Genomic DNA, 55,737 nt, shown 5'->3' on the forward strand with positions numbered 1-55,737 from the left:
CGATCTGTTCGTCCTGCGCCGCTCGAACCCCGACCTCTTCTACGACCCGTCGTTCACGGCCTTCAGGCACGGCGACTCCCCGGGCCACCTCACGCTGTTCCGCCACGGCGGACAGCTGCTCTACCACACCGGCGAGGCCCGCATCCTGTCCACCGCGCCGCGCGACTGGGCCCTGCACCTGTGCCGGGTCCTCGGCGGGCGCTCGTTCACCCGTGACGAGCTGTCCGACCTGCCGGCCGAGGCCGACACCGCTCCCTGCACCGACACCTAGGAGGAGACACATGCCCCAGCTGATGCGAGTCCCGCTCGAGGACGGCCAGTTCGTACTCGTGGAGTTGTCCGAGAACGATCCCGGCGTGCGCAGGGTCTCGCGGGTCGGCGAGACGATCACGGCGACCATGACGTCCATGGAGGCGGCGCTCGAGCCGATCCAGTCCGCGGCCAGATCGGCGCTGGAGACCTTCCGCAAGATCGGTCCGGACGAGGTCGAGATCGAGTTCGGCGTCAAGCTCAACGCCGAGGCCGGCGCGCTCATCACCAAGGCGGGAGCGGAGGGTCACCTGGTCGTCAAGCTCGCCTGGCGCGGATCGGCCCAGGAACAGGAGTAGGGGGCGGGCCCCGCCAGGGGGCTCGGGGGAGCCGAGCTCCCCCGAAGGCCCCGCCTGGGCGAGGGCCCGTGCCCTTGACACCCGACGGGTCAGCCGAGCTTGGTGCCCGCCGACTTCAGGTCCTTGCAGGCCTGCACGACGCGGGCCGCCATCGCCGTCTCCGCCGACTTGCCGTACGAGCGGGGGTCGTAGGCCTTCTTGCTGCCGACGTCCCCGTCGACCTTCAGTACGCCGTCGTAGTTGCGGAACATGTGGTCCGCGATCGGCCTGGTGAAGGCGTACTGCGTGTCGGTGTCGATGTTCATCTTCACCACGCCGTAGGAGATCGCCTCGTGGATCTCCTCGAGCAGCGAGCCGGAACCGCCGTGGAAGACCAGGTCGAACGGCTTGTCCTTGCCGTACTTCGCGCCCACGGCGTCCTGGATGTCCTTGAGCACCGAGGGGCGCAGCTTCACGTGGCCCGGCTTGTAGACGCCGTGCACGTTGCCGAACGTGGCGGCCAGCATGTACCTGCCCTGCTCGCCGACGCCCACGGCCTCGGCGGTGGCCAGCGCGTCCTCGGCCGTGGTGTAGAGCTTCTCGTTGATCTCGCCGACGACGCCGTCCTCCTCGCCGCCGACGACGCCGATCTCCATCTCCATGATGATGTTCGCGCGGTGGCACTTCTCCAGCAGCTCGCGCGCGATCGACAGGTTCTCCTCCAGGGGTACGGCCGAGCCGTCCCACATGTGGGAGTTGAAGATGGGGTCGCCGCCCCGCTCGAGGGAGAGCTCGATCAGCGGCCGCATGAAGCCGTCGAGCTTGTCCTTCGGGCAGTGGTCGGTGTGCAGGGCCACGGTCACCGGGTAGTTCTTGGCGACCACCCTCGCGTACTCGGCAAGGGCCACGGACCCGGCCACCATGTCCTTCACCGTGGTGCCCGACAGGAAGTCGGCGCCGCCGGTGGACACCTGGACGATCCCGTCGCTCTCGGCCTCGGCGAACCCGCGCAGGGCGGCGTTCAAGGTCTGCGAGGAGGTCACGTTGATCGCAGGATAGGCGAAGCCGCCCGCTTTCGCCCGATCGAGCATCTCGGCGTAGGCCTCTGGAGTCGCGATAGGCATGGCTCATCTCCCTGGGGTATGTACGGCTTTCGCGGAGCCCAGTATCCCGGCTCCCTACCCGCCTTGGTAGTGACAACGCGCGCCAGATGACCCGCGCGCCAGGGCCGGGACGCCCCTCGCCGCCATCCCGCTACCGGTAGGCTCAGCGCGTGGAATCGCTCTTGGACCTCGTGGACCCGCAGTGGTGGCTCACCATGCTCGGCGCCTTCGCCACGATCGGCGTGCTCGCCATCATCTTCGCGGAGACGGGTCTGCTGATCGGCTTCTTCCTGCCGGGTGACTCGCTGCTCGTGGCCGCGGGCATCTTCAGCTCCGCCGCGGCGGCCAAGGGCATCGGCATCGAGCCGCTGTCCTTCCCCGTGCTGGTCATCGGCACCCCGCTGTGCGCCGTCGCCGGTGCACAACTGGGGCACCTGATCGGCGTGAAGGTGGGCCGCAAGCTCTTCGACAAGCCGGATTCGCGGCTGTTCAAGCGCGAGCACGTCGAGAAGGCCGAGTACTACTTCGAGAAGTTCGGCCCCGCCAAGGCCGTGGTGATCGCGCGCTTCGTGCCGATCGTCCGCACGTTCATGAACCCGGTCGCCGGCGTCCTGGAGATGCCCGCCCGCACGTTCTTCATGTGGAACGTGATCGGCGGCCTGCTGTGGGTCGAGAGCATGCTCTTCATCGGCCACTACCTGGGAAACCTGGTCGACCCCGCCCAGATCGACAAGTACATCCTGCCGGGCGTCTTCCTCATCGTGCTCATCTCGGTCATCCCGATCATCGTCGAGGTCGTCAAGAGCCGCAGGAACGGTGGCCGCCAGGTTCCCGCGCCCCAGGGCAAGCACCACCGCGTCCCGTAGACCGCAGGGGCCGTTGGCTACCCTCCGACTATGGGGCGCCATCGATCCGACCCGATGGGGGTGGCCCGCCTGGCCCTGATCGGGCTTGGGGTCGCCCTGCTGGTCGCGCTCGTCCTCCTCGGCGGTCGCGCGCTGGTCGGCATCCTGTCCACGGAGGGCACGGCCCCGACGCCCACCGCGACCCCGAGCGCGCCCGCCACGGGGAGGGCGCCGACGCTCAGGATCACGTGTGTGGCGGAGGTCTGCCCCGCGGTGCTGGTGCGGGTGCCCGGCGGGGACGTGCTCAACGACCGTGACCTGACCAGCGGCGAGGAGATCGTCTTTTACCAGCCCGAGCTCGATGTCGCCATCGACGACACGAGCACGGTCGAGGTCACGGTGAACGGCGTGCCCAGGCCCAAGGGGCAGCCGGGCCGGCAGGAGACCTTCACGGTCAGCCGGCCAACCCCAGGTCCGGCAGGGTGAAGGCGCTGCGGTACGCGAGGCCCTCCTCGGCCATCCTCGGCGCGGCGCCCCGCTCGACGATCGTGGCCACGGCGACGACCTCGGCGCCCGCCTCGCGCGCGGCCGCGACGGCGGTCAGCGGGGAGCCGCCGGTGGTGGAGGTGTCTTCCACGACGAGCACCCGGCGGCCCGTGATGTCGGGGCCCTCGATCCTGCGCTGCATGCCGTGCGCCTTCTGCGCCTTGCGCACCACGAACGCGTCGAGGGTGCGGCCCCGCGCGGCGGCCGCGTGCATCATGGCCACCGCCACCGGGTCGGCGCCCAGCGTGAGGCCGCCGACCGCGTCGTAGTCGAGGTCGGCGGTCAGGTCGAGCATGACCCTGCCGACGATCGGCGCCGCCACGCCGTCGAGCGTGATCCGCCGCAGGTCGAGGTAGAAGTCGGCCTCCAGCCCCGAGGAGAGCACGACTCTGCCGTGCACGACGGCCTTCTTCTGGATCTCGGCCAGCAGGTTCTCGCGGTCATTCATGTCCACAAGCTTAAAGTCGCCAGCGCGTCGCGGTAGCGGTCGGGGAGGGCGGTGACCTCGACGACGCCCGAGTCGCGCAGCCGTTTGGTCCTCGGCTTGGTGGTCAGCGCACCCGCCCGGCCCTGGCCCAGCCGGACGAGGGTGTCGCCGAGCGGGAAGACCTCCCGTAGCAGCGTGGCGAGGCGCAGCATCGCGGCGACGCGCTCCCACGCGTCGGCGACGGTCAAGGTCACCACGACCAGGCAGTACGCTCGCGCGGTGCCCTCGCGGTAGATCTCGGCCAGCCTGGTGCGCAGGTAGGCCACGCTGACCAGGCCGGTGAGCGGATCCTCGCAGCGCAGCTCGCCGATCGGCGCGAAGCCCGCCTCCGCCCAGCCCGTCGCGAACGAGCGCAGCGCGGCCAGCGGCGGGTTCGGGCTGCCGAAGACGCGGAAGAGCGCGGCCAGGTCCGTCATGCCTTCGGCGATGCCCACGCCCGCGCGGGCACGGGCGTCGCCGAGGGCCATGCAGGCGCGGGTAAGGCCGTGGCCCCTGTTCACGGCCTTGATCGCCTGCTCGACGGCGGGCGTCCACCAGTCGTCGGGTATGGCCCACCCCGTGGCCAGGCTCCCGTCGCGCCACAGCGCGCGCAGACGCCCCAGAGTGTCGTCGTCCATCTGCTCCGCGGCGCGAACAAGGGAGCGCCGCTCCTCCTCTCGGAGACAAAGACTGGCTTTGGCGTTAGTCATGACGCGGAATGCGGAATGATTCGTGTGGCAACTCCACGTAATCGTGAGGTCACTATGAGTGTCGAATCGCCGCAAAGTGATGCGGATCTCCTCGAATCTGCGCGTAACGGCAATGCCGCCGCGTTCGGGGAGCTCTGGGAGCGTCACGTCGGCGCTGCCCGCTCGCTCGCCCGCCAGCTGGTCAGGGGCGATGACGTGGTGGAGGACGTGGTCGCCGAGTCCTTCACCAAGATCATTGAGCTGGTCGGGCGCGGTGGTGGCCCGGAGGCGGCCTTCCGGCCGTATCTGCTGACGGTGGTGCGCCGCACGATCTACGACAGGGGCCGGGTCGAGAGCCGCCAGCTGACCACGGGGGAGATCGAGGTGTTCGACCCCGGCGTGCCGTTCGTCGATCCCGCGCTCACCGGCCTGGAGAAGTCGCTGATCGCCAAGGCGTTCCTCTCGCTGCCCGAACGATGGCGGCTGGTGCTGTGGCACACCGAGGTCGAGAACGCCAAGCCCGCCGAGGTGGCGCCCATGCTCGGCCTGTCGGCCAACGGCGTGGCGGCGCTGGCCTACCGGGCCCGCGAAGGACTGCGCCAGGCCTACCTGCAGATGCACCTGGCCGGAGCGCCGCACCAGGAGTGCCGGCCGGTGCTCGGCAAGATGGGCGCGTACGTGCGCGGCGGGCTCGCCAGGCGCGACAGCAGGAGCGTCGACGAGCACATCGACGCCTGCCCGGAGTGCCGCTCGGTCTTCCTCGAACTGGCCGACGTCAACCAGGGCCTGCGCGTCATCGTCGGCCCCCTGTTCGTCGGGCCCGCCTTCGCCGCCTACGTCGCCGGCCTGGCCAAGGCGGGGGGCGCGACGGGCGGCGGCATCCTCTACGCGCTCGGCTGGATCAGGCGAGCGCCGAGGAGCCGGCAGGCCGCGGCGGCGGGAGCCACGGCCGCCGCCGTCGCCGCGGCCGGGGTGCTGATGCTGGTCTCGGACGACAAGCCGCTGCCGCCCCAGCCGCCGCCGACGGTCGTCGCGCAGCCCCCGCCCGTCCAGCCGGAACCGGCGCCGCCCGAGCCGGAACCCGAGCCGAGGCCGGCGCCGCCGTCCAAGGAGCCGCCGCCGAGCCCGGCCAGGAAGCCGGGCAAGGCCCGGCTGAGCGCCAGCATCCATCCGCTGGGCGCGCTGGTGAAGGCACAGCCCGGCATCGTCGCCGTACGGCTGCGCAACAGCGGCAAGGCGGCGAGCAAGGAGCTCGTCGCGACGGTCGACCTGCCGGAGGGCGTCATGCTGGTCCCCGCGCAGGCCAGGGGCAACGCCGTGGGCCTGATCGAGCCCGCGGGCACGGTCGACGGCTGGTCCTGCCGGCCCGAGGGTGACGGCGCCAGGTGCGTCAGGGGTCCGCTGGCCGCAGGGCGGGTGACGGCCGTCTTCCTGCGCGTGGTCGTGGCCGCGCACGCGCCGGAGGGCGCGGGCCTCGCCGTACGGATCTCCTCGGGCGGGATCGTCAGCGTGAACGCCCGCGCGAGCGCCGGCGTGAAGGCGGAGGGCGCTCCCGCGAGGTTCGCCACCGACGGCAAGGTGGTCGTCAAGGCCATCGGCAACACGCTGCTGACCTGTCCGGCCGACCGCGACGGCTGCGCGGAGGCGGGCGCGCGGCGCGAGGGCGGCAGGCGCGACAACGACCTGTGGCCGATGCGGCCGCTCGACGCCGACAAGGTGCTGGCCACGAAGTCATCCAGCGGTGCGCGCCTGCGGCTGCCGGACGGGGGGCAGGTCGTGTGGGCCGGCCTCTACTGGTCGGCGAGCGCCAACGACGCGGGGCCGATCAGGTTCAGGGCGCCGGGCGTGAAGCGCTATCGCACGATCGTGCCCGACAAGGTCATACGGAGGGAGCTGCCCGCGGGCCACGGCTACCAGGCCTTCGCCGACGTCACGCAGTACGTCAGCGACAGCAGGGGCGACGGGCTGTGGTGGGCGGCCGACGCGCCGATGAAGCAGGGGATCTCCGAGCACGCGGGCTGGAGCCTGGTGGTGATCGCGACCGATCCGCGCAGGCCGTACAGCCAGGCGATCATCCTCGACACGGCCACGGTCGTCGGCGGCGACCAGCCGCGCATCGAGCTGCCACTGGACGGGCTGATCCCGGCGGCGAGCCCCGCCGACATCGAGCTGGTCACCTGGGAGGGCGACGCCGACCTCCGCGGTGACCGGGTGTCGGCGGGCACACCCTCGGGAGGCGACCGCGACGCGGGCAACGTCTTCGACAGTTCGTCAAACGGGGCAACGGGATTGACATTCGGGGTCGACGTCGACTCGTTCACCGCCACACTGGGGGAGGAACCAACGCTGAGAATTTCTACGAAGACCGATGTCGTGCTGTTCGGGGTGGCCGCCGTGAGCGTTCGCGCCAGGTCGTGACCACGAACAGGACAAACTGGTACGGTCTGCGGGAATCCGCCGGCGTATCGCCGATTCGCCGGGATTCACCCTCGAACGATCAGATGCTTCATTACCCTGAGAGAGGGCCGCCGAGTCCGGCTCTGGCGGTGCGGAGCCGGTAGGGGTCGGGCCACGAGAAAGGGGCGGTGTCAGTGGATCGCTGCGCGCTGTTCGTCGACGCTGGCTATCTGCTGGCCGATGGCGCGATGGCCGTACATGGGACCCGCCATCGAGAAGCCGTCTCCTGGGACTACCCGGGTCTGCTGCAGCTGATGACCAACCTGTCGCGCGAGCGTACGGGCCTGCCGTTGCTGCGCTGCTACTGGTACGAGGCCACCGTCGAGGGCCGGCGCACGCCCGAGCACGACGTGCTCGCCGACATCCCCGGGCTCAAGCTGCGCCTGTCGCGCATCAGGCCGGGCCGCCGCGAGGGCGTCGACGCGCAGGTGCACCGCGACCTGATGACGCTGGCGCGCAACAGCGCGATCTGCGACGCGGTCGTGGTCAGCGGCGACGAGGACCTCGCCCAGGTCGTCTGTGACGCGCAGGACCTCGGCATCCGCGTCACCGTCGTGCACATCGCCGCCGACGGCGGCTGGGCGGTGTCGCGCTCGCTGCGGCAGGAGTCCGACGACCTCATCGAGATCGGCGGCGGGCACCTGAGGCCCTACGTCAACCTCGTCAGCGGCTCCACCGAGGCGTCCAACGGCGCGCAGCCGGTCAGCAACGGCCAGGCCGCCCACGCGCTGCCGCCGAGCCCGCCGTCCGCTCCGCTCCAGCAGCCCGCTCCTCCCGCGGTCCAGTCGGGCGGCCACTCCGCGGCGCACCTGTCCAACGCGCCCACGCAGAACCAGCCGCTGCCGCCCGCTCCGCCGCAGGGCCGAGGGCAGAGCGCACCGCCGCCCGCGCTGCCCGCCTACCCGAGCTACCAGGCCGACCCGCCGTCCGCTCCGCAGCAACAGCAGCCGCCATCGCCGGCCCCGCAGCCCCAGCAGCCGCCGCAACCCGCTCCCCAGGTCACGCACAGCCCGACGGGGCCGATGCAGACGACAGGCCAGTTCCCCTCGCCTTCCAGCGGCGGCACCTACCAGCCCGCGCCGCTCGGCGCCTACACGGGGCCGCAGCCGGCTCCCGTGGTCGCACCGGCGACCGCGGGTGGCGCGACGACCCTGGCCGACGCGGTGAAGGCGGCGCACAAGGAGGGGCACGACTTCGGCGAGTCCGTCGCCAGGGACGCTCCCGCGCTGTGGCTGGAGGCGGTGCTGGCCCGCAAGCCGCGCATGCCGTCCGACCTGGAGGCGCGGCTGCTGCAGGGCTCGTCCCTGCCCATTGACTTCCTTCTGCACGACGAGGTACGGCACGCGCTGCGCCGCGGCTTCTGGGACGCCCTCGAACGCGCCCGCCGCTGAAGCACGGGCTTCGTAATGTGGGCGCTCGCGTTGCGCAGCCGTCACACGGGATAGATGTGGACTTCAGCTTGGTGGGAACCCTGTGGTGCGCGGGCGAACTTGGCGTCGCACGTGAGCAGCGGCTGGTTCAGGGCTTCAGCTAGAGCGACGTAAACGGCGTCGTAGGCGGTGAAGTTGTGCCGCAAGGACAGCACGCGAGGGCCGAACGGAGCCACGTGGTGGCGAATGATACGCAGCGCGTTGAGCTGGCCGACCATACGACGGCCGCGGTCCTCGTCAATCTTGCCGCCGGCGAGGAGTCCTCGGATGGCCGAGAGGCATTCGGCGTCGAGGTGGGCGGGAGCATGCAGGCTGCGGCCTGCGCCGATGAGGCGCTGCCGAAGGAGATCGTCACCCTTGGCGGCCAGCAGCAGCCGGATGATGATCGACGTGTCGACGACGGTCACCAGCTACGGTCCCGTTCCACATAGGAGCGGATGTCGTCCATGCTGACGTCGACGGGCTCTTCGTCAGCGATTTGGGCGATCACTTCCGCATTCGTCATCTGGATTGCCTCGTCGTGCAGGATGTCGCGCACATAAGCGGACAGCGACTTGCCTTCTCTGGCCGCGCGGTCCCTCAGGACGGCCAAGTCGGCGGCGTCCACGTCGCGCACCTGCAGAATCTCTTTGGTCATGCTCCCTAGTGTAAATGCAGAGTGCATGAATTCGGCATGCACTCTGCATATCCAGATCTCTGCCGGCTCAGCCCAGGGCGTCGAAGCCGGCGCGGAGGTGGGCGAGGCGGTCGGCCAGGTCGGACAGGGGTGAGCTCAGCGACGGGTCGGCGGACTTGCTGGCGAGCTCGCGCACCCTGTCGAGCTCGTCCTCCACCGCGGTCAGCCGCCGCGACAGTTCGGGCAGCACCGCGGGCTGGGCCGCGCTGTTGCCCGGAGGCAGCTCGCCCGCCAGCCGTTCGCGCAGCAGCGACGCCTGCTCAGTGAGCCGCTTGTTCATGTTGTACAGCTCGACGAACACCGACACCTTCGCCCTGAGCACCCACGGGTCGAAGGGTTTGGTGAGGTAGTCGACGGCGCCCGCCGCGTAGCCGCGGAAGGCGTAGTCGGGGGCGCTGTCGACGACGGTCAGGAAGATGATGGGGATGTTGCGGGTACGCTCCCGCCGCTTGATGTGCGCGGCGGTCTCGAAGCCGTCCATGCCCGGCATTCGCACGTCGAGCAGGATCAGCGCGAACTCGGTGCCGAGGAGTGCCTTCAGCGCCTCCTCCCCCGACCGGGCCCTGACGGGGGTCAGGTCGAGGGAGCTGAGGATGGCCTCCAACGCGATGAGGTTCTCCTCACGGTCGTCGACCAGGAGGATCTTGGCTCGGTCTGCCATGGGTCACGCCTCTTCCGCGGTGTCGGACGCCCGCCCGCGGCTGAGCCAGCCACGCAGGCGTTCGAGCAGTTGATCCACGTCGACCGGCTTGGGCACGTAGTCTGAGGCGCCGGAGGCGATGCTCTTCTCCCTGTCTCCGCGCATGACCTTGGCGGTCAGCGCGATGATCGGTAGGTCGGCGAACTGCGGCATGCGCCTGATGGCCGACGTCGTGGCCCAACCGTCCATCTCGGGCATCATGATGTCCATGAGCACGAGGGCCACGTCCTCGTTGCGTTCGAGCTGCTCGATGCCCTCACGGCCGTTCTCGGCGTAGACGACGGTGGCGCCGTGCCGCTCCAGCACGCTGGTCAGCGCGAACACGTTGCGGATGTCGTCGTCGACGATGAGGATCTTGGTGCCGTCGAGCGGATCGTCGCCCTGCCACTGCTGGCCGTTGCTCTGCTGCACTTCCTCGGGCAGCGGCAGGTCGAGGGGGAGCGGCGGCTCGGGCAGCGCGACCGTGCTCTGCTCCTCGACCTGCATCGTCAGGACCTGCCTGCGAGCCGCGCCGCCGTCGCGGGCGACCAGCGGGCCGGCGTAGTTGGTCGGGAGGTAGAGGGTGAAGGTGCTGCCCGCGCCCAGCTCGCTGTCGACGTGGATCTCGCCGCCGAGGAGCCTCGCGATCTCGCGGCAGATCGACAGGCCGAGCCCGGTGCCGCCGTACTTGCGGCTGGTGGTGCCGTCGGCCTGGCGGAACGCCTCGAAGATGATCTCCAGCTTGTCGGGCGCGATGCCGATGCCGGTGTCGACCACCTGGAATGCGAGCAGGTCGTTGCTCTCGCGCAGGGTGTCGTCGTCGTAGTCGACCTCGTGCGGGGCGGGCACGACGCGCAGCCGCACCTCGCCCTTGGGGGTGAACTTGACCGCGTTGGACAGCAGGTTGCGCAGCACCTGCTGGAGGCGCTGCTCGTCGGTGCGCAGCTCCTGCGGCACCCGTGGATCGACCTCGACGATGAAGGCCAGGCCCTTGTCCTGGGCCAGCGGGGCGAAGGCCGCCTCGACGTAGTCGACCAGCTTGGGCAGCGACAGCTGGGCCGGGTGGATGTCCATGCGGCCCGCCTCGACCTTGGACAGGTCGAGCATGTCGTTGATGAGCTGCAGCAGCGCCGAGCCCGCGCCGTGGATCGTGCGGGCGAACTCGACCTGCTGGGAGGTCAGGTTGCCCTCGGCGTTCTCGGTCAGCAGCTTGGCCAGCACGAGGAGGCTGTTGAGCGGGGTGCGCAGCTCGTGCGACATGTTCGCGAGGAACTCGGACTTGTAGCGCGAGGAGACGGCCAGCTGCTCGGCGCGCTCCTCCAGGGTGCGGCGGGCCTGCTCGATCTGGAAGTTCTGGATCTCGATGGCGCGGTTCTGCTTGGCGAGCAGCCCGGCCTTCTCCTCCAGCTCGGAGTTGGACCGGCGCAGCTCCTCCTGCTGGCGCTGCAGCTCGTCGGAGCGCTCCTGCAGCTCGCGGGTCAGCCGCTGCGACTCCTTGAGCAGGTCTTCGGTGCGGGAGTTGGCGATGATGGTGTTCATCGTGACACCGATGGTCTCGACCAGCTGCGTGAGGAAGTCGAGGTGGACCTCGCCGAACGCGGTGAAGGAGGCCAGCTCCAGCACGCCGAGGACCCTGCTCTCGAACAGGATCGGCAGCACCACGATCTGCGCGGGCGTGGACTGGCTGAGCCCGCTGTCGATGGTGATGAAGGCGGCCGGCACGTCGTCGAGGACGATCGACCTGCCCTCCAGCGCGGCCTGCCCGACGATGCCCTCGCCGGTGGCGAAGCGCTGGCGGGGCGCGCGGTCGGGCCGTACGCCGTAGCCGCCGATGAGGACCAGGTCGTGCTCCTCCCCGCTGGTGTCGACGCCGTAGAAGGCGCCGTAGCGGGCGGAGACGAGCGGGGTCAGCTCGCTCATGATCAGCTTGGCGACCTCCATGAGGTCGCGGTGGCCCTGCATGAGGCGGGAGATGCGGGCCAGGTTGGACTTCAGCCAGTCTTGTTCCTGGTTGGCCTGCGTGGTCTCGCGCAGGTTGGCCACCATGAAGTTGACATTGTCCTTGAGCTCGGCCAGCTCGCCCTGCGCCTCCACGGCGATGGAACGGGTCAGGTCGCCCTGGGCGACCGCGCTGGTCACCGTGGCGATGGCGCGCACCTGTGTGGTCAGGTTGCCGGCCAGCTCGTTGACGGACTCGGTCAGGCGCTTCCAGGTGCCCTCGACGCCCTCGACCCGGGCCTGGCCGCCGAGGCGGCCCTCGGAACCGACCTCGCGGGCGACTCGGGTCACCTCGGAGGCGAACGAGGAGAGCTGGTCGACCATCTTGTTGATGGTGGTCTTCAGGGCCAGGATCTCGCCCTGGGCGTCGACGTCGATCTTGCGGGTGAGGTCGCCGTTGGCGACGGCCGTGGTGACCTCGGCGATGTTACGCACCTGGTAGGTCAGGTTGTTGGCCATGAAGTTGACGTTGTCGGTGAGGTCCTTCCACACACCGGACACGCCCTGCACCCGCGCCTGGCCGCCCAGCTGCCCCTCGGTGCCGACCTCACGGGCGACGCGGGTGACCTCGTCGGCGAAGGACGACAGCTGGTCGACCATCGTGTTGAGGGTGTCCTTGAGCTGGAGAATCTCACCCTGGGCGTCGACGGTGATCTTCTTGGTCAGGTTGCCCTGGGCCACGGCGGTGGAGACGGCGGCGATCTGGCGGACCTGGTTGGTGAGGTTGTTGGCCATGAAGTTGACGTTGTCGGTGAGGTCCTTCCAGACCCCCGACACACCGCGCACCTGCGCCTGGCCGCCCAGCTGGCCCTCGGTGCCGACCTCGCGGGCGACTCGGGTCACCTCGGAGGCGAAGGACGACAGCTGGTCGACCATCGTGTTCATGGTCGACTTGAGCTCGAGGATCTCGCCCTGGGCGTCGACGTCGATCTTGCGGGTGAGGTCGCCGTTGGCGACGGCCGTGGTGACCTGGGCGATGTTGCGCACCTGGTAGGTCAGGTTGTTGGCCATCGAGTTGACGTTGTCGGTGAGGTCCTTCCACACACCGGACACGCCCCGCACCTCGGCGCGACCGCCCAGCTTGCCCTCGGTGCCGACCTCACGGGCGACGCGGGTGACCTCGTCGGCGAAGGACGACAGCTGGTCGACCATCGTGTTGAGGGTGTCCTTGAGCTGGAGGATCTCGCCCTGGGCGTCGACGGTGATCTTCTTGGTCAGGTTGCCCTGGGCCACGGCGGTGGAGACGGCGGCGATCTGGCGGACCTGGTTGGTGAGGTTGTTGGCCATGAAGTTGACGTTGTCGGTGAGGTCCTTCCAGACCCCCGACACGCCGCTGACCTGTGCCTGGCCGCCGAGCTGGCCCTCGGTGCCGACCTCGCGGGCGACTCGGGTGACCTCCTCGGCGAACGCCGAGAGCTGGTCGACCATCGTGTTGACGGTGTTCTTCAGCTCGAACATCTCGCCGACCGCGTCGACGGTCACCTTGCGGCTCAGGTCGCCCTTCGCGACAGCGGTCGTCACCTCGGCGATGTCGCGCACCTGCGCGGACACGCGGGACGACATGGTGTTGACGGCCTCGGTCAGATCTCGCCAGCTGCCTGACATGCCCCTGACGCTCGCGCTGCCCCCCAGACGACCCTCGGTGCCCGCTTCGCGGGCCACCCTGGTCACCTCGGTGTTGAACAGCGACAGCTGCTCGACCATGCCGTTGATGGCCTTGCCGAGCCGCCTGACCTCGCCCCTGGCCGACCGGTCGAGGTCGATCCTGCGGGTCAGGTCGCCCTTGGCGACGGCGTCGATCACGTCGGCCGCTCCCGACACGGGACTGACCAGCGCGTCGATGAGGGCGTTGACGGACTCGACGCTCTCGGCCCACGAACCCACACCGGGCCCTGGGGTGAGGCGCTCGCCGAAGCGCCCCTCCTTCACCACTTCCTTGCGCACCCGCGTCAGCTCGTTGCTGAGGTGCTCTCTGCGGTCGGCCACCTCGTTGAGCAGCAGCCGTATCTCGCTCATGATCCCCGGGGGCGCATGCGGAACCCGGCGACGGAAGTCGCCGTCGCGCCATGCGAAGAGTGTCTCGAGGACGGGAAGCAGATCTGACTCTGTATACGTCCTTTCCTCCGCAGTCGGCGCGGTCTTGGCCGTCGTCATGGGGTCTCCTCCACTCCCGGGGTGCCGCCGTGAGTGATGCAAGTCTGTCACGATGAGTAGCTCGTAGTCCTGTCCTTGGATTTACCCCAAGTCAGTGGGAAGTGTGGTAGGCACGGAACGATGACTGCTTCTTCCCGCGCGGTCCTGGCGGCCACCTTTGCGCCAGGCGAGACCGCTGTCCCCTCTGCGAAGAGGTTCACCCGCGAGGTGATGACCGCATGGGCGGCCGCCGCGGTGCTGCCTGCCGCCGAACGGCTGGCCGCTGAGCTGGCGATGCAGGTGGCCGAAGCGCCGTTCGAGATCGTCTGGAAGCATTACGGCGACGCCGTACAGGTCGAGCTCAGACAGCGGACCTCCCCTCACGGTGACCCCAAGGGCCCCTCGGTCGACGTCGAGGAATGGGGAATCACCTTTGCGGGCGATTCCCGTGTCCATTGGGCAAGGCTCACGCTACCGGGCTCCACGGACAGAGTGGCATCCGAGTGGGCGGAGGAGTCGTCGAGAGGCCCCCACTGGCTGGGCTTCCTCGCCGACGCGAGCGACTTGCTGGCAGGCACTCTCGACCCTGACATGGTCCCCGCGATCATCGCCCAGATTGTCGTGCCGAGATTGTCCACCTGGTGTGCCGTCTACACCTCCGACACGGGGGCCGGCCCGCGCCGTCTCGCCTACCTGTGGCACGCGGACGAGGCGCGCATCGACGGCCTGCGCGAGCAGCTGGCCGAGCTGAGCGTGCCCGACAGCGCCGCCGCCACGTTGCAGCTGGCCGACTCCCAGGTGCTCGCGGTGCCGCTGATCGCGCGGGGCCGTTCGCTCGGCGCGATGTGCCTCGGCCGCCACGACCGTTTCGCCGACGAGAGCATCCAGCTCTCCGAGGACATCGCGCGCCGCGCGGCCCTGGCGATGGACAACGCCCGCCTCTACGCCCAGCAGGCCGCCGCCAACAGGGCGCTGCAGCGCAGCCTGCTCCCTCCCAACGAGCCCGAGGTCCCCGGCCTCGACTACGGCGTCGTCTACGAGCCGGCGGGCGAGGCCAACGAGGTCGGCGGCGACTTCTACGACCTGTTCAAGGCGGGCGACGAGTCGTGGCGCTTCGCGATCGGCGACGTCTGCGGCACGGGTCCCGAGGCCGCGGCGGTCACCGGCCTGGCCCGTCACACCCTGCGCCTGCTGGCCAGGGAGGGGTACGGCGTGGCCGCGGTCCTCGGCCGCCTCAACCAGGCCATCCTCGAGGAGGGCGAGCGCGCCAGGTTCCTCACGCTCCTCCACGGCGACATCAGCCCCGTGGAGACCGGCCTCGAGGTGCGCATGGTCTCCGCGGGCCATCCCGAGGCGCTACGGCTGAAGCCCAGTGGCGTCGTCGAGGCGGTGACCACCCCGCAGTCGCTGCTCGGCGTCTTCCCCGAGGTGGTGTTCGAGGCCGACACCATCCACCTCGACCACGGCGACGTGCTGCTGGCCGTGACCGACGGGGTGACCGAGCGCCGCAGCGGAGGCCGTCTGCTCGACGACGAGGGCGGCCTGTCCAAGCTGCTCGCCGAGTGCGCGGGGCTGTCGGCGAGGGCGGTGGCCGAGCGCATCCGCAGGGGAGCGGCCGACTTCGCCCCCGAGCCGAGCGCGGACGACCTGGCGATCCTGGTCCTCCGCGCTCGCTGACTAGTCGCGCTCGACGGTGTCCTCCAGCACGATCCTGCCGATGACCTCGTACTTGGCGGGGTTGCGCGCCTTGAGGTAGAGCGCGGTGCCCGCGCCCAGCACGGCGAGGCCCACCACGATCCACGGGATCGCGGTGAAGAACGAGCTCTTCGAGGCGTCGCCTGCCGCCGCCTCCTGGTTCTGGAACAGCAGCAGCACCACGTAGGCCATCGAGAGGCCGCCCACCAGCGGAGCGATCAGCGTGCGCCACACGTTGGCGGTCTCGGGGTGCTTCTTCTTGACGTGGAAGTAGCCGATCACCGAGAACGAGCACAGCGTCTGCACGATGAGGATGGCCAGCGTGCCCAGCACCGCCAGCAGCGTGTAGACGTGGATGTAGGGGTCCATGCCCGCGGCGGCGAAGGCCAGGATCAGCACGACCGAGACGGCGGTCTGGACGAACCCGGCGATGTGCGGCGAGCCATGCGTGGGGTGGGTGGCGCCAAGGGTACGGGCCGTGCCGGGGATGAGGTTCTCCCTGCCGAGCGCGTAGAGGTAACGGGCGGCGCAGTTGTGGAAGGCCATCGAGCAGGCGAAGGAGCCGGTCAGGATGAGGATCTTGAACAGGCCGACCGCCCACGAGCCGATGAGCTGCTCGGTGGGGTTGAAGAAGATCCCGGCGAACTGCTCGGCGGCGATCTCCGGCGCCTTCACGCCGTTGGCGGCGACGGTCATCCACGACACGAACGTGTAGAACAGGCCGATGCCGACGACCGCGACGAGCGTGGCGATCGGGATGATCTTCTTGGGCTCGCGCGACTCCTCGCCGTACATCGCGGTCGACTCGAAGCCGACCCACGACCAGAAGCACATGAACAGGCCGAGGCCGACCGCGCCCGCCTGCAGTCCCGTGGTCTGGAAGGCGTTGAGCGGGTTGAGCGTGTAGGCCATCAGGCCGTCGGGCCCGCCACCGTTGAAGAGTGTGACGACCGCGACCAGGCCGAGCATGAAGATCTCGGTGATCAGGAAGACGCCCAGGACCTTGGCGGTCAGGTTGATGTCGAAGTAGGTGAGGATCATGTTCAGCGCCAGGCCGAGGAAGGCGAACCACAGCCAGTGGATGTCCACCCCCGCCAGCGACTTGAACGTGTCGTTGGCCGAGTAGGCGAAGAAGCCGATGATCGAGGCCTCGAAGACCACGTAGGCCATGGTGGCCAGCAGGCCCGAGACCATGCCGACGACCTGGCCGAGGCCGTGGGAGATGTAGCCGTAGAAGGCTCCGGCCGCGGTGATGTGCTTGGACATCGCGGTGTAGCCCACGGAGAAGATCGTCAGGACGATCGTGGCGAACAGATAGCCCGCGGGGACGCCGAGGCCGTTGCCGAATCCGACGACTATGGGGACGTTGCCCGTCATTGCGGTGATGGGCGCCGCGGTCGCGACGGCCATGAAGATGACGCCGACGAGTCCGACCGCGTCCTTTTTCAGACGGCTGACGCCTGGCGATTCGTTGGTGATGGTCACTGTTTCGCGCCCTTCGGCTGGGGGGTGGCGCGATGGTGGCAGCAGCCGAGGGTGACAGACAAGTCGGCCAAGCGGGCCAACCTATTACGCTATGTCAGTTGTTACGACGTGTTTACGGGTGAAATTTAGCTTTATGCCCATCTGGTCGATGCGCTCGGAGACGACCAGGGCGCCGCGGCCCGCGTCGTAGTAGTGGACCTCGTGCTCGTGGCCGAGCTCGGCCAGCCGGTCCACGTACTTCTCCAGCTGCCGGAGCGGCGAGCGGCAGTCGTTGATCCCCGCCAGGATCAGCACCGGCCGTTCGATCCGCTCGACGTAGGTGATCGGCGAGCTGGCGCGGTAGCGGTCGGGCTGCTCGGCGGGGGAGCCGCCGAGCAGGGAGCGCTTGTAGGCGCGCAGGCCCTCCACCTCGTCCTCGTAGGAGGTCTCGTGGCAGGCGATGGGCGCCGCGGCGATGCCCGCCGCCCACAGCTTGGGCTGGACGCCGAGGCCGAGCAGCGTGAGGTAGCCGCCCCACGAGGTGCCCGAGAGCACGATCCGGTCGGGGTCGACGATGCCCTGCGCCACCACCCGCTCCCTGACCGCCGCCACGTCGGCCAGCTCGAGATGGCCGATCTCGCCGCGGAGCGCGTCGCGCCAGGCCGAGCCGTACCCGGTGGAGCCTCGGTAGTTGACCCGCACGACCGCGAAGCCCGCGTCGACCCAGGCCGCGACCTCGGGGTTGAAGGCGTCGGCGTCGTGCAGGTTGGGGCCGCCGTGCAGGAAGAAGACCGCGGGGAAGGGCGCCGAGCCCGTCTCCGGCCTGGAGACCAGCGCGTGGATGCGCCCACCGGGCCCTGCGACGTCGAGGTCCTCCACGGGGACGCTCGTGGGGGCCGCGGGGCCGATCGCGTTCATCACCACGTGGCCGGTGCTCGACCGGATCACCGGCGGGCGGGAGGCGCTCGACCAGGCGTACTCCACGTGGCCGCCGGGCCGGGGGCGCGCCTCGTCGATGACGCCGTGCGGGGTGTCGATCAGCGTGAGACCGCCGCCCGCGAGGTCGTAGCGGTGCAGGTAGGTGCGGGCGCGGTCGTCCCTGATGATCAGCAGCGCGCGGCCGTCGTCGTACCACTCGGCGGTCAGCTCGCCGGGATCTCTGAGCCAGATCTCGCGCTGCTCGCCCGTCTTCGGGTCCCAGACCAGGGGCTCGTGGCGCTGGCGGCGCTCGTGCAGGGTGAGCAGGCGGCGGTCGCCGGGGGTGGGGGCGAAGCGCAGGCCGATGACGCCCTTGCCGGGGCCGTCGTACAGCTCGCCGACCACCTCGCCGCACTGCTTGACGACGCGGAGCGCCGGGTGCCGGTAGTCGCCGTGCTCGCTGTGGTTGATCGCGATCAGCTCGCCGTCGAGTGACATGTCGCTGACCCAGGCGGCCTCGGTGTGCTCGTACAGCAGGTGGCTGGGTTCGCCTGGCCGTACGAGGTGGGTGGTGAAGCCGCTCGAGCGGGCGAGGCTGACGGCGGCGACGCCGGTGGTGGACAGTGCCAGGCCGCCGGGCTGGCCCGGCTCCAGGTCGGGGGCGACGGGCTCGTCGGGGCCGCCGGTGAAGCGCTGGCGCATCCAGATGCCGAGGTCGTCGCTCTCGGTGTCGGCGAACCAGTAGATCCACTGGCCGGTCGGGTCGAGCGCGGCGTGCCTGGTGCCGTGGGGCTGGGTGGTGATCTGGCGGGTCACGCCGGTGGTGCGGTCCCAGGCGTAGATCTCCCACGTGCCTGAGGCGTTCGAGCGGTAGAGGGCGCGATTGGGGGCCTGACGAGCCCAGACGGGCAGCGTCATGCTGGGCGCCCGGAACCTGGCCTGCCAGCGTTCCTCCGCCTTCATCCGCCGCCTCCCCTCCTCAGTTGCCGTCCAGTATCGCGTCTGGGTCGATGAAATACCTGAGGAATGTGAGGGAATTTCGGACTAAATGCCCCATCAGTAACATGGGTCTCGGATGTCGGTCAAGGAGTGACTCTTGATCGGGCGGGCGATTCGAAGATAGACAGGCGAAAGCTGGCGACCGTTGGGGTCCATTCCGGAAATTTCTGGATTTGGTGGTTGAGGGCCTCGGGGTCCGTATGCCACGCGCTCGGCCCCATCTCCACCACTCTCGCCACGTCCGCCCTCGACAGTGCCATCTCGAACCGTACGGCACGCGTGTCGACCTCCCCGAACCCTCTCAGGCTCTCGGCGACCCGCTGCTCCTTCGCCTCGTCGACCGACAGCAACCCGAGCTCCTCGACCAGCGGGCGCAGATGGTCTCGCGAGGGAGTCACCACCACGAGCCGGCCGCCGGGCCGCAGGATCCGGGCGAACTCGGGGCCGTTGCGCGGCGCGAACACGTCGATCACGACGTCGGCGACCGCGTCGCCGATGGGCAGCGGCTTCCACACGTCCGCCACCAACGCCCCGATCCTCGGATGCGCCCTGGCCGCCCGCTTCACCGCGTGCTTGGAGATGTCGAACGCGATCCCGGTGGCTTTCGGCAGGGCGTCGAGCACGGCGGCGCCGTAGTACCCGGTCCCCGCCCCGGCGTCCACCACGACCGGACCGCGTCGGCCGCCGGCCCCCTCGTGCCCTCTGGCGTCCGCAGGGAGCGGGGCGTGCTCGTGGCCGGCCGCGGCGGGCGGTGCGTGGTCGTGGACGGCCGCGGCCAGCGCGTCGGCGAGGGGCGCGTAGTGGCCCGCGGCGAGGAAGTCCGCCCGGGCCGCCACCATGGCCGGGCTGTCGGCGGTGCCGGGGGGCTGGGAGCCGGTGAGCAGGCTGACGTACCCCTGCCTGGCGACATCGAACGCGTGCCCCTGGCCACACCGCAGCGCCCCCGAGGAGAGCCGGAGCCCTTCACGGCAGACCGGGCAGGCGAGGTAGTGGACGATGTCAGCCAGCATCCCCCCATCATGACGCCCACCCCGAGATCCTTAGATTCCGGCATGCCACGCCGATTATCAGCAGCGTTGTGGGCCTGCGCCCTGACCAGCGCCCTTGTCGCGTTCGCGCTCCCCACCTTCACCGGCCCTGACGAGCTCAGCTGGGGCTACTTCGGCTTCGGAGGCTGCCACGGCGCCGACCTGTCCGGCGAGATCGCGCGCATCGTCCACCCGCTCTTCTACGTCCCGCTGCTCTGGGCGGGCATGCTCCCGCTCCTCGGTCTGGGACTGCTGGTGTGGATCGCGTGTGCGCGGTGGCGCCGACCGGGGCTCGGCAGGTGGACCGTCAGGGCGCTCATGGTGTCTGCCTTGCTGGTCTCCGTCTACCAGCCGGCTCTCTTCACCTTCGACCTGGTCCTCGAGCCGGATTGTGTCCATCGCTGGGGCGGTTGGCAGATCGTGTGGTGGACCGTGGGCCAGAACGTGCTCCAGTCGGTCGGTCCGGTGTTCGCGCTGCTGGCCGTACAGAAGAGGGCGCCCGGGCTGCCGCGGGCCCTGGTGTGGGCGGCGCTGGTCGTGGTGCTGGCGCTGACCCCCGCCGCCGACGCGACGCGAGGCGGCAAGGTGACGGTGCCGGACTGGGAGGAGTGCCACGGCGCGGCCCGGCCGGGCTACTCGGGGGAGGACCACGTGGTCGCCGAGATCGGTTACCAGAGGCCGACGGGCGTCCTGGAGATCTCCGACGGTTCCCGCGCCCTTCCCGACCTCGCGGTGGGCGGGCCCGGCCACTACCGCGTCAGGGTTCATCAGCGCGATCTTCCCGTGGACTACGACAGGGAGGAGCCGCAGGCGAGCGAGGAATGGCTGATCATGGTGTATCCGGGGCGGGAGAAGAAGCCCAGGACGTTCGTGAAGGGGCGGTGAGGCTCAGGGTGTCGTCGTCGCGGCGAGCGTGAGGAAGGCCGCGTTGGAGGACGTCTCGCGGAGCTTGGCGATCAGGAGTTCCATGCCCTGCTGCCTGTCGAGCCCGCTGAGCATGCGCCGCAGCTTCCAGACGACCTGCTGCTCGGCGGGGTGCATCAGGGCCTCCTCGCGCCTGGTGCTCGACGCGTCGAGGTCGACGGCGGGGAAGAGCCTGCGCTCGGCCAGCGAGCGGCTCAGCCGCAGCTCCATGTTGCCGGTGCCCTTGAACTCCTCGAAGAAGGAGTCGTCCATGCGCGAGCCCGTCTCGACGAGCGCGGTGGCGAGGATGGTGAGGGAGCCGCCGCCCTCGACGTTGCGCGCGGCGCCGAAGAAGCGCTTGGGCGGGTAGATGGCTCCCGCGTCGATGCCGCCCGACAGGATGCGTCCGCCGCTGGGGGCGAGGTTGTTGTAGGCGCGGCCGAGGCGGGTGAGCGAGTCGAGCAGCATGACGACGTCGTGTCCCTGCTCGACCAGGCGCTTGGCGCGTTCGAGAGCGAGCTCGGCGAGCGCGGTGTGCTCCTTGTCGGGGTGGTCGAAGGTGGAGGCGATCACCTCGCCGGCGATGGTCTTGCGGATGTCGGTGACCTCCTCGGGACGCTCGCCGACCAGGACCACCATGAGGTGGATCTCGGGGTGGTTGCGGGAGACGGCCTGGGCCAGCGCCTGCAGGATCATCGTCTTGCCGGCCTTGGGCGGGGCGACGATCAGGCCGCGCTGGCCCTTGCCGATGGGCGCGACCAGGTCGACGACCCTGGTGGTGAGCGACTCGGTCTCGATGTTCATCCGCTCGCGGGGGTGGATGGGGGTCAGGTCGGCGAAGTGCGGGCGGTCGTGCCAGGAGGTCAGACCGTTGACCGACTCGACAGAGACGAGTTTCGAGCCCGCGACGGTGGCGACCACGTGGTCGCCGGGGCGCAGGCCGAGCTGCTTGATCCGCTCGGGCTGCAGCCGTACGTCGTCGGGGCTGTGCTGGTAGCCGGAGGGGCGGAGGAACGTGCCGTCCAGCAGGCCGCTGACCTGCCGGGCGGGCGTGCCGGCCCGGGGGGTGCCGCGGTGGGCGGTGGTACGGGGGCTGGTGGCACGGGGATGGGGGATGGTTTGGACAGACATGAGTGACCCTCCTCGAGGGCACGCCTGGGTGACAGGCGGTGAGTAAGAAAAGAGGTCGGGCCGTCAGAACGGGCCCTTCAGGTGAATGCAGCGGAGCCTCAGACGCTCAACGCTGATTCGCAAGATACCACGGCAAACGCCGGACGCAAGATTTCTATTCCGCTTCCCACGGCGCTCCCATCTCCCGGAGCACAATCTGTCAAGCGACCTGCAGGGCTTCTGCAATCAGCGGAGGCTTTCATCGAACTGCGAACTCCAAGGGGGATGACATGAGCAAGACCCACTGCCCCAGGTGCCACACCGCCCTCGACGAGGGGCCGATCATGTTCCGCTGCGCCCGCTGCCGTCGCGCGGTCTACGCAGCCGATGTGGAGAACGAGTACGTTCCGCGGCTAGCGTTGACGGATGCCGCATAAGCCAAGAAACGTGGCCGACGTCGAGATCACCCCGTTGTGTGATGCCGTCGGCCCGATGGGACCCTCCCTCCGCCTGCCGTTCCTCGAGACCTTTCTCGGCGCGGAGGTGGACGAGGGCGAGTGGATCCTCCACTTCCACTGCTTCCTGATCCAGGACGGCAGGGGCCACGTCACGCTCGTCGACACCGGCATCGGCCCCACCTCCACGTGGGCCCCCGCCCCCGGCAGCCTCCTGAGCGAGCTGGCCGCGGTGGGTGTGGCCCCCGCCGACGTCGACACGGTGATCATCACGCACCTGCACAGTGACCACGCGGGCGGCACGATCCTGGACGGCGCCCCGGTGTTCGCCAACGCCCGCCACGTCGTCCAGCGCGCCGAGCTGGAGGGCAACGGCTTCCTCGATCCGATCAAGGAGCTGCTGCACGTGGTCGACGGCGACGCGGAGGTCGCCCCCGGCGTCGTGGTCCGGCTGACGCCCGGGCACACCCCCGGACACCAGGCGGTCGAGGTAGGCCACTTCACCATGGCAGGCGACGTCCTGCACCATCCCGTGCAGCTGGCCGATCCCTCGATCCGCTACGTCTACGACGACGACTCCGACCTGGCCGCGAAGACGCGCCTGGAGCTAGTCGGCAGGCTGCGCGCGGAGGGCCGGCTGCTGGGCACCGCCCACTTCCCCGAGCCGTTCGTCGAGCTGGGCTAGCAGCCTGCGGGCCTTGGCGCGGTAGCGCAGCACCTGCACCGCGCCGAGCAGCCACACCGGGTACTGCACGGCCATCGCCCAGTGGTAGTCGCCGGTGAGGTCCATGGCGACGCCGACCAGCGCGATCACCGACATCGAGGCGAGGAAGCCGCCGCCGTTCACGATGCCGGTGGCGGCGCCGATGCGGCCCGCGGGATTGAACGTCCTGGCGTAGTCGAAACCGATCATCGAGCCGGGACCGTTCGAGGCGAGGACCACGATCAGCACCACCAGCAGCCAGAGCGGCGCCCGCCCCGGCCACAGCAGCACCGCCGTCCATACCAGCGCCGTCGATCCGGTGACGCCGAGCACCAGCCACGACCGGCGCAGCGGGTAGCGGCCCGCCAGGTAGCCGAGGATCGGCCCGCAGATCATGCCGACCACGGTCAGCGTGGACAGCAGCACGCCGGCGGTCGCGGGGGCCAGCCCCTGGCCCTGGACGAGGTAGGGGTAGCCCCACAGCAGCAGGAACGCCGCGGCCGAGCACTGCGTGGCCGCGTGGGTCCACATGCCGAGCCTGGTGCCCGGTTGCATCCACGCGGCCTTGAGCCCTGGTTCGCGCCGGGCCGCCGACGGGCGTCCGTCACGCAGGACGGCCGCGACGAGGACGGTCGCCACCACGCCGATCGCGGCGGCGCCGAGGAAGGTGGGCGTCCAGCCGTACGCGTGGAGGGAGCCGATGATCGGCACGGTGGACGCGATCGCGCCGAACTGGCCGATGAGGCCGGTGAGCTGCACCATCACCGGGTTGCGCCGGGCCGGGAAGGAGAGGTTGACCAGCCTGATCACGCTGATGAAGGTCATGGCGTCGCCCGCGCCGACCAGCATCCTGGCCGCCAGGCCGAGCAGCAGGTCGTCGGCGAAGGCGAAGACGACCTGGCCGCACGACATGACCAGGGCCCCGATGAGCAGCATGCGCTTGGACCCGAGCCGGTCGACCAGCACGCCGACCGGGATCTGCATGACCGCGTAGACGAGCAGCTGCAGCATCGCCAGCGTGGCCAGCCCCGACGCGCCGAGTTCGAGGCGGGCGGCGGCCTCCAGACTGGCGACACCGAGCGACTGCCGATGGAAGACCGCGACGAAGTAGGCCAGGACGCCCGTCATCCAAAAGATCAACGCGCGTCGTGTCATGGTGACAAACCCTATCTTTTTACTCGGAAGTGGTCGGAGTCGGGGTTGGCGACCTCCGCGCTGTAGGTTGATCGACGTGAGCGTGGACACGGAGTTCTGGGAGTCGCTGCACAGGGTGCTGGTGGGCGCGGGCGCCTACATCACCGACCCGCAGGGCAGGGCGCTGCTGGTCAAGCCCAACTACCGGCCGCACTGGAGCTTCGCGGGCGGCGCCGTGGACGAGGGGGAGCACCCCGCCCAGGCCTGCGCCCGCGAGCTCGTGGAGGAGCTCGGCCTCGCGCTCCCTGTCGGCGAGCTTCTGGTCGTCCAGTGGGTGGGCCCGCGCGACGGCAGGCCGTACCCGCTGATCAACTTCGTCTTCGACTGCGGCGTCATCGACGTCGACGCCCCGATCAAGCTGCAGGCCGAGGAGCTCGACGACTACGGCTTCTTCACCGAGGAGGAGGCCGCGTCGCTGCTGCCGCCGTGGATGCACGACAGGGTGACCGCGGCCGCCGCGGCCAGGGCCGGCGGCACGACCCGCTACCTGCCGCCCGTCAGCGCGGGCTGATCCGACAGCAGGGCCTGCGGCAGCGTCACCGCCGCCGTGATCCCCCCGTACGGCGAAGGCCGCAGCCGCACGGCGATCCCGTGCCTGGCCGCCAGCCTGGACACCACGAACAGGCCCAGCCTGTCGCTCTCGGCCAGGTCGAACTCGGGCGGCTCGGCCAGGCGCGCGTTGAGCTGGTCGAGCTCGGCTGGCGGCAGCCCGAGCCCGCGGTCCTCGACCTCGACGAGCAGCCCCTCGGGCACGGTGAGCGCCCGCACGTCCACCCTGGTCCGCGGCGGTGAGAACAGGGTGGCGTTCTCCACCAGCTCGGCCAGGAGGTGGACGATGTCCGTCGCGGCGGCTCCCGCCACGGCCGTCTTCGGCGGCTGCGGCACCTCGACCCTGGCGTACTCCTCCACCTCGGAGACCGCCGCCCTGAGCACGTCGACCACCGGCACGGCCTTGCGCCAGCCCCTGCCCGGCGCCTGGTCCGACAGGATGATCAGGCTCTCGGCGTGCCTGCGCATGCGGGTGGTGAGGTGGTCGAGCTTGAACAGGTCCTCCAGCGTCTGCGCGTCTTCGGCGCGCCGCTCCATGCCGTCCAGGTGCAGCAACTGGCGATGGAGCAGTGACTGGTTGCGCCTGGCCAGGCTGACGAAGACGTGTCGCACACCGTCGCGCAGCTTCGCCTGGTCGACGGCCGCCTCGACGGCGGTGGACTGGACGGTGTTGAAGGCGTGCACGATGTCGCGCACCTCGGTGGTGTGCGCGTCGAGGACGAGCGGCTCGACCTGGTGGTCGGTCGCGCCCTTGCGCAGGCGCTCGACCAGGACGGCCAGCCGTACCTCGGCCAGCTCGGTGGCCGCGTCGCGCAGGCCCGCGAGCTCGCGCACCAGGCGCCGCCTGAAGCGCAGGGACAGCACGATCGCGGCCACGACGGCGACCAGGCCCACGCCGCCGGCCACGCCGATCTTGACCAGGATGTTCACGGCGGTGGGCGTGACGCGATCGACCAGGCCCTGCACGGCTTCGTACTGGTTGCGCTCGACGACTCGCGCCAGGTTGTCGCTGCTGGTGCGCCAGGTGTTGGAGGTGGCGGGCAGCCCGTTGGCGGTGGCTTGGCCGCGGATGGCGTCCTCGATCGCGACGAAGTCGCGGTAGACGGGCGCGGCGGACAGCTGCCGGTAGGCGGCGTCGAGCCCGGGCCCGAGGTGGGCGAGCGCCTGGGCGTAGAGGAGCCTGCGGGTGGCCGACATCTCGGTGAACAGGGCGCGCTCGCTCGCCCCGACCCGGCCGGTCGCGAGCACGTGCACGATCATCGCCCGCTCCCTCGAGAGCAGTTCCTTGGCCTCGCCGAGCATGCTGACCGATCTGGCCACGCGGTAGAGCGCCATGTCCGGCACCAGGATCATCTGGTCGTACATGCGGAAGGAGGCGTCGACGATGTCGCTGTAGGTGATGATCATCTGGATCGGGTCGATCGAGCGAGCGTCGACGCCTCTGCGGACCTCCGGAATGCGGTCCAGCTCGTCGTTCAGTGCCTTGAGCTGGACGGCCATCTCCGGTGACAGGTTCTCCTGCAGGCTCGCGCGCCGGCGGAAGGCGGCCACGGCGGTGTCGGTCCTGCTGCGCTGGTTGATGAGCTCCCTGTACGGCGCGGCAGACGAGAGGAACTCGGCCGAGGCCAGCCGTTCGCGCTGGAGCTGGATGTTGATCTGCTCGGAGGGGTCGGCCAGGTTGGTGACCAGATTGTTGATCTCCAGGAGGCGCAGCCCGTCACCGCCGGTCAGGCTCGCGGCGAACGCCCACAGCCCGACCAGCGAGATCAGCGGGACGGACAGCAGGACGAGCAGCTTGAGCGCGATGGGGCGGCCGGGACGGGTGAGGCGCCTTTTCATGGTGAGATCGTCTCGCAGATCACACCCTTTTGGGAGGCTTCCCGTGCGCTTGCCCCGATCAATGTCTGGATGGACGATAGCCGTCTTCGGGTTCCTGGCCTTCGCGCTCGGGCTGTTCGGCCTGCTCAGCCCCGACAGCCTGCTCGGACTGCTGGGTTTCGAAGTGGTGGCGGCGCGCGGCCCCGGTGACTACACGAAGGTCTACATGGCCGCGTCGTCGATGGCGGCGGTCAACATGGGCGTGTACTACATGCTCGCCGCGGCGTCGGACTGGCGGCCGTTCTTCCTGTGGACCGTGCCGTTCAGGCTGGTGACGTTCGCGGTGTTCAGCACGCTGGTGATCACGGGCGCCGCGCCCTCAGAGTTCCTCGGGGTGGGGCTGTGGGAAGGGCTCGGCGCCCTGATCACCGGCTACGCCTTGTGGCGAGAGCGTTCCTCGGAGGGACGCCCGGCGACCAGGTGATCGTCGGTGTGCGTGGCCTGGCGCGGCACGGTGTCCGTCGCCGGCGCCGCGCTGTCGTCCTCGTGCAGCTTGCGCTCCAGCTGCCGCTTCTCGTCCTCGAGCTTGGCCACGCGGTCGTCAGCCTGGTGGCGGACCTCACGCAGCTTGCGCCGGCGCGCGGCCGACCTGCGCGAACCCGAGGCGAGCAGCGAAATACCCAGGAGCAGAACTCCGGCCGTCACCGCACCGGTGAGGAACATCTCCAGGTGCGACGGCTGGAAGGTGTAGCCGAAAACTGTGTAGGAGGTATCGGGCTCCATGGCGACCACGTAGATCGCCGCGCCCGCCAGCAGGACCAGGATCAGGCCCAACACGATCATTGACCTCACCTTTCTTCAGAGCCTGATCCCCTCTGCCCGGTAATGATGGAGTCATGCGACCAGACGCGGGCCAGGTGCTTCACTTCTCCGAAGATCCAACGATCAAGAAGTTCGTCCCTCACGTCGCCAGAACCTCGCGCCAGACGCGGCCGTACGTCTGGGCCGTGGGGTTCGACCGCTGCCCCGACTACTGGTTTCCGCGCCACTGCCCGCGGGCGATGGCCTGGAAGGGCCCGCAGACCCGGCCGTGGGACGTCGAGCGCATCGTCGGCGCGGGCTGCGGCGAGCGCGTGCACGCCATCGAGTACGGCTGGCTCAAGGCGATGATGGAGGTGCGGCTGTACGCCTACCGGCTGCCCGCCGACCCCTTCGTGCCGATCGGCGAGCCGCCGCACGCCGTGGTCGCCCAGGAACCCGTCGTGCCGCTCGGCCCGCCCGAGCCCGTCTCCGACCTCATCGAGCTGCACGAGGAGGCCGGGATCCAGCTGCGCGTGCTGGACAACCTATGGCCGTTCTGGAACCAGGTGACGGCCAGCACGATGGAGTTCAGCGGGATACGGCTGCGGAACGCTCGGCGATCAACGAGCTGAGCCGCTCGACGGTCATCGACCCCGGCCCTCGCCGTTCGCGGGCCGCGTCGACCGCCTCGCGCTGCAGCACCTCGTTGACCGGGGTGGCCACCCCGTGCAGGCGGCCGAGCAGCACGATCTCGCCGTTGAGGTAGTCGGCCTCGATCGAGCCGCTGCCCCTGGCCAGGCTCTGCCACGACGAGCCGCCACCGCGCTCGATGCCCTCGATGTCGCCGGTCTTCACCTGCTCGCCGCCCTGGTGGGCGATGCCGGCCGCGGCCAGCACGGCGCCGCCCTCGGCTCTGGCCCGCTCGACCAGCTCGTTGACGCCGGGCTCGCGCCCGCACAGCGCCTCGACGGCGTTGCCGAGGTTGCTGAGCAGCTTGCCGTACTTCCACGGCATGACCTCGGGGACGGCCCGCGCCGCGAACGCGCTCTTGGCCAGGTCCGCGGCGATCGTCTCGGACAGGTCGTCCACACCCTGTGGATAACGCCCGACGTACAGCGAGCCGGACAGCGGCGAGCCGTAGGCGGCCACCAGGCCCGGCTCCAGGTGCAGGGCGGGCAGGTAGACGCACATGCCGTAGACGTGCTCGAAGCGCCGCAGCGCCATCCGCTCGTTGGCCACGCCGTTCTGCGCGCACACCACGGGCAGATGGCGCGGCCACGGGTCGAGGGCGGCGAGCGTGTCCTGCGACTTGGTCGCCACGATCAACACGTCGCCGTCCACGGGCCCGTCGGCGGCCGGAACAGGGAGCGTCTCGTCGGAGTCGGGGGTGACCAGGCGCAGTCCCTTGGTCCTGAGCGCCTCGTAGTGCGCCCCTCTCGCGATCAGGACGACATCGTGCCCGCTCCAGAAGAGGCGACCGCCGATCGTCCCGCCGATCGCCCCTGCCCCGATGATGACGTAGCGCATGTCGTCAGGATGTCATCCTTTGGGCGCGCGCTTCCCTTCACCCGCTCGCGCAGGATGGTCTTCAGCACCCGCCACCCGTCCCTGACGGCGTGGAGGTTGCTGACCCCGTGGATGCGGCACCGCTCGTGGCTCGGTACCTCGGTGATGGCCAGCCCTGCCTGGGCCGCCCTGACGTTCATCAGCGTCTCGATCTCGAAACCGTCGCAGTCGAGCGCCATGGCCTCCAGGTGGCGGGACCAGAAGGCGTTGTAGCCGTAGCAGAGGTCGGTGTAGCGCGTGCCGTACAACCGGTTGGTGATGAAGGTCAGCGCCCTGTTGCCGAAGGAGCGGGTCGGGCTGATGTCGTCGGAGCCGCCGCCCTCGACGTAGCGCGAGCCCTTGGCGAAGTCGGCGCCCTCGACCAGCGCCTGGACGAAGAGGCCGATCTCCCGGCCGTCGGTGGAGCCGTCAGCGTCGATCATGACGATGATGTCGCTCTTGGCGGCGGCGAATCCCTCGGTCAGCGCGTTGCCCTTGCCCCTCCTGCTCTGCGTGACGACGCGCAGGTCTGGACGGAGGCTGAGAGCGACGGCCACGGTGTCGTCGGTCGAGTTGCCGTCCACCAGGATCACCTCGTCGATCCAGGCGGGCAGGGTCGCGAAGACGTGTGGCAGATTGTCGGCTTCGTTCAGTGCGGGGACCACCACACTGACCGTGGCGGAGAACGGGCCTTTGTTCATGTCCCCCAAGGTCCGCTTGAGCGCCTGCATTTCGCTTGACATCCTCTTGCAAGCGGTGCGGATCTTCCGCATTGCGGGCATTTGTGGACAGCGTTGGAGCTCCACCTGACCTGCGGTATCAGGTTTTGGGCGGGCGGCAGGTGATGATCCCCTTGCTTGCTCTTGACAAGAGCTCCGAAAAATGGTTGGAATCAGCCCTTCGCGATCCTGGCCGCGACGTCGGCGGCGGGCTCGCGGGTGGTGTCGATGATCTCGGCGGTGTCGTGGAGCCAGGAGAGCGCCTCGCGGTAGCGGGGGATGTGCCGCAGCCGCCACTCCCTGGCGCCCGCCTCGACCTCGTCCGTCTCGATCCTGCGCACGTGCTCGTCGTGCTCCACGTCCAGGACGTAGTGGCGGATGTCGACGCCTCTGGTCCTGATCGCGGTGAAGATCTCGTCGTAGTAGTCCTGACGCAGCAGCGTCATCGCGATGACCAGCGGGCCGCCGTAGTGGGCGTGCACCTGCAGGGCGGTCTCGGCGGCCAGCGCCCGCCAGGCGGGGAGGTCCTGGAAGTCGCCCGCGGGCGCGTCGGGCAGGATGTGCCGCAGGAAGAAGCCGACCATCTCGGGGTCGAAGAAGTGCGCGCCGGGGAGCAGCCTGACCAGCTCGTTGGCGGTGGTCGTCTTTCCCGCGCCGAAGGGTCCGTTGAGCCAGATGATCATGGTATGCGACCCTATACGGCCCGCGTCGCGGCGGCCCAGCGATCCAGCAAGCCGGTCGCCGCGCCCGAGTCGATCGCCGTGAGAGCGCGCTCGTAGGCCGCGCCGAGACCCGCGACGCCGTCCCCGCTCGCGGCGGCCAGCGCGGCGGCGGCGTTCAGGCAGACGATGTCGCGCACCGGGCCCTTCGCCCCGCCGAGCACCGCCTTCGCCACACCGGCGTTGTGCGCCGCGTCGCCGCCCCTGAGGTCGTCGATGACGGCCCTGGGGATTCCCAGCGTCGCGGGGTCGAAGCGGGCCGAGGTCACGCGTCCGTCGCGGACCTCCCAGATCGTGGACGGGCCCGTCGTGGTGAGCTCGTCCAGCCCGTCGTCGCCCCTGAACACCAGCGACGTGCACCCCCGCGCGGCCAGCACACCGGCGATCACCGGCGCCATCCGCGCGTGGAACACCCCGACCGCCTGCGCCCTCGGCCTGGCCGGGTTGACCAGCGGCCCGAGGAAGTTGAAGACGGTCGGCGTCCCGAGCTCCCTCCTGGGCCCCGCGGTGTGCCGGAAAGCGGGGTGGTAGTGCGGCGCGAACAGGAAGGCGATCCCCACCTCGTCCGCGACGCGCGCGGCCCGCGCGGGCGGCAGGTCGATCGCCACGCCGAGCGCCTCCAGCACGTCCGCGGCACCGGAGGAGGACGTCGCGGCCCTGCCGCCGTGCTTGACGACTCTGGCACCGGCCGCCGCCGCGACGATCGCGGCCATCGTGGAGATGTTCACCGTGTGCGCCTGGTCGCCCCCCGTTCCCACGAGATCGACGGCGTCACCCCGCACGCCGACCGGGGTCGCCCCGTCGAGCAGCGCGTCGGCGAGCCCCGACACCTCGGCGACGCTCTCGCCCTTGGCGCGCAGGGCCACCGCGAACCCGGCGATCTGGGCGTCGGTCGCCGCGCCCGCCATGATCTGCCGCATCGCCCACGCGGTCTGCTCCGCGCGCAGCGATCCGCCGTCGAGCAGGGTGCCGAGAAGTGCGGACCAGGTCGTCATGTGCTGTCTCCAGTCGTGGTTTCGACAAGGAGACCGAGCAGCCGACCGCCTCGCCGAGGCGGTCATCGGATGTCGCGACGTGCCGCCTAGGAGGCGGGCCACCAGAAATTCGCGATCATGACGTGACATGCTACCAACATGTCGGTGCTCTCTCCCCTCATGGGCACGGTGGTCAGCGTCGAGGTCGCCGAGGGCGACCTGGTACGGCAGGGCGCTCCGATCGCCATCGTCGAGTCCATGAATGGCGGCGGCGGAGGACCCTGACGCGCTGTCCTGAGGGATGGATCATGGAGCTGAGACGCATCTTCGACGAGGACGCCGCCCGCTACGACAGGGCCAGGCCCGGCTACCCCGCCGAGCTGTTCTCCCGCATCCCCCGTGGCTCGCGGGTGCTGGAGATCGGCTGCGGCACCGGCCAGGCGACCAGGGGCCTGCTGTCCGTGGGCTGCCGGGTGACCGCCGTCGAGCTCGGGCCGTCGCTGGCGGCCATGGCGCGGCTCCGCGTGCCGTCCGCGGAGATCGTCACCGCCGATTTCGAGATGTGGCCGCTGCCCGCCGAGCCGTACGACGTGGTGTTCGCGGCCACGTCCTTCCACTGGCTGGACCCTGAGGTCCGGGTGGCCAAGGCGCGCGCCGCGCTCCGGCCGGGCGGCCTGCTGGCCACCGTCGCCACCCACCACGTGGAGGGCGGGACCTCGGCCTTCTTCGCCGAGCTCCAGGAGTGCTACGAACGCTTCGACCCCGCCACGCCGCCGGGCCTCCGCCTGCGACCGGGCTCCTCGATCCCGCATGATCCCGAGCCGCTGCCCGGCTTCGACCCGCCCGCCTTCGAGCGCTGGGAGTGGGAGGTCACCTACACCACCGCGTCCTACCTCGACCTGCTGTCGACCTACTCGGGCACCCGCGCCCTCCCCGCCCGCGCGGCCCTGCTCGACTGCGTGGGCTCGCTCATCGAGACGAGGTACGGCGGGCAGATCACCAAGCGCTACCTCACCGAACTCCGCACCGCCACGAGGAGTGCGGTTCGATGACTGTGTTTGCGGACGGGACTTTTGCCTCGGGCGACGAGATTCCGCGGCCGTGGCCAGGATTAGACTCCCCTTGAAATCCCCTCGGGGTTTTTTCGAGCGATGGATCAGACATGGACAAAGAGGCCACAGCGGTGATCTCGGGCGTCGTGGATGTGCGTGACGTCCCGTTGAGCAGTCTGTGTGAGAAAGAGCTGGCGAGCGTCGTCCGCCGTGTGGTCCCGGACGCCCCGAGCATTTCCGTGGCGGCGTTCAACTCCTCCATCTGACCGAGGCCGAGGGGAGGACGGCGATGGTGCCGTTCCGCCAGTTCGTTCTCAAGGTGCACAGCAGGTGCGACCTGGCCTGCGATCACTGCTACGTCTACGAGCACGCCGACCAGAGCTGGCGACGACGGCCCAAGGTGATGTCACAGGAGACGATCGCCTGGAGCGCGTTGCGCATCGCCGAGCACGTCAAGAGCCACGGTCTCGACCAGGTCGCCGTCGTGCTCCACGGGGGCGAGCCGCTGCTGGCGGGGCCGGGCAGGCTGCTGGCGATCGCCGAGGCGCTGGAGTCGGCGCTGACCGGGTTGTGCCGCCTCGACCTGCGCCTGCACACCAACGGCCTGCTCCTCGACGACCACTTCCTCGAGGTGTTCGAGGAGAAAGGCGTCAAGGTGGGCGTCTCGCTCGACGGCGACAGGGCCGCCCACGACCGGCATCGGCGCTACGCCGACGGCCGGGGCAGCCACGCCCGGGTCCTGGCGAGCCTGGCCAGGCTGCGTGCCAGGCCGCACCTCTACGCGGGACTGCTGTGCACGGTCGACGTGGCCGGCGACCCGATCGCCGTCTACGAGGCGCTGGCCGAGCAGGAGCCGCCGCGGGTCGACTTCCTGCTCCCGCACGCCACGTGGGAGGAGCCGCCCCCGACCGGCGCGGGCGACTGGCTGACCGCGGTCTTCGACAGGTGGGTGGCCGACGGCAGGCCGATGGCGGTGCGGCTGTTCGACTCCATCGAGTCCACGTCGCGGGGCGGGCCCAGCTTCACCGAGGCGCTCGGCCTGGAGCCGAGCGACCTGGTCGTCATCGAGACCGACGGGGCCTACGAGCAGGTCGACTCGCTGAAGTCGGCCTACGACGGGGCGCCGGAGACCGGGCTCGACGTCTTCCGCCACACGCTGGACGACGTCGCCGCGCATCCGGGGATCCGGGCCAGGCAGCGCGGGCTCGACGGGCTGGCGGAGACCTGCAGGCGCTGTCCCGTGGTCGACAGCTGCGGCGGGGGGCTCTACCCGCATCGCTACCGGGCGGGCGGTTTCGACAATCCGAGCGTCTACTGCGCGGACCTGCTCCAGCTGATCACGCACGTGCGGGGGCGGCTGCGCCGTACGCACGAGCTGACCTCGGCGCAGCTCGGTGAGCTGGCCGCGGGCCACGGCGGGGCGGCGGCGGTCGGGGCGCTGGCGGCCGGTCAGGCCAGCCTGCGCAGGGTGGCGCTGACCGCGGCGGCCGCGCGCGGGCCCGCGTGGGAGCTGCTGACCCGGATCGACGCCGAGCGTCCCGAGGCGCTGGCCGCCGTGCTCGCCCACCCGTACGTGCGCGCGTGGGCCGTCCGGCGGCTGGCCGGTACGGCGGGCGAGGCCCACCTCGGCAACATCGCCGCCGCGGCGGCGATCAGGGCGGGCGTCACGGCCACGGTCGAGGTCGAGGTGCGCGAAGGCGTCGCCTGCCTGCCGGGTCTCGGCGTGATGCCCACCGAGCGCACCACGATCAGCACGGCCGACGCGTGGGAGCCGGTGCGGCGGCTGACGGCGGGCGGGCTGTCGGTGGTCCTGGAGGATACCGATCCCTACCGCGACTGCCACCAGTGGACTCCCGCCCCCCGCCTGACCTCCGAGCAGGCGCTGGCGTGGCAGGAGCTGTTCGCCGGGGCCGTCGAGGTGATCGGGCGGGAGCATCCCGCCTACCTGCCGGCCATGGCCGAGGGGCTGACCACGCTGACGCCGCTCAGCCCGCCGGCGCACGGCCGCGACACCAGCTCGGCGGCGAGAGAGGCGTTCGGCGCGATCGCCGCCACCCTGCCCGCCGACGCCGAGACGCTGGCGCTGCTGCTCATGCACGAGTTCCAGCACGTGAAGCTGGGCGGGGTGCTCGACCTGTTCGACCTGTTCGACGCCTGCGACACCCGGCTGTTCTACGCCCCGTGGCGGGAGGATCCGCGCCCGCTGGAGGGTCTGTTCCAGGGCGCCTACGCGCACCTGGCGGTCACCGACTTCTGGCGGGCGCGCCGAGACCCGAAGGGGCGGGAGCGGTTCGCCCGGTGGCGCGACGACACCGCGCAGGCGATCGAGACCCTGCTCGGCTCAGGAACGCTGACCCCGCTCGGCGAGCGCTTCGTGCGGGGGATGCGTGAGAGCGCCGCGCCCTGGCTGGCGGAGGCGGTGCCGGCCGAGGCCCGGCGGGCGGCGCAGGAGGAGCGGGCACGGCACCGCGCCAGGTTCGACCGGACATGACCCGCGACGGCCTGGCGGCGCAGCTGCGGCGGCTCGGCGTCGCGGCGGGTCAGGTCCTGCTCGTCCACAGCGCGCTGAGCAGGATCGGCGGAAGCGAGCCCGCGACCGTGGTCGGCGCGCTGCGCGACGTGCTCGGCGAGGAGGGCACGCTCGTGGTGCCCACCCAGACGGCGGCCAACTCCGACACCTCGCGCGAGCACCTGAACCGCATCGCCGGTCTTACGGAGCCCGAGATCGCCGCCTTCCGCGCGGCGATGCCCCCCTTCGACCCCGCCGCCACCCCCTCCGTCGGCATGGGACGGATCGCCGAGCAGGTCAGGACCACGGAGGGCGCCGTGCGCAGCGCCCACCCGCAGACCTCCTTCGCCGCGCTCGGCCCGATGGCGGCCAAGTTGATGGACGGCCACGCCATGGACTGCCACCTCGGGGAGAGCTCGCCGCTGGCCAGGCTCTACGAGGCCGACGCGTGGATCCTGCTGATGGGCGTCGGCTACTCCTCCTGTACGGCGCTGCACCTGGCCGAGTACCGCCTGCCCGACCCGCCGCTCAGGACCTACCGCTGCGTCGTGGAAGGGGGATGGTGGGAGTACGAGGACGTCGACCTGCGGGACACCCACCTCCCGCGACTCGGCGCCGATCTCGACAAAACGGATATTTCGCGAAAGGGGCGTATTGGGCGGGCGAAAAGTCGCCTGTTGCCTCTTGCGCCCGCGGTCGATTTCGCGGTGAATTGGCTTGCTGTGAAATAGAGTTGAATCACCCAGAAAGGAGGCGGGTTGCCCGAATCCCCGTACTTCTTTCTGAGTTACAAGCGCAACGACGTGAGCGACCTCTGGGTCGCGCGCTTTTTCAAACATCTGTCCGATGACGTGCGGGTCGTGGCCAATGCCGAACAGCCCGGTTTCATGGACAAGCAGGTGCCCGCAGGTGGCAGCTGGCCCGCGCACGTGTCGCAGGCGCTCTCCTCGTGCAGGGTGTTCGTACCGGTCTACTCGATGGGCTATTTCGACAGCGAGCACTGCGGCAAGGAATGGGGCGCCTTCAGCAGGCGCTGCGGGCCGGGGTCCGAGGCCATCCTGCCCGTCCTGTGGGCGCCGCTCTACGACACGCCGGTGCCCGAGTGCGCGGGCATCCTCAACTACGAGCACGCCGCCTTCGGGCGCGAGTACGTCACGGGCGGCATCTACGGGATCATGAAGCTGCGCCGGTTCAGGGAGGCGTACAAGGAGGGCGTCTGGTGGCTGGCCCGCAGGATCATCGAGGTGGGCCGGACGGTCGACGTTCCCTACCAGGCCATCCCCGACTACCGCGACCAGCCCAACGCCTTCGCCACGGCCGAGCCGCGCAGGCCGTACCACATCACTGTGGTCGCGCCGCGGGCCGGAGCGCTCCCGGAGGGGAGGCAGGCGGCCTACTACGGGCACACGCCGCTCGACTGGAACCCGTTCGCCGGGCCGGTCACGCTCGCGGACGCGGTGGCCGAGGTCGTCAGGCAGCAGGGGCTGCGCCCGGTGGTCGGCACGCTCGACCAGCACAACGGTGAATCGGGCGTGGTCCTGCTCGACCCGTGGGCGCTGGCCGACAAGGGAATCCGCGACGCGGTGTCGGGGCTGCGGGCGCCCGTGCTGGTGCCGTGGCACGAGGGCGACGGCCAGAGCGCGGCCGAGCGGGAGCGGCTGGAGGCGACGGTGCGCGAGACGGTCGAGGCCAGGCCGATCTCCGACCTGGGCCCGGTCGCCGAGCTGATCAGGCAGGCGGAGTGGCGGCGCCTGCGCGGCGCCCCGGAGTACCCGCCGCCGGGTCCTTCGAGCGAGAAGCCGAGGTTGAGCGGCCCCGAGGAGTGGTCATGAGCGAGGGCGAGATCATTACCTTCTACTCCTACAAGGGCGGCACGGGGCGCACGATGGCGCTGGCCAACGTGGCCTGGATCCTGGCCGCCAACGGCAGGAAGGTGCTGGCGCTCGATTGGGACCTCGAGTCGCCCGGCCTGCACAGGTTCTTCCATCCCTTTCTCGACGCGGGCGTGATCAGCGCGACGCCCGGCGTCATCGAGCTGATCACCGACTACGCCTTCGCCGCCCTCCAGCCGGTCGAGCGCGCCCCCGACTGGCACCTGGAGTACACCCAGGTGCTCCCGCGCGCGGTCTCGCTGGAGTACGACCACTTTCCCGGCAGCGGCACGATCGACTTCATCTCGGCGGGCCGCCAGAACCGCGACTACTCCTCGCTGGTGTCCACCTTCGACTGGGACAACTTCTACGAGCGGCTCGGCGGCGGCGTCTTCCTCGACGCCCTACGCGCCGACATGCGCCGCCACTACGACTACGTGCTGATCGACAGCCGTACGGGCCTCAGCGACATCGCCGACATCTGCACCGTGCACTTCCCCGACATCCTCGTCGACTGCTTCACGCTCAGCGACCAGAGCATCGAGGGCGCCGCGGCCGTGGCCCGGCACATCGACCAGCGCTACCGCGACAGGAACATCAGGATCCTGCCGGTGCCGATGCGCATCGAGCCGGGGGAGAAGAAGAAGCTCGACGCGGGAAGGGCGCACGCGCGCAGGCGCTTCGCGGGCTTCCCCAAGGGGGTGGACGCCGAGGAGTACTGGGCCGCGATCGAGATCCCCTACGTGCCCTTCTACGCCTACGAGGAGACGCTGGCCACCTTCGGCGAGGTCGCCGCCTCGCCCTCGTCGATCCTGTCGGCGTACGAGCGGCTGACCTCCGTGGTGACCGGCGGCGAGGTCACCGGGCTGCCGCAGGTGAGCGAGGAGGTGCGCGCGCAGGTGCTGGCCGCCTTCGAGCGCACGCCGCCCGACTCCGACGAGGAGGGGACGCTGGCGCTCAGCTACGTGCCCGAGGACCGGATGTGGGCCGACTGGGTCGCCGCGCTGCTGCGCAGGAGCGGGATGAAGGTGGTGACCGTCAGCGCCGATCTGCCCGAGTGGGAGCGGGAGCTGCCCGGCGCCGCCAGGGTCGCGGTGCTCGTCTCGCCCGCCTACCAGCGCTCGCCCAGGACCAGGCACTTCCTCGACGATCCCCCGCCCCATGTCCCCATCCGCGTCGGCGACCTGCCCACCCATGACGGCGTCCGCATCGACCAGCTCGGTGAGAGCGAGGCGGCGCAGGTGCTGCTGCGCGCCTTCGGCAGGGCCGGTCAGTCGCCCGAGCACCCCGCCGAGCACGGCCCGATCGGCCCCCGCTACCCCGGCACGCCGCCGAGGGTGTGGAACCTGCCGCCGCGCAACGCGGCCTTCACCGGCCGCAGCGCGGTTCTGGAGGAGCTGCGCAACCAGCTCGTCGGCACCGGCCAGGCGGTCGTCCTCCCCATGGCGCTGTACGGCCTCGGCGGCGTGGGCAAGACCCAGGTCGCGCTGGAGTACGCCTACCGCTTCATGGCCGACTACGACCTCGTGTGGTGGGTGTCGGCGGAGGAGTCGGCCGGCATCGCCGACAACTTCCTCGACGAGCTGGCCCCCAGGCTGGGGATCAAGCAGGAGGAGGCGACGGTCAGGGCCGTGCTGGAGAGCCTGCGGCGCGGCGAGCCGTACCAGAGATGGCTGTTGATCTTCGACAACGCGACCGAGCTGGCCGATCTCGGCGACTACCTTCCCGTGGGCGCGGCCGGGCACGTGCTCATCACCTCGCGCAACCCCGCGTGGTCGGCCGTGGCCGCGCCGCTCGAGGTGGACGTCTTCAGCCGCGACGAGAGCGTGGAGCACCTGCGCAGGCGGGTGGAGGGGCTGGCCGAGAGCGACGCGGAGAAGGTCGCCGCCGCCCTGGGCTTCCTGCCGCTCGCCGTCGACCAGGCGGGGGCGTGGCTGAGCGAGACCGGCATGCCCGCCGCCGACTACGTGCAGCTGCTGGAGACCGAGCTGACCAGGGCGCTGCCCACCTTCAGAGGGCCCAAGCCGGTCGCCGCGACCTGGAACATCTCGCTGGAGCAGCTCAAGCGACGCTCGCCCGCGGCCGTGCGGCTGCTGCAGCTGTGCGCGTTCTTCTCGGCCGACCCGATCTCGATGACGATGATCTACAGCGACGAGATGGTCAGGCTGCTGCGCGAGCACGACGACAGCCTGCGCGAGAAGCTCATGCTGGGCAGCGTGATCAGGGAGATCAACAGGTTCGCGCTGGCCAGGGTGGACCAGAGCGACAACACCATCCAGGTGCACCGGCTGGTGCAGGCGGTCATCCGCAGCCAGATGGACGACGAGGCCCAGACCAAGGCCTGCCACGACGTGCACACCGTGCTGGTGGGCGCGCGTCCGCGCCAGGGCGACGTGGACGACCCCGAGAACTGGCCGCGCTACAGCCTGATCTGGCCGCACCTGAGCCCGTCGCGGGCGGCCGAGTGCGGCGACGAGGACACCCGCCAGCTGCTCATCGACTCGGTCCGCTACTCGTGGAAGCGCGGCAACTTCGAGCGCGCCCTCGACCGCGGTCGCCAGCTGGAGGCCGCCTGGCTCGGCGCGCACGGCGGTGACCACTGGCAGACCCTCTACCTGCGCTTCCACCTGGCCAACGTGCTGAGGTCGCAGGGCCGCTACCGGGAGGCGAGGCAGGAGGACGAGCAGGTGGTGGCCAGGCAGCGGGTGGTCCTCGGCGAGCGCCACCCGCACACGCTCATGACCTCCGGCAGCCTCGCCGCCGACCTGCGCGGGCTCGGCGAGTTCAGGCAGGCGCTCGATCTCGACCAGAACACCTACGCGCAGTTCAAGGAGCTGTTCGGCGAGGAGCACCCGCGCACGCTCGCCGCCGCCAACAACCTCGCGGTCTCCTACCGGCTGGTCGGCGACTGCTTCTCGGCCAGGCGGATCGACCAGGACACGCTGGAGCGGCGCAAGGCCGTGCTCGGCGCCTCGCATCCCTACACGCTCTTCTCCCAGGCCAACCTGGCCCGCGACCACAGGGAGGCGGGTCAGTTCGCGGTCTCGGTCAGGCTGCTGCGCAGCACGCTCGCCGCCTACCAGGACGTGCTCGGCGACGACTTCCTCGACACCCTGCGCACCGCCAAGAGCCTGGCCGTCTCGCTGCGCAAGGCCGGAGCGCAGGAGGAGGCGCTCGACCTGGCCAAGGAGACCTACGAGCGCTACCTCGCGCACTACCCGGGCTCGCCCGAGACCAAGGCGGCCGAGCTGGAGTACGCCTGCTGCCTGTCGGCGCTGGACGACAAGCCGCGGGCGCGGCGCATCGCCGCGAACCTCCTCGACGACTTCCGCGCGTCGCTCGGCGACACGCACCCCTACACGCTGGTCGTGGCCAACAACCTGGTCACCTACCTGAGGGGGACAGGTGCCGTGCAGGAGGCCAGGGAGCTGGGCGAGCGCACCCTGGAGGCGTTCACGGTACGGCTGGCCGAGAGCCACCCCTTCACGCTGTCGTGCGCCGTCAACCTGGCCAACTGCCTGGGCGACCTGTCCGAGCTCGACGCGGCGGAGGCGCTCGAACGCAGGACCGCCGACCTGCTCAGCACGGTGCTCGGCCCGCTGCACCCCGACACCCTGGCCTGCCGCGCCAACCTCGCGATCACGCTGCGCTCCACGGGCCAGCAGAGGGAGGTCCTGGCGCTGATGAGGGACGTGCTCGGCGCAGAGCACCCGAACGCCGACTCGCTGCGCGAGTGGCGGCGCCTCAACAGGGACCTGGAGCCGCAGCCGACGTGACCAGCCACCGCAGCACGTCCGGCAGCACCGACAGCGCGCCGAAGTGCGCCGCGCCCCTCTCCACGGTCACGATCGAGCCGGGGATCCGCTCGCCGAGCCAGCGACAGTGTGCGGCGGGGGAGAACACGTCGTCCTCGCCGTGCCACAGCAGCGTCGGAACCTCGATCACCTCGGGGTCGAAGCCCCAGGGCCCGATGAAGGCCATCGCGTCGTCCACCCAGCCGTCGGCCGAGTGCCGCAGCCCCTCGGCGAAGTTGCGCCACAGCATCCTCCTGATGCCGTCGTCGGCCACCACCCTGCGGTCGGCCTCGGGCAGCTCGTGGAAGAGCCCGGCGACGAGCTGGGCGGGGTTGGCCCTGATCCGCGCGGCCGCCGCGCCGAGCCGCTCGGCGAGGACGTCGTAGCCGGCCGAGGCGGCGCTGTACTCCACGACGTTCGACTCGGCCATCCCGTCGAACCAGTCGAGCCCTTCGGCCGTGCGAGGTGCGAGGCCCACCAGGACGGCCGCCTTCGAGGTGCGCTCGGGGAGGAGGGCGGCGCAGGCCAGCGCGTGGGGGCCGCCGCCCGACCGGCCCACGACGCCGAAGGTCTCCAGGCCGAGCGCGTCGGCGATCGCGAGCACGTCGTCGATCACGTCCCTGACCCTGCGGCCGGGTGACGGGTCGGACCCGCCGTACCCGGGGCGGTCGAAGGTGATCAGCCGGACGCCGAGCCGGTAGAGCACCGCCGCCCTGGGCCTCGGGCCCAGCCTGCTGCCGGGAGTGCCGTGGAGCAGGAAGACCGGGCTGCCGCTGGGGGATCCCCACTCCTCGACGGCGAGTCTCCTGCCGTCGAGGGTGCGCACGACTGTCGTCACAGCGGGATTTATGCCCACATTCGTGAGGGGGTACGGCCGGCATGCCGTACCCCCTCACCGGGTTCAGCGCAGGGTGACCAGGTCGGCTTCCTGGACGCCCGCACGGTCGTCGAGGGTGACGACCATCCAGCCGGGGGCCTGGGCGGCCGCCGGGTTCCTCGTCAGCGACAGCGAGGCGGTGGCGCCGGGCGCGACCGACACCGTGCCGCCCGTGGAGACGGCGGGGTTGTAGGCGTCGAACGCCGCGACCCCCGTCTGGTCCAGCAGATCGTCGGGAACCTGCGAGAACGCTGAGACCCCGTAGGAGAAGGACGGCTTGGCGGCCGAGATCCCCAGCGCCGAGGCGGGCGCGGGCAGCAGGACGGTGCCGCTGTTGGCGGGGGCCGTGGCCACCCACGCGCCCACCAGCCTGCCCGCCGCGGTGTAGACGAACGAGGCCATGCGGCCGTCGAAGGAGCCGGTGGTCATGGCCCCGTAGTCCGCGCCGACGACGAAGTAGTCGGTCGTCCCGTCGTTGCCGGTGTCCACCGCGACGTCGAACTCGTTGGCCGCGGCGCTCGACCAGCGGCCGTGAGTGCTGACCGCGAAGACCAGCGTGCGGTCCTCGGCACTGCCGCCGAGCACCTCGCCGGGCAGGACCTGCACACCCGTGGCGCGGATGTCCATGGAGTCCTCGGCGCCCGTGACGTCGTCGGGGTCGGTCACGCCGAGCGCGAAGACGTCGGCGGTGCCCGCGTGGACGCCGGTGTTGCGCAGCTCCACCGAGACGGCGTCGCCGTCGATCTTGGCCCGGCCCGCGGTCACCTTGGACACGGCGTCGGGGACGGCGAGGAAGGCCACCCGCAGCGGGCCCGCGCCGGGCGCGGCCTGACGGGGCGTCGCCGTGACCGCGCCCTGGACGGTGGTGAGGGCGCCGAAGTTGGACGCCTCGGCGGCGGGCAGCGCGGCGGCGGCCGCGGCGCTGATGGACAGGGTGACCTGGACGGTGACGCTGGAGCCCTTCCTGACGGTCACCTTCGACGGCTGGACCGCGACGGTCGCGCCGCGCGCGTCACCGTTGAAGGCGGCGGCCAGGTCGTAGGTGACCGTGCTCTCGCCCTTGTTGGCGATCTCCACGGGCTGGGTGGCGCTCCAGCCGTCATTGCCGATCACGGCGTACTTGAAGGACAGGTTGCCGCCGTTACCGCGCGTGGACGCGAAGACGTTGGTCTCCACGGCGGCCTTGGCGTCGACCACGCCGGAGCCCGCGATGCGGGCGTTGTAGTCGCGGTGCCTGCCCTCGGCCCCCGCCGTGCTGACGATCGCGGCCTTGACCTGGCCCGGCTTCCACCGCGGGTGCGCCTGCGTGACCAGGGCGGCCACGCCCGCGGTCATCGGGGCGGCCATCGAGGTGCCCGACTTGGTGGAGGGCCCGTTGCCGGTGCCCACGCCGACGGAGACGACGCTGTCGCCGGGGGCGGTGACGTCGGGCTTGGCCATGCTCTCGACGTTGCCGGGGCCGCCCGAGCTGAACAGCGACTGCTTGCCGTACGCCGGGTTGACCATCGTGGTCGCCGCCAGCGCGACGCTCTGGCCGTCGAGCGCGGCCGCCGCGGCCCGGTCGGCGAGCTGGAAGCCCAGGAACGGGATGGTGACGGTGTACGGGACGCCGGTGTCGGGGTCGGAGGTGATCTGGCCCTCGAAGACCGGGTAGCCGGCCGAGGTGTTGATCATCGCGACGGCGGCCGCGCCCGCCTGCTGGCCGAGGATGGCCCGCTTGACCCTGGCGCAGGAGCCGCGCAGCGTGACGACCAGCTTGCCCGCGACGCCGCCTGGGTAGGCGGCGTAGTCGGCGGGGGTGCAGCCGAGCGAGAGCGGCCCGTTGGGGTAGCTGGTCCGCAGCACCGCCACCGGCAGCGAACCGGCGCTCACCGGCGCGTTGTTGGCGTTGATCAGCGTGAGGACGCCGCTGCCCGAGGTGAGGGTCGCGGCGGGGAACTGGGCCATCGCCACGTCCATCGCCGCCACCGAGATCGCCGTGGTGGCGACCGCGGGGGCGCCGGTGATGTAGGCGTTCGGGCCGCTGTTGCCCGCCGAGGCGACGACGGTGACGCCCGCCCTGGTCAGGGTCCTGACGGCCTGCGCGGACGGCTCGTCCTCGCGGCCGAACGGCGAGCCGAGCGACATGTTGACGACGTCGACGCCGTCCTTGAGCGCCTGCTCCATGGCGGTGACGATGACGTCCTCCGTGCTGGAGCCCGAGCAGCCGAAGATGCGGTAGGCCAGCAGCGAGGCCTCGGGCGCGACGCCGGGGGCCACGGTGAAGCCCTTGGCGTAGGTGGAGCCGTCGTAGGGGCCCGTGTAGGTCTTGCCGTCCGTCGTGACGCCCTGACCGGCGATCGTGCCGGCCACGTGCGAGCCGTGGCCGCCGCAGTCGAGCGGGTCGGGGTCGGGCTTGGGCACGTACTTCGCGGGGTCGCTGGAGCCCGCGTCGTAGGCGTCGCCCACGAAGTCGTAGCCGCCGACGACCTTGGCGGTGGGGAAGGAGCCCGGCTCGATCACGGTCTTGTCGTTGGCGGCGAAGTCGGCCGCGACGCCGGAGCCGCCGAAGTCGGCGTGCAGGTAGTCGACGCCGCTGTCGATGACGCCGACCTTGATGCCCTTGCCGGTCTTGCCGAGGTACTGCCAGACCTTGTCGGCGCCGATGTAGGAGCCGCCTGCCGCGTTGTCGGCGACGAAGGTCCTGGCCCGGTGGACGTCCACGACGCCGCTCGCCTTGGCGAGCTCGTCGATCTTGTCAGCGGGGACGGTGGCGGCGAAGCCGTTGAAGGCGTCGGTGTAGGTGGCGGTGACGGTTCCGCCGAGGGCCTCGACGGCCTGCTTGCCGTCCTGCTGGGTGGCCTTCAGCTCCCTGCGCGCCGACGCCTTGTCGATGGTCCTGCCGGCGTCGGCGGCGTCCGCCTCGGCCGCGGCGACCGGGTCGCCCGAGACCTGCACCATGACCTTGACCTGCTGGGCCGGGTCCAGGGCCGCGGGCACGGCGCCGGTGTGGTTGTAGGCGTCCGGCAGCCGCTCGAACCGCTGGTCGGGTTCGGCGGCGGCGGTCCCTGACGGGAGCAGAGCTCCCAGCGTGGTCAGGGCGGCAGCGGCGTAGAGTAACCGCTTTCTCACTGGTCACCTCTTCTGGAGGGGGGTGGGTCAACCAGCGATCGTTCAGTACGCGGACATTCATGGAGGATCGGTTCGATAACGGATCTATCACCCTTGACCGCGCCGATTGAAAGGTGTCAGGGCCGTAGGTCTCCCGGATTTCGTCGGAGCGCGACCATATGGTGACGCTATGAACACACGACGCGCAGCGTGTGCGGAGCTGATCGTCTTCACCGACGACGAGCTGGCTCGCTTGGACGCGCTTCCCGACCCCGCACACGAGCTCGAGCCCGCCGCCGCCTGCGAGCTGGAGGCCGGTCACGAGGGTCCGCACCTCGCGCTGGGGCAGACCTCCGGCTTCGACGACGAATGGTGGATCAGGTTTCGCGGTGACGTCCGCGAGTTCGTCACACCGAAGCCGTGCCTGGCCGAGACGCCTGACGAGTCGTGGCGGTGCGGGCTTCCCCAGGACCACCCTGGCGTCCACACCTTCGAGCTGAGCGGGGGCACCTGACGCCCGGTCAGCCCTGACGCCACTCGTCCGACGAGAGCGCTCCCCCCGCCTGCGGGCCCATCAGCGTCAGGCCGCCGTCCACGAACAGCGTCGCGCCGGTGATGTAGGAAGAGGCATGGTCGGCCAGGAACGCGATGGCGGCCGCCACCTCCCTGGCGTCGCCCGGCCGGTCGACGGGGTAGCCGGGGCGGCTGCCCCGTCGCGGTGGCTGGTCCTCCTGGCCGGTCATCGGGGTGGCGATCTCGCCGGGCGCGATCGTGTTCACCGTGATGTCGTACGGCGCCAGCTCCAGTGCCAGCACCCTGCTGAGCATGCGCAGGCCGCCCTTGGCCGCGCAGTACGGCCCCGCGCCCACCCGGGGATACTCCTCGTGCACGCTGGTGACGTTGACGATCCTGCCGCCCAGCCCCGCGGCCACCATCCGGCGGGCCGCCCGCTGGGCGCACAGGAACGCCCCGTCCAGGTCCACGGCCAACACCGAGCGCCACCGGGCGTAGTCGGTCTCCAGCAGCGGCTCGGCGGTGCCCGTGCCCGCGTTGTTGACCAGCACACCTACCCCGCCGAGCTCGTCGGCCAGCTCGTCGATCACTGTGGCGGCCTTCTCGGGGTCGGTCAGGTCGTGCCGGCGCACGGCCGCCTGCCGTCCTCTGTCACGCACCAGGCGCTCGGTCTCCTGCGCGCCCTCCAGATCGGAATGGAAGGTGATCCCCACGTCGAACCCGCGCTGGGCCATCGTCACCGCGGTCGCTCGCCCGATGCCCGAGTCGGCCCCTGTGATGATCACCTTGCGCTCGTAGGCCGGGCTCACCACCGCAGCAGCCCCTCGCGTGACCGGTAGTCCGACCGGTCGGCCCTGAGGCGCCCGGCCAGCTCGTGGAGGTTGCGGGCCAGCCGCTCGGTGTACAGGTCCAGGGCCCGCCAGTACACGGTCGGCTGCTGCTCGAACAGCCGCATCCGGTCTCGCGGGTCCATCTGGGCGAACCGCTCGGCGACCTCGTCGCTCGGGGACACCATGAGCGACCAGTAGAAGGGAAACTCCGGCATGACGTACCTCCGGCGTACCAGCACCTCTCTCGATACCTGGCCGCTGCCCTCAACCGTCGCCGACGAACTCCTGTGACCACCTCTCTTGCACGGATCCTTCCTGTTCGGGCAGACCTCGGATGGAGAGCGCCCGTGCCGTCCTCCGGAGCTGCTCGCGCGCCCATGCCCTCGGCGGTAGGCGGGCGCGCGCCGTTCATGGTGGCCGTGCCCAGGCCGCGGCTAATCTGGGGCGGCGCCTACTGGCAGGCCCGGCTATCAGAACGTGCCGAATGGCGGCGGGGGCGGCCGGTCCCTCGATACTCCGCAACCGGGATGGGCGTGGTCAGGTCCCAGATATCGCGAGCATTTTGATCGTGAAGTCGATTGCTGTGGCGAGCCGTTGGGGGTCGTGTCCGGCGCGTTCGCGTACGCGCAGTCCAAGCACCGTCGTGAACAGCAGCTCCACTGCGGCGTCGACGTCCGATGCGGCGGGCAGGTCGCCGTCGCGGATGCCGCGGCGTAGCAGTGACGCCAGGGTTTTCCTGGTGACTTCGAACGCGTCCTCGGTCCTTTGCCGGACCTCGGGGTCGGTGGTGCCGAGTTCGGCAGCCGTATTGACCACGAAGCAGCCGCGACCTGCCTCGTGGCTGATCATCCAGATCAACCACTCCCGCAGGATCTCGAGGCTGGGGCCGGGGGCGCTGAGCTGCTCTTCGGCTTGCGTGGACTCCGTCGCCCGATAGTGGTCCAGCGTCCGCAAGAACAGTGTGCGCTTGTCGTTGAAGGTGCGATACAGGCTGCTTTGCTTGAGTCTGAGCTCGGCGCCCAGGTCGCGGACGGACGTGGCGTTGTAGCCGCGACGCCAGAACAAGTCGGTCGCCTTGGCGATCACGTCTTGCTCGTCGAACTCCCTGGGCCGTGCCATGGTCGCCACTCTACCAACGTTGTGGAGCGACCGTTCCCGTATTAGGGTTTGCCGTCATATGGGAGCGATCGCTCCCGAATGAGAGAGGGGAGATTCGACGTGACGGCAACGGACCCTACGACGACCGGGCGAGACGCGTCAGCGAAGAATCATTGGATCGCGGTGTCCGCCGTGGCCTTCGGCACATTTCTCCTGGTGACGGCCGAGCAGCTCCCCATCGGGCTGCTCACCCCCGTCGGATCGGCACTGTCGGTTTCTGAGGGGGCGGCGGGTCTGATGGTCACGGTCCCCAGCATCGTCGCCGCCGTCGCGGCGCCGGTGGTCCCGGTACTCGTCGGCAGGATGGATCGCCGGCTCTTGCTCGTCGCCTTGATGGGGCTCATGACGCTCGCCAACCTGGCCTCTGCCCTGGCCCCGAACTATCCGCTCCTGATCACCGCCCGCGTGCTGGTCGGGGTGGCGATCGGCGGGTTCTGGGCCATCGCCGGCGGTCTGGCCGTCCGGCTGGTCCCCGCCCCGCTCGTGCCGCGGGCCACGTCGATCATCTTCGGCGGCGTCGGGGCAGCGAACGTTTTCGGCGTCCCCATCGGCACAGTGATCGGCGGGCTGGCGAACTGGCGGCTCGCGTTCGGCGCGCTGAGCGCGCTCGCCCTGGTCGTGCTGGTCGCCTTGCTGGCCGTGCTGCCGCCGTTGACCGCTGCTCAGCCCGTCGGCCTGCGGCGGCTGGCCGACCAGTTCCGCAACCAGGGCGTCCGGGTCGGCATCCTGGCGACCTTCCTGATCGTGACCGGCCACTTCGCGGCCTACACGTTCATCAGCCCCGTGCTGCAGGATCTGTCCGGCATCGACGCGCAACTCGTCGGGCCTCTGCTGTTCGGATTCGGCATAGCGGGCGTCGCAGGGAACTTCATCGCGGGTGCCGCCGTGGCGAAGCGGCTCCATCGCACGGTCCTCACCATCGCCGCCGCCTTGGGGGTGACCGTGCTGCTCTACCCCATAGCAGGGCTCACCGCCGCGGGCGGAGTGGCGCTGCTCGTCGTCTGGGGCCTGGTGTACGGCGGGGTCTCCACGAGCCTCCAGACGTGGATGATCAAGTCCGCGCCACAAGCGGTCGAGGAAGCCTCCGCTCTGTGGGTGGCGGTGTTCAACCTCGCGATCGGTCTCGGCGCGCTGGCCGGCGGCACAATCGTCGATGCCCTGCCACTCCAGGGCATCCTCTGGCTCGCCGGCGTTCTCGTCCTGGTGGCCGGGCTGGCAGTGTGGAGTGCACGCCGAAACGACAGCCTTAGATGACCCATCTCGCCGATCTGCGTCGATCACGTTTGCTGCGCATCGAATTCGGATAGGGCCCCCGTACCAACCCGTCGACTGGTTCTCTCACACGATGCTGGAGGTCAGCGGCGCCGCCGGGCGACGCTCGCGGCGTAGCCAGGGCGGGTGTTCCCCGCGGCTTGGGCCCATTCGGTGGCGGTCGAGATATGCACGCCGAGGATCGTTCTGCGAGGGAACTCCGGCTCGGGCAAAACCAGCGTGGCCCTGGCTCTCAGGGCGGCGTACGGCAGGCGGGGCCTGGCCGTCATCGGGCTCGAGCGCGACCTTCTGCGCGGCGGCTACGAGACCGTCATCGGCCACGACAGCTCGCTGGAGGAGACGGTCCACCTGATGGTGTCCAGAACCTGGCCTGGTCTGACCGCTGACCGCTGACCGGGGCTGAGTGCGGGGTCCGAATGTCGCCAGCGTGGCCTTCGGCGTACCGGACAGACTGCGGTCATGAGCACGACGGAGCAGCGGGCCGACGACGCCTGGGCGGTTATGGAGAAGTTCTACGCGGCCGAGGCCGCGTACGTGGCGGCGGGCGGCTTCGGGACGTCGAGCTACGACGAGGTCGCCGCATACCTGGATCCCGAGGTGGTCCTGCACCAGGCGCCGGGGCTGCCGTTCACCGGAACGGGCACCTGGCGGGGACGTGACGGCCTGGAGCGGTTCCTGGCCACGTTCAGCGAGGTCTGGGAGTCGATGGAGTTCCTGGAGCAGGAGCACTGGGGTGACGCCGACACCGTCGTGGTGCGGAGCCTGGTGCGCTTCCGCTCCCGGGCCACGGGCCGGGAGGTCGACGCCCTGATCATGCAGCTGATCAGGGTGCGGAACGGCCGGATGCTCGAATGCCGCCCGTTCTACTGGGACCCCGCCGCCATCGCCGACGCCTGCGCCTAGCTGGTTCTCAGGTGCACCAGGTAGCCCACGAACTTCCGGTCGCCCAGGTTCTTCGTCCACCTTTCGGCGCTCTCCACGGGCGACAGCACGGCAGAGCCCTCGACGGCGTACATGGTCGGGGAGGTCGCGCCGGGCTTCGGCGCGTAGGCGCAGTGCACGGCGCTGATCGCGGTCACCACGGCCTCGGTCACCGGGGTGTCGGCGGGGACGAGGTGGTGATCTTCGGCCTTGTCGACTCTCACGTCGCCCAGGACCGTGGCCAGCCAGTCGCGGTCGGGTTCGCCCAGCTTCCACGACACTCGCGACCCGACGCCGAACGGATCGCCACAGCACTGCATCTGCCAGTCATCGACCCACACGACCAGATCCATGGGGCAAGTGTGCCGCATCTCCACGGGCCGAGCGGCTTCTTCCCTCCTCGGTAGTTCGCCCGGATCTGTTACGCGGCGGCGCGGCGCCTCGGTGGCCAGGTCGAACGGGATACAGCGCCGGGGCTTCCACGTGACGGTCATCGTCCACCGAGGGCGGCGCGTGGCCGTCCTCGGTCATCCTTACCGCCGTCCGACGGCTCGATGTCGGTCACCTTCGTGGAGACCCCGGCGCTGCGGGAGAGTCCGCGTCCGCCGGTTGCTGGAGCTGGTTGGAGCGCCCGCTGTCGCGCACCGACCTGTCCGCTCTCACGTCGCGAGGCTCGCCCAGCTCTTCACCTACCGGGACTGACGGCGGGCGCGTCAGAGGTCGGTGGAGATGATCTTTTCGATGTTCCGTTCGGCGAGCGCCGTGATGGTGACGAACGGGTTGACGCTGGTGTTGCCGGGGATGAGCGCGCCGTCGATGACGTACAGGCCGGGGTAGCCGGTGAGGCGGCCGTAGTTGTCGGTGGCCTTGTTCAGCACCACGCCGCCGAGCGGGTGGTAGGTGAGGTGGTCGCCCCAGATCTTGTAGGTGCCGAAGAGGTCGGTCCGGTAGATCGTCCCCTCCTTCGCGTTGATCTTGTCGAAGATGGTCTTGGCCATGTCGATGGACGGCTGCTTCCAGGAGGTCTGCCAGTTCAGGTCGACCGTGCCCGTCGCGGCGTTCCAGGAGAACTGGGCGCGGTTCGGGTTCCTGGTGATCGACAGGTAGAACGAGGCGTAGGTCTCGATCCCGGTGGGCAGCGGGGCGATCTCGGCGAACGCGCCACCGGCCGTCCAGTTGTCGATGCCGGAGCATGGAATGGTCGACTGGAGCTTGCCGGTCGGGTCCCACATGTGGTTGGCGCGGCCGCACATGACGTTGCCGTTGTCGCCCCACTCCTTGCCGACCGCGTCGTTCAGCCGGGGCAGGACGCCGGTGGCCTTCAGCTTGACCAGCAGCTTGCTGGTGCCGACGCTGCCGGCGGCGAAGAAGACCCGGTCCGCGGTCACGGTCTTGGTGGCCGTGGTGTCACCGTTGGTGTTGATCTGCTCGATGACGACCGTGTAGCCGCCGGCGGCCGCGGGGGCGACCGAGGTGACCTTGTGCAGCGGCGAGATGGCGACCCTGCCGGTGGCCTTGGCCCGGGCGAGGTAGGTCTGCTGAAGAGACTTCTTGCCGTGGTTGTTGCCGTAGAGGATCTCGCCGGCCAACGCCGACTTGGTGACGGTTCCGGCCGCCTCCTGCTTCATGTAGTCCCAGTCGTACACGTCGGGCACGAAGACGAACGGGAAACCGGACCGCTGGGCGTGCTTACGGCCGACCCTGGAGTACTGGTAGCAGGCGGCGGAGTCGAACCAGATGGGGTCCACGGTGCCGACCCCGAGCCCGGCGTTGGCCCGCGGGTAGTAGGTGGCGTACATCTCGTCGGCGTTCACCGACGGGAGGACGGCGGCGAAGTTCTCGCGCTTGGGCGTGACCGCCATGCCGCCGTTGACCAGCGAACCGCCGCCGACGCCCCGGCCCTGGTAGACCGTGATGCCGCTGAAGTCCTCGGCGTCCAGGATGCCGGTGTAGCGGGTGATGTCCCTGTCGATCGGGAAGCCGAGGAAGAAGTTGAGCGGCGCCTTGGTCCTGGTGCGCAGCCAGTACGACCGGTGGTCGGGCTGGAGTGTGTTGCAGAAGATCTTGCCGTCCGGGCCGGGGGTGTCCCATGCCATGCCCATCTCGATCAGGTGCACGTCGACGCCCGCCTGGGCGAGCCGCAGAGCGGCGACGGAGCCGCCGTACCCGGTGCCGATCACCAGGGCGGGGACGTGGGCCCCGCTGGTGATCGGAGCCGCCGGGAGGGTGGCGTGCGCCTGGGCGGTGGCGCGACCCGCCAGGGCCGCGACGCCTAAAAGAGAACCGGTTCCAGCGATGAATCCACGGCGCGAGATGCTCATGTGCTGATCCTCTTGATCACAGCGAGTCTTTTCGCTTGGCGGAGGGTGATGAACCGCTGGGCAGCACGCATACGGTGTCGAGGCCCAGCACATGGTTGAGCCGGCCGAACGCCAGCCAGGAGCCGATGCTCATGCTCAGTTCCACGATCTCGAGCTGGCTGTAGTGCGCGGTCATCCGGGTCCAGAATTCGTCGTCGAGGCCGTGGTGATCCAGGGCGTACCGCTCGGCGTACTCGGCGGCCAGCCGGGTGCGGTCGTCGAAGGCGTCGGTGGTACGCCACTGGGCCACGGCGTCGGCGAACTCCTCCTCGACCTGCTGCCCGTCCCGTTCGGTCCGCCAGTCGAGGCAGAAGACGCACCCGTTGATCTGCGCGATCCGCAGCCGCGCGGCCTCGAACTCGCGGAGTCCGAGGGTCGTGTGGGCGTACACCGCCATCGAGAACTTCGAGGCGGCGATCCCGATGCCGGGGACCATCTCGCCCCACACGTACTCGATCGCGTCCCTTCCCTCAGGGATGTCGATCCTCATGGCTGCTTCCTCCCGAGTTTGCCGACCGCGGGGCGGAGCGGGACGTCGAGCGCGTCGTAGAGCCCGGGTTCTGCGGCCACGAGCCAGTCGATGGCACCCACCAGCCGGCCGACCGCGGTGGCGTTCCCGCCCGCGGACCGGTTGCCGTCCTCGTCGGTGGCCTCGACCGTCACCTCGATGCGCGGACGGCCCTCGATGATCACCCGATGCGCCCCGTCGCCGTCGGGCGGCGTCGGCCAGTCCGGCGCGCACGACGGGTGGATGCGGGTGACGTGCTCGATGACGATGCGGGGCTCGCCCTCGACGATGCCCTGCACCTCGAACCGCACCGCGCCCTGGGTGCCCGCCGCGAACTCGCCCATCGTCCTGGTGATCACCGTGGCGTCGAGCGGGCGCCGGTCCAGGGCCTCGCGGATCTCGTCGAGCTCGACGCCGAGGGCCCTGGCCATCAGCCGTACCTGCCCGCCCCAGACCATGGTCGGAACCGTCGGCGCGAGCATGGGCGGCTCGTAGTCCATCGGCTGGCCCATGCCGACGATGTACCGGACCGAGTCCTCCTGGTCGTAGGTGGTGTAGTCGAAGATCTCCTGACAGCGGATCACGTCCACGGTGCCGCCGAGCCCGCTGATCAGCAGCGGCAGGACGTCGTTGCCCCAGCCGGGGTCGACGCCGGAGACGAACAGCGAGCCGCCGCCGTCCTCGATGGCTGCGAGTACGGGTTCCCGCAGCTCCGGCGGGGCGTTGCGCTGGTCGTAGAGCGCGTAGAGCGACGGCGTGACGACGACGGCTCCGGCGCGGATCGCCCTGATGATGTCGGCGAGGGCTCCGTCGGGGCGAATGTCGCCGGACGCCGCGTACACCACGGCCCGCGGACCGGCGGCCAGCACGGCGTCGATGTGGTCGGTGGCCGCGACTCCCAGGTCGCGGCCGAGGCCGCCGAGTTCGCCCGCGTCGCGGCCGACCTTGTCGGGGTTGTGGACGAGCACGGCCGTAAGTTCCAGTGCCGGGTGGGCCTCGACGGCACGGATGGCCGCACGGCCGACATTGCCGGTACCCCAGACAATCGTGGACACCATGGGCGGAGCGTAGCAAGCGCTTGGTTAGGTGTATAGGGCCGTCGCGGCGGGCTACGGGTCCGGAGCCGAGGGCGGCATCGGAATGAGCTCCATGATCGAGTCCCGCACCATCGCCAGCACCCACAACACGCCCATGACGAGCCCGGCGGTCACTACGAGGATCACCACGAGCAGCGCCACCACGGTGCGCCAGGAGGGCGGGGTGCGGCGCTGGTGCGTCATCATGCCGTCAGCAAAGCAGGCGGACGGCCGGCCTACCAGCCGGCTGCCTTTTCGCCGGGCACCCTCATCCGCTGACGTTCCTGCGCCTTCTGGAGATCCGGCGACATGGTTCACGCAGCACCACCGGTGATGCCCGGTGACCGGCTTCTACGGCTCCACCGTCAGCCTGCGGCGCTGCTCGGTGACCGGCTTCTACAGCGCCATCGCCGGGTGATCAGGCTCGGTCCCCAAAGCCACCTGGGTTGACGGCCTGGGGTCCCAGCGAATCGGCGCTGGGCGCGAACTTCCCTCCCCTGCATGGCGTCTACCTCTCCGCAACCAGCGATTCACCAGGAGTGATCATGCGCGTTATCGCTGCACCACTCGTCTCGATCGTTCTCGTGCTCACCGCCTGCGGGACCCCTACCGTCACCAGCACGCCGGACAGCGCATCCGCGACGCCCGCAGCATCAGCTCCGAGCGCCGAGAAGGCCGCCAAGGTCGGCAGCACAATCACGCTCCAAGGCGCCGACGAGGCACTCAAGGTCGCTGTGAAACTCTCCAAGGTGCTCACCAAGCCGGCTGCTGCCAATGAGTTCAGCACGCCACAGGACGGTCACCGCTTCTACGCTGTCGAGCTCGTCATGAAGAACGTGGGGACCGGCGCCTACAGCGACAGCCCAGGGAACGGCGCGTACGTCATCGACAGCGATGACCAGCAGTACAGCAGCACCATCGCGGACGTGAAGGGCGGCAAGCAGTTCCCCGGAACCGTGACCATCAGCGCCGGCGACAGCCGACGCGGCCTGGTGGTGTTCGAGGTGCCCAAGGCGGCGAAGATCGTCAAGTTCCAGTTCGCTCTGGACAGCGGGTTCGCCGACCAGAAGGGCGAGTGGACTCTCGAGTAGAGGGCCGGCGCCGGCGGCGCAGGCTCGGCCGGCCGTACGACATGGCACAGGAGGGCGCGGCACCCGGGCCGAGCGGCACGGCGCGGTGGAAGGCGTGGGCCCATGACGATGCCCTCGGCTGCTTCCCCACGACCGAGGGCATCTATATGTCCAATATATTCCTGTATGTCCGAGTCGCATATGGTCGCGAGGTGGAGTTCGCCATCCGGGATGGACGCAGTGTCTGCGCGTATCTCCCGCGGTTGGTGGCACGTTGTCTCACGTCGCCGAGTCAAGCCGACCCTCGTGATCGAATCCTCGGGTAGCGTCGTGCGCTGAGAATCGGATCAGCTCTGACGGAGGCCCGATGGCATGGTTAAGCCGGTGGCGGCGTTCCGCCGCATTCTGGCGCGTGCTGACCCTTGTCCTGGCCGGACTCCCACAGCTTCTCAACGTCCCCTTCCCCGATCTTCCCGACCTCGGCGCGGAGCGGACCGATGTTGACTTGACGATCGCCACGGTGTCGACGGGGATAGTGGTGCGGCACCATTCACCGCTCGAGCAATGGCTCGAGTTCATCTTGGAGTCCGGCCTGGTCGTGCTGCTGCCCGCCGCCGTGTTCGCGCTGCCTCGTGCGTACGGCCGGCAGGTCGCCCCCTGGGTCTCCGGCGGCCTGGTCCTTCTCGGATCGGTCATCGGGTACATCGGGATATCGGCGCTCGAAGATGGCGGTATCGCGGGCTTGGCCTACCTGTTGTTCCTGTCTCCGTTCTACGTGCTGGCTGGGGCTGCCCTGTTCAAGAGCGAACGGCTGGCTCTCCGGCAGTCCGGCGAACCTGTCTGAAACGCCGCCGCCAGGTCTTTGTGGCCATATGTCTTTTTCGTGACGAGGTCATGCTGGGCTCGTGATCATGTCTCTGGTTGGCGGAGCCCCAGGCCAGCAGGGTTGCACTCATCCTCACGTTCGCCGGCCCTAGCCTGTCGGCAAGCACTTCGGGGCCGCACCGACCCGATTTGGGCGTCCTCAGTGGAGTCGTGGGAACTCTCGTACCCGTCCTCCTGGCATTGCCACTCGGGGTGCTGATCGACCGGACCCGAGGACACTCCTGTAGTGCACCCATAGTGCACCCAGCGATGGGGCGTACCGCGGAGGGCCGAAGTGAGCAGTAGTGGGCACCTGGACGCACTTCAAGGTGGGCAGCCTTCTGCGGCAACGTGACGGGCGCGGTATCACGTTGAGACAGGAGCATGTGGGTGATCACGATCTGCCCAGGAAGGCGAAGCCATGGTTTTGATGGGAATCCCTCACTGCTGACGGATGACCATCAGCGCTCGCCCAAGGGACCAGCGCCGCTGCCTGCTCTGGCGGCCGAGCCGTGGTCGTTCGGCGCGCTGGGCGCATTGGTGGTCCACACCCCCGCGGGGCCGGTGGAGCTCGGGCCGCTGCAGCGGCGGGTGCTGCTCCTGCGGTTGCTCGCGGAAGACGGCCGGCCCGTCTCGCCCGAATGACTGTGCGAGGACCTGTTGGGCGGACGAGCACCGAACGCGGCGCTGTCCTCGTTGCGCGCCCACATCAGCAGGCTCCGCTCCGCCCTGGCGGTTTCCCGGCAAGCCGGCACCGGCATGCTCACGC

54 protein-coding genes (1 of these 54 only partly in view) are annotated in these 55,737 nt (G+C 70.1%); 26 read left to right on the forward strand and 28 right to left on the reverse strand.

Annotated features, from left to right (window positions below):
- On the forward strand, window positions 1-271 hold the end of the coding sequence (locus tag H4W81_RS37135; RefSeq protein ID WP_192779067.1) for an nSTAND1 domain-containing NTPase. It extends 3,773 nt beyond the left edge of the window; 271 of the gene's 4,044 nt are visible here — the last part of the coding sequence; its start codon lies beyond the left edge, outside the window; the stop codon is at window positions 269-271.
- A 10-nt stretch (window positions 272-281) separates the two neighbouring features.
- Window positions 282-608 carry a CU044_2847 family protein gene (locus tag H4W81_RS37140; protein WP_192779068.1) on the forward strand — a complete coding sequence of 109 codons (327 nt, stop codon included), beginning with the start codon at window positions 282-284 and terminating at the stop codon, window positions 606-608.
- An 89-nt stretch (window positions 609-697) separates the two neighbouring features.
- On the opposite strand, the gene fbaA is transcribed toward H4W81_RS37140, so the two are convergent.
- Window positions 698-1,711 (reverse strand): class II fructose-bisphosphate aldolase, encoded by a 1,014-nt coding sequence (fbaA, locus tag H4W81_RS37145; RefSeq protein WP_192779069.1) that lies wholly within the window; start codon window positions 1,709-1,711, stop codon window positions 698-700.
- Between the two features lie 149 nt (window positions 1,712-1,860).
- Between fbaA and H4W81_RS37150 the strand changes: the two genes are divergently transcribed.
- Entirely contained in the window at window positions 1,861-2,556 is a 696-nt protein-coding gene (locus H4W81_RS37150; protein ID WP_318782254.1) for a DedA family protein, read from the forward strand.
- A 30-nt stretch (window positions 2,557-2,586) separates the two neighbouring features.
- The gene (locus H4W81_RS37155; RefSeq protein ID WP_192779070.1) at window positions 2,587-3,021 is read left to right on the forward strand and encodes a DUF4115 domain-containing protein; all 435 of its coding nucleotides are present in this window, start codon (window positions 2,587-2,589) and stop codon (window positions 3,019-3,021) included.
- On the opposite strand, the gene H4W81_RS37160 is transcribed toward H4W81_RS37155, so the two are convergent.
- Both H4W81_RS37160 and H4W81_RS37165 read right to left on the reverse strand, forming a co-directional pair.
- On the reverse strand, window positions 2,990-3,529 hold the full coding sequence (locus H4W81_RS37160) for a phosphoribosyltransferase family protein (RefSeq protein ID WP_192779071.1): 540 nt from the start codon (window positions 3,527-3,529) through the stop codon (window positions 2,990-2,992). The two genes, H4W81_RS37155 and H4W81_RS37160, sit on opposite strands and share 32 nt — an antisense overlap.
- On the reverse strand, window positions 3,526-4,185 hold the full coding sequence (locus H4W81_RS37165) for a hypothetical protein (protein ID WP_192779072.1): 660 nt from the start codon (window positions 4,183-4,185) through the stop codon (window positions 3,526-3,528). Before H4W81_RS37165 ends, H4W81_RS37160 begins: the two co-directional genes overlap by 4 nt.
- Window positions 4,186-4,311: 126 nt before the next feature.
- Here H4W81_RS37165 and H4W81_RS37170 point away from each other — a divergent pair, with 126 nt between their 5' ends.
- Both H4W81_RS37170 and H4W81_RS37175 read left to right on the forward strand, forming a co-directional pair.
- Window positions 4,312-6,654, forward strand: coding sequence for a sigma-70 family RNA polymerase sigma factor (locus H4W81_RS37170; protein WP_192779073.1), 2,343 nt, complete (start codon window positions 4,312-4,314; stop codon window positions 6,652-6,654).
- 173 nt (window positions 6,655-6,827) lie between these two features.
- Entirely contained in the window at window positions 6,828-8,084 is a 1,257-nt protein-coding gene (locus H4W81_RS37175; RefSeq protein ID WP_192781270.1) for an NYN domain-containing protein, read from the forward strand.
- Window positions 8,085-8,125: 41 nt separating this feature from the next.
- Here H4W81_RS37175 and H4W81_RS37180 read toward each other — a convergent pair whose 3' ends face one another.
- The 4 genes from H4W81_RS37180 to H4W81_RS37195 form a co-directional block, all read right to left on the reverse strand.
- Window positions 8,126-8,530 carry a type II toxin-antitoxin system VapC family toxin gene (locus H4W81_RS37180; protein WP_318782255.1) on the reverse strand — a complete coding sequence of 135 codons (405 nt, stop codon included), beginning with the start codon at window positions 8,528-8,530 and terminating at the stop codon, window positions 8,126-8,128.
- Entirely contained in the window at window positions 8,527-8,760 is a 234-nt protein-coding gene (locus tag H4W81_RS37185; protein WP_192779074.1) for a FitA-like ribbon-helix-helix domain-containing protein, read from the reverse strand. The genes H4W81_RS37180 and H4W81_RS37185 overlap by 4 nt, the downstream gene beginning before the upstream one ends.
- A gap of 67 nt (window positions 8,761-8,827) precedes the next feature.
- Window positions 8,828-9,460: a response regulator gene (locus H4W81_RS37190; RefSeq protein WP_192779075.1), complete on the reverse strand. Its 633-nt coding sequence runs from the start codon at window positions 9,458-9,460 to the stop codon at window positions 8,828-8,830.
- A gap of 3 nt (window positions 9,461-9,463) precedes the next feature.
- Window positions 9,464-13,630 (reverse strand): HAMP domain-containing protein, encoded by a 4,167-nt coding sequence (locus H4W81_RS37195; RefSeq protein ID WP_192779076.1) that lies wholly within the window; start codon window positions 13,628-13,630, stop codon window positions 9,464-9,466.
- Between the two features lie 120 nt (window positions 13,631-13,750).
- On the opposite strand from H4W81_RS37195, the gene H4W81_RS37200 reads away from it, so the two are divergent.
- The gene (locus tag H4W81_RS37200; RefSeq protein ID WP_225958980.1) at window positions 13,751-15,286 is read left to right on the forward strand and encodes a PP2C family protein-serine/threonine phosphatase; all 1,536 of its coding nucleotides are present in this window, start codon (window positions 13,751-13,753) and stop codon (window positions 15,284-15,286) included.
- Here the strand turns inward: H4W81_RS37200 and H4W81_RS37205 are convergent, their stop codons facing one another.
- From H4W81_RS37205 to H4W81_RS37215, 3 genes are all read right to left on the reverse strand, one after another.
- A complete protein-coding gene (locus tag H4W81_RS37205) occupies window positions 15,287-16,789 on the reverse strand; it encodes an APC family permease (RefSeq protein WP_318782256.1) in 1,503 nt (500 codons plus the stop codon). It abuts the gene before it with no gap.
- Window positions 16,790-16,873: 84 nt separating this feature from the next.
- Window positions 16,874-18,649 carry a S9 family peptidase gene (locus tag H4W81_RS37210; protein WP_192779077.1) on the reverse strand — a complete coding sequence of 592 codons (1,776 nt, stop codon included), beginning with the start codon at window positions 18,647-18,649 and terminating at the stop codon, window positions 16,874-16,876.
- A 119-nt stretch (window positions 18,650-18,768) separates the two neighbouring features.
- Complete coding sequence (locus H4W81_RS37215) at window positions 18,769-19,695, reverse strand: putative RNA methyltransferase (RefSeq protein WP_192779078.1); 927 nt, start codon at window positions 19,693-19,695, stop codon at window positions 18,769-18,771.
- A 42-nt stretch (window positions 19,696-19,737) separates the two neighbouring features.
- Here H4W81_RS37215 and H4W81_RS37220 point away from each other — a divergent pair, with 42 nt between their 5' ends.
- Window positions 19,738-20,598 carry a hypothetical protein gene (locus H4W81_RS37220; protein ID WP_192779079.1) on the forward strand — a complete coding sequence of 287 codons (861 nt, stop codon included), beginning with the start codon at window positions 19,738-19,740 and terminating at the stop codon, window positions 20,596-20,598.
- 3 nt (window positions 20,599-20,601) lie between these two features.
- Here the strand turns inward: H4W81_RS37220 and rho are convergent, their stop codons facing one another.
- Complete coding sequence (gene rho, locus H4W81_RS37225; protein WP_192779080.1) at window positions 20,602-21,747, reverse strand: transcription termination factor Rho; 1,146 nt, start codon at window positions 21,745-21,747, stop codon at window positions 20,602-20,604.
- 426 nt (window positions 21,748-22,173) lie between these two features.
- Between rho and H4W81_RS37230 the strand changes: the two genes are divergently transcribed.
- Window positions 22,174-22,866, forward strand: coding sequence for an MBL fold metallo-hydrolase (locus tag H4W81_RS37230; protein WP_318782257.1), 693 nt, complete (start codon window positions 22,174-22,176; stop codon window positions 22,864-22,866).
- On the opposite strand, the gene H4W81_RS37235 is transcribed toward H4W81_RS37230, so the two are convergent.
- The gene (locus H4W81_RS37235; RefSeq protein WP_192779082.1) at window positions 22,789-24,039 is read right to left on the reverse strand and encodes an MFS transporter; all 1,251 of its coding nucleotides are present in this window, start codon (window positions 24,037-24,039) and stop codon (window positions 22,789-22,791) included. The genes H4W81_RS37230 and H4W81_RS37235 overlap by 78 nt on opposite strands.
- 76 nt (window positions 24,040-24,115) lie before the next feature.
- On the opposite strand from H4W81_RS37235, the gene H4W81_RS37240 reads away from it, so the two are divergent.
- The gene (locus H4W81_RS37240; RefSeq protein ID WP_192779083.1) at window positions 24,116-24,589 is read left to right on the forward strand and encodes an NUDIX domain-containing protein; all 474 of its coding nucleotides are present in this window, start codon (window positions 24,116-24,118) and stop codon (window positions 24,587-24,589) included.
- Here the strand turns inward: H4W81_RS37240 and H4W81_RS37245 are convergent.
- Window positions 24,562-26,466: a sensor histidine kinase gene (locus tag H4W81_RS37245; RefSeq protein ID WP_192779084.1), complete on the reverse strand. Its 1,905-nt coding sequence runs from the start codon at window positions 26,464-26,466 to the stop codon at window positions 24,562-24,564. The genes H4W81_RS37240 and H4W81_RS37245 overlap by 28 nt on opposite strands.
- Before the next feature lie 61 nt (window positions 26,467-26,527).
- Here H4W81_RS37245 and H4W81_RS37250 point away from each other — a divergent pair, with 61 nt between their 5' ends.
- Window positions 26,528-26,929 (forward strand): hypothetical protein, encoded by a 402-nt coding sequence (locus H4W81_RS37250; protein WP_192779085.1) that lies wholly within the window; start codon window positions 26,528-26,530, stop codon window positions 26,927-26,929.
- Here the strand turns inward: H4W81_RS37250 and H4W81_RS37255 are convergent.
- Window positions 26,878-27,288, reverse strand: a complete 411-nt coding sequence (locus H4W81_RS37255) for a hypothetical protein (protein ID WP_192779086.1) — start codon at window positions 27,286-27,288, stop codon at window positions 26,878-26,880. The two genes, H4W81_RS37250 and H4W81_RS37255, sit on opposite strands and share 52 nt — an antisense overlap.
- A gap of 53 nt (window positions 27,289-27,341) precedes the next feature.
- On the opposite strand from H4W81_RS37255, the gene H4W81_RS37260 reads away from it, so the two are divergent.
- Window positions 27,342-27,878, forward strand: coding sequence for a DUF6886 family protein (locus H4W81_RS37260; RefSeq protein WP_192779087.1), 537 nt, complete (start codon window positions 27,342-27,344; stop codon window positions 27,876-27,878).
- Here H4W81_RS37260 and H4W81_RS37265 read toward each other — a convergent pair.
- From H4W81_RS37265 to trpD, 4 genes are all read right to left on the reverse strand, one after another.
- Window positions 27,835-28,773, reverse strand: a complete 939-nt coding sequence (locus H4W81_RS37265) for a ketopantoate reductase family protein (RefSeq protein ID WP_192779088.1) — start codon at window positions 28,771-28,773, stop codon at window positions 27,835-27,837. The two genes, H4W81_RS37260 and H4W81_RS37265, sit on opposite strands and share 44 nt — an antisense overlap.
- Window positions 28,689-29,492: a glycosyltransferase family 2 protein gene (locus tag H4W81_RS37270; protein WP_192779089.1), complete on the reverse strand. Its 804-nt coding sequence runs from the start codon at window positions 29,490-29,492 to the stop codon at window positions 28,689-28,691. Before H4W81_RS37270 ends, H4W81_RS37265 begins: the two co-directional genes overlap by 85 nt.
- Window positions 29,493-29,683: 191 nt before the next feature.
- Window positions 29,684-30,193, reverse strand: a complete 510-nt coding sequence (locus H4W81_RS37275; protein WP_192779090.1) for a P-loop nucleotide/nucleoside kinase family protein — start codon at window positions 30,191-30,193, stop codon at window positions 29,684-29,686.
- A gap of 11 nt (window positions 30,194-30,204) precedes the next feature.
- Window positions 30,205-31,224: an anthranilate phosphoribosyltransferase gene (gene trpD, locus H4W81_RS37280; RefSeq protein WP_225958982.1), complete on the reverse strand. Its 1,020-nt coding sequence runs from the start codon at window positions 31,222-31,224 to the stop codon at window positions 30,205-30,207.
- Window positions 31,225-31,362: 138 nt separating this feature from the next.
- Here trpD and H4W81_RS37285 point away from each other — a divergent pair, with 138 nt between their 5' ends.
- From H4W81_RS37285 to fxsT, 7 genes are all read left to right on the forward strand, one after another.
- Window positions 31,363-31,488, forward strand: a complete 126-nt coding sequence (locus tag H4W81_RS37285) for a biotin/lipoyl-containing protein (RefSeq protein ID WP_192779092.1) — start codon at window positions 31,363-31,365, stop codon at window positions 31,486-31,488.
- Window positions 31,489-31,511: 23 nt separating this feature from the next.
- Entirely contained in the window at window positions 31,512-32,255 is a 744-nt protein-coding gene (locus H4W81_RS37290) for a class I SAM-dependent methyltransferase (protein ID WP_192779093.1), read from the forward strand.
- 110 nt (window positions 32,256-32,365) lie between these two features.
- Complete coding sequence (locus H4W81_RS37295) at window positions 32,366-32,521, forward strand: hypothetical protein (RefSeq protein ID WP_192779094.1); 156 nt, start codon at window positions 32,366-32,368, stop codon at window positions 32,519-32,521.
- Between the two features lie 23 nt (window positions 32,522-32,544).
- On the forward strand, window positions 32,545-34,746 hold the full coding sequence (locus H4W81_RS37300; protein ID WP_192779095.1) for an FxsB family cyclophane-forming radical SAM/SPASM peptide maturase: 2,202 nt from the start codon (window positions 32,545-32,547) through the stop codon (window positions 34,744-34,746).
- Window positions 34,743-35,495, forward strand: a complete 753-nt coding sequence (locus H4W81_RS37305) for an AAC(3) family N-acetyltransferase (RefSeq protein WP_192779096.1) — start codon at window positions 34,743-34,745, stop codon at window positions 35,493-35,495. The genes H4W81_RS37300 and H4W81_RS37305 overlap by 4 nt, the downstream gene beginning before the upstream one ends.
- A gap of 27 nt (window positions 35,496-35,522) precedes the next feature.
- Window positions 35,523-36,596, forward strand: a complete 1,074-nt coding sequence (locus H4W81_RS37310) for a TIR-like protein FxsC (protein WP_192779097.1) — start codon at window positions 35,523-35,525, stop codon at window positions 36,594-36,596.
- Window positions 36,593-40,411: an FxSxx-COOH system tetratricopeptide repeat protein gene (fxsT, locus tag H4W81_RS37315; RefSeq protein WP_225958983.1), complete on the forward strand. Its 3,819-nt coding sequence runs from the start codon at window positions 36,593-36,595 to the stop codon at window positions 40,409-40,411. The genes H4W81_RS37310 and fxsT overlap by 4 nt, the downstream gene beginning before the upstream one ends.
- On the opposite strand, the gene H4W81_RS37320 is transcribed toward fxsT, so the two are convergent.
- Both H4W81_RS37320 and H4W81_RS37325 read right to left on the reverse strand, forming a co-directional pair.
- Window positions 40,380-41,267, reverse strand: coding sequence for an alpha/beta fold hydrolase (locus H4W81_RS37320; RefSeq protein WP_192779098.1), 888 nt, complete (start codon window positions 41,265-41,267; stop codon window positions 40,380-40,382). The two genes, fxsT and H4W81_RS37320, sit on opposite strands and share 32 nt — an antisense overlap.
- A gap of 63 nt (window positions 41,268-41,330) precedes the next feature.
- Entirely contained in the window at window positions 41,331-44,417 is a 3,087-nt protein-coding gene (locus tag H4W81_RS37325; protein ID WP_192779099.1) for a S8 family serine peptidase, read from the reverse strand.
- Window positions 44,418-44,586: 169 nt separating this feature from the next.
- Between H4W81_RS37325 and H4W81_RS37330 the strand changes: the two genes are divergently transcribed.
- Window positions 44,587-44,910, forward strand: coding sequence for a hypothetical protein (locus H4W81_RS37330; RefSeq protein WP_192779100.1), 324 nt, complete (start codon window positions 44,587-44,589; stop codon window positions 44,908-44,910).
- A 7-nt stretch (window positions 44,911-44,917) separates the two neighbouring features.
- Here the strand turns inward: H4W81_RS37330 and H4W81_RS37335 are convergent, their stop codons facing one another.
- The 3 genes from H4W81_RS37335 to H4W81_RS37345 form a co-directional block, all read right to left on the reverse strand.
- Window positions 44,918-45,718 carry an SDR family oxidoreductase gene (locus H4W81_RS37335; protein WP_318782258.1) on the reverse strand — a complete coding sequence of 267 codons (801 nt, stop codon included), beginning with the start codon at window positions 45,716-45,718 and terminating at the stop codon, window positions 44,918-44,920.
- Entirely contained in the window at window positions 45,715-45,954 is a 240-nt protein-coding gene (locus H4W81_RS37340; protein ID WP_192779102.1) for a hypothetical protein, read from the reverse strand. Before H4W81_RS37340 ends, H4W81_RS37335 begins: the two co-directional genes overlap by 4 nt.
- 322 nt (window positions 45,955-46,276) lie before the next feature.
- Window positions 46,277-46,858 (reverse strand): TetR/AcrR family transcriptional regulator, encoded by a 582-nt coding sequence (locus H4W81_RS37345; protein WP_192779103.1) that lies wholly within the window; start codon window positions 46,856-46,858, stop codon window positions 46,277-46,279.
- Window positions 46,859-47,029: 171 nt separating this feature from the next.
- Here H4W81_RS37345 and H4W81_RS37350 point away from each other — a divergent pair, with 171 nt between their 5' ends.
- The 3 genes from H4W81_RS37350 (at window position 47,030) to H4W81_RS37360 (ending at window position 49,072) form a co-directional block, all read left to right on the forward strand.
- The gene (locus H4W81_RS37350; RefSeq protein ID WP_318782527.1) at window positions 47,030-48,151 is read left to right on the forward strand and encodes an MFS transporter; all 1,122 of its coding nucleotides are present in this window, start codon (window positions 47,030-47,032) and stop codon (window positions 48,149-48,151) included.
- A 237-nt stretch (window positions 48,152-48,388) separates the two neighbouring features.
- Window positions 48,389-48,562 carry a hypothetical protein gene (locus H4W81_RS48010; RefSeq protein ID WP_225958984.1) on the forward strand — a complete coding sequence of 58 codons (174 nt, stop codon included), beginning with the start codon at window positions 48,389-48,391 and terminating at the stop codon, window positions 48,560-48,562.
- A 66-nt stretch (window positions 48,563-48,628) separates the two neighbouring features.
- Window positions 48,629-49,072, forward strand: coding sequence for a nuclear transport factor 2 family protein (locus tag H4W81_RS37360; RefSeq protein ID WP_192779105.1), 444 nt, complete (start codon window positions 48,629-48,631; stop codon window positions 49,070-49,072).
- Here the strand turns inward: H4W81_RS37360 and H4W81_RS37365 are convergent.
- The 5 genes from H4W81_RS37365 to H4W81_RS37385 form a co-directional block, all read right to left on the reverse strand.
- Window positions 49,069-49,443: a DUF6578 domain-containing protein gene (locus H4W81_RS37365; RefSeq protein WP_192779106.1), complete on the reverse strand. Its 375-nt coding sequence runs from the start codon at window positions 49,441-49,443 to the stop codon at window positions 49,069-49,071. The genes H4W81_RS37360 and H4W81_RS37365 overlap by 4 nt on opposite strands.
- A 360-nt stretch (window positions 49,444-49,803) precedes the next feature.
- Window positions 49,804-51,411 (reverse strand): GMC oxidoreductase, encoded by a 1,608-nt coding sequence (locus H4W81_RS37370; protein WP_192779107.1) that lies wholly within the window; start codon window positions 51,409-51,411, stop codon window positions 49,804-49,806.
- Between the two features lie 16 nt (window positions 51,412-51,427).
- Window positions 51,428-51,940 carry a carboxymuconolactone decarboxylase family protein gene (locus H4W81_RS37375; RefSeq protein ID WP_192779108.1) on the reverse strand — a complete coding sequence of 171 codons (513 nt, stop codon included), beginning with the start codon at window positions 51,938-51,940 and terminating at the stop codon, window positions 51,428-51,430.
- A complete protein-coding gene (locus H4W81_RS37380) occupies window positions 51,937-53,016 on the reverse strand; it encodes an NAD(P)H-dependent amine dehydrogenase family protein (protein ID WP_192779109.1) in 1,080 nt (359 codons plus the stop codon). Before H4W81_RS37380 ends, H4W81_RS37375 begins: the two co-directional genes overlap by 4 nt.
- A gap of 51 nt (window positions 53,017-53,067) precedes the next feature.
- Window positions 53,068-53,241, reverse strand: coding sequence for a hypothetical protein (locus tag H4W81_RS37385; protein ID WP_192779110.1), 174 nt, complete (start codon window positions 53,239-53,241; stop codon window positions 53,068-53,070).
- Between the two features lie 338 nt (window positions 53,242-53,579).
- Here H4W81_RS37385 and H4W81_RS37390 point away from each other — a divergent pair, with 338 nt between their 5' ends.
- From H4W81_RS37390 to H4W81_RS37400, 3 genes are all read left to right on the forward strand, one after another.
- Entirely contained in the window at window positions 53,580-54,125 is a 546-nt protein-coding gene (locus H4W81_RS37390) for a DUF4352 domain-containing protein (protein ID WP_225960610.1), read from the forward strand.
- 346 nt (window positions 54,126-54,471) lie between these two features.
- A complete protein-coding gene (locus H4W81_RS37395) occupies window positions 54,472-54,948 on the forward strand; it encodes a hypothetical protein (RefSeq protein WP_192779112.1) in 477 nt (158 codons plus the stop codon).
- A 410-nt stretch (window positions 54,949-55,358) separates the two neighbouring features.
- Window positions 55,359-55,613, forward strand: a complete 255-nt coding sequence (locus tag H4W81_RS37400; RefSeq protein ID WP_192779113.1) for a hypothetical protein — start codon at window positions 55,359-55,361, stop codon at window positions 55,611-55,613.
- Window positions 55,614-55,737 lie beyond the last annotated feature (124 nt).

This window comes from Nonomuraea africana, from assembly GCF_014873535.1.
Lineage (GTDB): Bacteria > Actinomycetota > Actinomycetes > Streptosporangiales > Streptosporangiaceae > Nonomuraea > Nonomuraea africana.

Bases quoted from the DNA above. Each gene is read 5' to 3' on its own strand.
- H4W81_RS37140 (WP_192779068.1), top strand. From the start codon at position 282: ATGCCCCAGCTGATGCGAGTCCCGCTCGAGGACGGCCAGTTCGTACTC.
- fbaA (WP_192779069.1), bottom strand. From the start codon at position 1,711: ATGCCTATCGCGACTCCAGAGGCCTACGCCGAGATGCTCGATCGGGCG.
- H4W81_RS37155 (WP_192779070.1), top strand. From the start codon at position 2,587: ATGGGGCGCCATCGATCCGACCCGATGGGGGTGGCCCGCCTGGCCCTG.
- H4W81_RS37160 (WP_192779071.1), bottom strand. From the start codon at position 3,529: ATGAATGACCGCGAGAACCTGCTGGCCGAGATCCAGAAGAAGGCCGTC.
- H4W81_RS37165 (WP_192779072.1), bottom strand. From the start codon at position 4,185: ATGGACGACGACACTCTGGGGCGTCTGCGCGCGCTGTGGCGCGACGGG.
- H4W81_RS37170 (WP_192779073.1), top strand. From the start codon at position 4,312: ATGAGTGTCGAATCGCCGCAAAGTGATGCGGATCTCCTCGAATCTGCG.
- H4W81_RS37185 (WP_192779074.1), bottom strand. From the start codon at position 8,760: ATGACCAAAGAGATTCTGCAGGTGCGCGACGTGGACGCCGCCGACTTG.
- H4W81_RS37190 (WP_192779075.1), bottom strand. From the start codon at position 9,460: ATGGCAGACCGAGCCAAGATCCTCCTGGTCGACGACCGTGAGGAGAAC.
- H4W81_RS37195 (WP_192779076.1), bottom strand. From the start codon at position 13,630: ATGACGACGGCCAAGACCGCGCCGACTGCGGAGGAAAGGACGTATACA.
- H4W81_RS37200 (WP_225958980.1), top strand. From the start codon at position 13,751: ATGACTGCTTCTTCCCGCGCGGTCCTGGCGGCCACCTTTGCGCCAGGC.
- H4W81_RS37210 (WP_192779077.1), bottom strand. From the start codon at position 18,649: ATGAAGGCGGAGGAACGCTGGCAGGCCAGGTTCCGGGCGCCCAGCATG.
- H4W81_RS37215 (WP_192779078.1), bottom strand. From the start codon at position 19,695: ATGCTGGCTGACATCGTCCACTACCTCGCCTGCCCGGTCTGCCGTGAA.
- H4W81_RS37220 (WP_192779079.1), top strand. From the start codon at position 19,738: ATGCCACGCCGATTATCAGCAGCGTTGTGGGCCTGCGCCCTGACCAGC.
- rho (WP_192779080.1), bottom strand. From the start codon at position 21,747: ATGTCTGTCCAAACCATCCCCCATCCCCGTGCCACCAGCCCCCGTACC.
- H4W81_RS37235 (WP_192779082.1), bottom strand. From the start codon at position 24,039: ATGACACGACGCGCGTTGATCTTTTGGATGACGGGCGTCCTGGCCTAC.
- H4W81_RS37245 (WP_192779084.1), bottom strand. From the start codon at position 26,466: ATGAAAAGGCGCCTCACCCGTCCCGGCCGCCCCATCGCGCTCAAGCTG.
- H4W81_RS37250 (WP_192779085.1), top strand. From the start codon at position 26,528: ATGTCTGGATGGACGATAGCCGTCTTCGGGTTCCTGGCCTTCGCGCTC.
- H4W81_RS37255 (WP_192779086.1), bottom strand. From the start codon at position 27,288: ATGATCGTGTTGGGCCTGATCCTGGTCCTGCTGGCGGGCGCGGCGATC.
- H4W81_RS37260 (WP_192779087.1), top strand. From the start codon at position 27,342: ATGCGACCAGACGCGGGCCAGGTGCTTCACTTCTCCGAAGATCCAACG.
- H4W81_RS37265 (WP_192779088.1), bottom strand. From the start codon at position 28,773: ATGCGCTACGTCATCATCGGGGCAGGGGCGATCGGCGGGACGATCGGC.
- H4W81_RS37270 (WP_192779089.1), bottom strand. From the start codon at position 29,492: ATGAACAAAGGCCCGTTCTCCGCCACGGTCAGTGTGGTGGTCCCCGCA.
- H4W81_RS37275 (WP_192779090.1), bottom strand. From the start codon at position 30,193: ATGATCATCTGGCTCAACGGACCCTTCGGCGCGGGAAAGACGACCACC.
- trpD (WP_225958982.1), bottom strand. From the start codon at position 31,224: ATGACGACCTGGTCCGCACTTCTCGGCACCCTGCTCGACGGCGGATCG.
- H4W81_RS37285 (WP_192779092.1), top strand. From the start codon at position 31,363: ATGTCGGTGCTCTCTCCCCTCATGGGCACGGTGGTCAGCGTCGAGGTC.
- H4W81_RS37290 (WP_192779093.1), top strand. From the start codon at position 31,512: ATGGAGCTGAGACGCATCTTCGACGAGGACGCCGCCCGCTACGACAGG.
- H4W81_RS37295 (WP_192779094.1), top strand. From the start codon at position 32,366: ATGGACAAAGAGGCCACAGCGGTGATCTCGGGCGTCGTGGATGTGCGT.
- H4W81_RS37300 (WP_192779095.1), top strand. From the start codon at position 32,545: ATGGTGCCGTTCCGCCAGTTCGTTCTCAAGGTGCACAGCAGGTGCGAC.
- H4W81_RS37305 (WP_192779096.1), top strand. From the start codon at position 34,743: ATGACCCGCGACGGCCTGGCGGCGCAGCTGCGGCGGCTCGGCGTCGCG.
- fxsT (WP_225958983.1), top strand. From the start codon at position 36,593: ATGAGCGAGGGCGAGATCATTACCTTCTACTCCTACAAGGGCGGCACG.
- H4W81_RS37330 (WP_192779100.1), top strand. From the start codon at position 44,587: ATGAACACACGACGCGCAGCGTGTGCGGAGCTGATCGTCTTCACCGAC.
- H4W81_RS37340 (WP_192779102.1), bottom strand. From the start codon at position 45,954: ATGCCGGAGTTTCCCTTCTACTGGTCGCTCATGGTGTCCCCGAGCGAC.
- H4W81_RS37345 (WP_192779103.1), bottom strand. From the start codon at position 46,858: ATGGCACGGCCCAGGGAGTTCGACGAGCAAGACGTGATCGCCAAGGCG.
- H4W81_RS37360 (WP_192779105.1), top strand. From the start codon at position 48,629: ATGAGCACGACGGAGCAGCGGGCCGACGACGCCTGGGCGGTTATGGAG.
- H4W81_RS37365 (WP_192779106.1), bottom strand. From the start codon at position 49,443: ATGGATCTGGTCGTGTGGGTCGATGACTGGCAGATGCAGTGCTGTGGC.
- H4W81_RS37370 (WP_192779107.1), bottom strand. From the start codon at position 51,411: ATGAGCATCTCGCGCCGTGGATTCATCGCTGGAACCGGTTCTCTTTTA.
- H4W81_RS37375 (WP_192779108.1), bottom strand. From the start codon at position 51,940: ATGAGGATCGACATCCCTGAGGGAAGGGACGCGATCGAGTACGTGTGG.
- H4W81_RS37380 (WP_192779109.1), bottom strand. From the start codon at position 53,016: ATGGTGTCCACGATTGTCTGGGGTACCGGCAATGTCGGCCGTGCGGCC.
- H4W81_RS37385 (WP_192779110.1), bottom strand. From the start codon at position 53,241: ATGATGACGCACCAGCGCCGCACCCCGCCCTCCTGGCGCACCGTGGTG.
- H4W81_RS37390 (WP_225960610.1), top strand. From the start codon at position 53,580: ATGCGCGTTATCGCTGCACCACTCGTCTCGATCGTTCTCGTGCTCACC.
- H4W81_RS37395 (WP_192779112.1), top strand. From the start codon at position 54,472: ATGGCATGGTTAAGCCGGTGGCGGCGTTCCGCCGCATTCTGGCGCGTG.